Raw genomic sequence first — 57,671 nt, 5'->3', positions numbered from 1 at the left:
CAAACAGCAACAGGGACAACCCGAAGGCTCGATCGTCAACTGTGTAAAAGATATCTACGCTCCTTTCACCGATGAAGATATCTCGGACAAGATGGCGCAGATGCTCAGCGGGAAAGATATCCAAGCCGGCATCGAAATCGTTTTCCAGACCCTCGACGGACTGCACGAAGCATGCCCCGATCATCCGGGCGACTGGTATTTTTCGGGCGACTACCCCACGCCGGGCGGCACGCGCATGGTTAATCAGGCCTTTATCCACTACGTGGAGCAGACCTATCTGAAACGCGGCCGAAGGATCATCTGACAGCTATATATATAATGTATAGGAACGGGAGGCTCTCGCAATGATAACACGTACTCGTATAACCGATATGGGGCATCCGCTTTTCAGTCGCGCGTGGGAATTGTACGAAAGCGCCTTCCCGCCCGACGAGCGGCGGACGCCGCACCCGCAAAGCAAGGTAATGCAACGTGCCGCCTATCGTTTCGAAGTCGTCACCGACCGGGATACTTTCGTGGGGATCTTGCTGTGGTGGCATTTCGGCGACGTGCGCTACGTCGAGCATCTGGCCACGTTACCCGGACTGCGCGGCAAAGGCTACGGAAAGCAGGTGCTCGAAACTTTCGTCGCCGAGTCCGACATTCCCGTATGGCTCGAAGTAGAACCTCCGACCGACGAGATGAAACGCCGGCGCGTCGGTTTTTACCAAAGGTTGGAGTTTGTGCTGAACCCGCATTCCTATATGCAGCCGCCTTATACCGAAGGAAGCCGCCCGGTCCCCCTGCTGCTTATGACGTACCCCACGACCGTGACGGAAACGGCCGTCAGTGACTTCTGCCGCGTCTACCATCCCGTACTGACCGATTATACGTAAAAGAAGAGAGGCCGCTGTTGTCACGACCTCTCTTATCTTTATCTCCGGCTTCCCGACGTATGCGCCAAAGGTAGAAACCCCTCGTGCAGGCGACAAGTTTTTGCCGGGACTGACGGCGAGCGTTCGTCAGATCGTTTGCTCTACGTGCCACACGAAGGCGCGCAAGCCGAGCTGCGGCGAATGGTGGTCCAGCGCGCGCAGCGCTTCAAGCAGCGGACTGACCCTGTCGTCGTCGACTACCGAGAGAATAGTCGAATTCATGGCCGGCCACGCGTGCGACCCCAAATGCGGATCGCCCTTGTCCGAACCTCGCCCCTGTACTTGCTCAATGCGTGTATAACCCCGGCAGTTGAGCCGGTTAAGCACGGCGATGATTTGCTCGTAATGCGCCTGATCGAATGTTATCAATACCGATTTCATACGTTTTCTTGTTTACTTGGTTTTAATAATCCGGTCTTTTCGCTCCTGATAATACGCGTCCAACTCGCGCGATCTGCGCAGCTTGCGGCGTTGGCGTTTTACCCCGATGCCGGCAAACGAACAGTAAAGCACCGGCACGAGCAGCAGCGTCAACACGGTCGAGACGGCCAACCCGCCGATTACGGCGATCCCCATCGGTCGCCACATCTCGGAGCCTTGTCCCGATCCGATGGCCATCGGCATCATTCCGAGAATCGTCGTCATCGTCGTCATCAGCACAGGACGCAGACGGCTCTTGCCCGAAGTAATCACGGAGTTGATCACCGACAGTCCGCGCTCGCGGCACAGGATGATGTAGTCGATCAGTACGATCCCGTTCTTTACCACGATTCCGATCAGCATAATCGCTCCCAACAGACTCATCACGCTCAGCGTGGTACGCGTCAGGAATAAGGCCATCAGTACGCCGCTTACGGCAAAAGGCACGGAAAACATGATGATGAACGGGTAGGTGAGCGATTCGAACTGAGCCGCCATCACGATAAACACAAGCAGGATGATCATCAGCGCGAGGATTCCGAGGTCGGTAAAGGCCTCCGCCTGATCTTCGAACGTACCGGCCGCCTGTACTTTGATGTTGGGCGGAATCTCCATCCCTTCGATGATCTTTTTCCCTTCGGCTACCACGGTACCGAGCGCCGCTCCCGATGGGATGGCCGAGACGGTGACGATACGCTCGCGGTCTTTGCGCTCGATGGCCGGCGGTGCGAATCGCTCGACGACCGTGCCGACGTCGCGGATACGGACGGCTTTCCCCTGATTATTGTAGATCAGAATGTTCTCGATGTCGTCCAGATCGGTGCGGAATTCGGGGGCATAGCGCACGACGATGTTCGACTCGTCGCCGTCTTCGCGATAACGCGAAGCGATGGAGCCGTAGACGCGGTTACGCAGGAAAGTTCCGGCTGTGGAGAGGTTGAGGCCGTGCATGGCCAGCTTCTCCCGGTCGAAGTCGACCTGATATTCGGGTAAGTAGTCGCCACGACTGATGTTGACTTCGGACACGCCGTCGAGCTTGAGCAGTTTAGCCTTTAACTCCGCGGCAATGCGGTCGGTCGCCGCCAGATCGTAGCCGTAAATCTCGAAGTCGGCCGTCGACTGTCCGCCCATACCGCCACCGTCTCCGCCGGGGGTGATGCGTGTCTTCGTAAATTCGGGATAAGCTTTCAGATCTTCGCGCATGCCGTCGGCGATCTCGGCCATTGACCGGTCACGGTCCTCAGCGTTCGACAAACTGATGCTGAACGAAATGATATGTGAGCCGTTGTTTCGCATCGCCGCAAACGTATTCTCCGAGTCGGCTTGCCCTGCCGAATAGCTGCATACCTGTATCTCCGGGTATTTTTTCCGCCACTCTTCCGACAGTTTCGCTCCCAGCTCGCGGGCTACTTCCTTACGCGTGCCCACGGGCAGCTCGAACGAAGTGGTGATGTAGCCGTTGTCCTGCATCGGGAAAAACTCCGAAGGAATGTTCCCGGCAAAAATCATGCTGAGCGCGAAGAATGCGACGCACGACAGCACCATCGTCTTGCGGTGGCGTACCGCCCATCCGAGCATCCGGGCGTACTGCACATCGAGCTTGTCGAGCACCTGCTGTATGGGATGGTAAAGCGTACGGAACAGCTTCGACGGCTTCTTTTGCAGACGCAGCACCCGCGAACAGAGCATCGGCGTGAGCGTCAATGCCGCAACGGTCGATACGACCATGATCGTACACATCATCCAACCCAACTGTTTGAACAATACGCCGGTCATGCCCGTAACCATCGTCAAGGGGAAGAATACGGCAATCATCGTGAGCGTAGAAGCCACGACGGAGATCGCGACCTCGTTCGTTCCGTGCACAGCCGCCTGATTCGGCGCCGAGCCTCGCTCGATATGCGTCGTGACGTTTTCGAGCACCACGATAGCATCGTCTACCACCATCCCGATGGCGATAGAGAGCGACGAAAGCGAAATAATGTTGATCGAGTTACCGGTAATGCCGAGATAAATAAACGATGCGATCAACGAGAACGGAATAGCTACGGAAATGATCAGCGTCGCGCGCCAGCGTCCCAAGAACAGGAAGATGACGAGCACCACGAAGAGTAGCGCGAATAGCACCGTTTGCGTTAGGCTTTCGATGGTTTGGAGAATGTTCTCGGACGAGTCCCAAATGATGCCGAGCTTCACATCCGAAGGCAGGTTTTTCTGCAGTTCGGGTAGCTTCTCTAATATTTTGCGGGCAATATCGACGGTGTTCGCGCCGGCCTGCTTCTGCACAATAATCATTCCGCCGCGCTTGTCGTTGGCATACGATTCCTGCGCGCGCTCCTCTACCGTATCAATCACACGCGCTACATCGCGCAGGTAGACATTGGCGCCATTGCGCGAACCGACGACAATGTTTTCCATCTGTCGGGTATCCTTGAACTCGCCTTCTACGCGCAAGGCATACGTCTCGTTCCCGATATCGAAACTTCCTCCCGGTATACTCCGATTTTCGGCGCCGATAGCTGCGCTGATCGTCTCGATCGTCAGATGATAGGCCTCCAGTTTGTTCGGGTCGCAATAGACTTGTATTTCTCGCTTGGGCGCACCCGTAACCGACACGGTGCCGACGCCGGGAATACGCGCCAGCGGATTGGAAACGCCGTCGTCGAGAATTTTGTGAAGCGCCGGCTGACTCTCTTCGGCTTGTACCGAAAGGATGAGAATCGGAATCATGTCCGAACTGAACTTGAAGATCACCGGCGTTTCGACGTTGTCGGGCAGGCGCGAACTGATCAGATCGAGCTTGTCGCGCACGTCGTTCGTGAGTACATCGATATCGTGACCGTATTCGAATTCGAGCTGGATGAACGACATGTTCTCCGACGAACGGGAAGTGATGTGCTTCAGGTTGCCGATCGTATTCAGCACGCTTTCCAGCGGACGCGAGACGTTATTCTCGATATCCGACGCGCTGGCGCCGGGGTAGGCCGTTATCACCATGATTTGGTTCGTCTCGATGTCCGGATACAGATCGACCGGCAATCGGGACAGAGAGAATAACCCGAAAATCACAATCGCCACAAAGCAAAGAAAAGTCATTATCGGCCTTTTGACCGCTCCTTCGTATAGACTCATAATACTTGTTTTTTGGGGTTGCCGACCGGTAAATTCATTTCCCGTGCCGGCACATTAAATAATAGTTTTACTGCACGACCTCCACTCGGGCGCTGTCTTTGACAGACGAATGATACTGACCGCTAATTACTACCCGGGCATCGCTGTCGACACCCGATATGATTTCGTACTCGTCGTTCATGCGGCGGCCGAGCTGAACGACCTTCCGGTAAACGACACTGTCCTGATAGACGTAGACGTACCGTTCGCCCGAACCGGGCTGCTTGATGATGGCCTTGTCGGGAATGATGACGTGATCGGCCGTACCGAAGTTGAGCGTTACGCGGGCGAACATGCCGGGACGCACGCGCATGTCGCGATTGTCGAGCCGTATTTCAACGACAAACGTACGTGTGGTTGGGTCGATGGTCGGATAGAGCAGGTGTACTTTTCCTTCAAACTCTTCCTCTCCGTACACATCGAATTTCACGCTGACAGTCGAGTTTTTCGCAATCCGTGTGAAATAACTCTCCGAAACGTTGATCAGCAGCTTGACGGGCATGATCTGCTCGACGGTCACTACCGGTATCCCTCCGCCATACATGTCGCCACTGTCATAATTGCGAGCCGTTACTACGCCGCTGATCGGACTTACGAGTGCCGTGTTTTCGAGCATGTTTTTGTACGACGTTTGACGCATTTCGAGCGTCATCTTCGAGGCTTCCCACTCCGATTTCGACACTCCGCCTATTTTATACAGTTCGTCGATACGCGTAAACTCGGTCGTCTGGTTGTCTAATTGCAGCTTCAACTGCTTCAACCCCGAGGCGTCCATCTGTACCAGCTTCTGTCCTTTGCCGACCCGGTCGCCCACTTCGACGTAAATCTTCTCGATCCGCACGGGCGAAGCGGGAGCAATGTTGTTTGTCGCATACGCCTCGACAGTAGCCGTATATTCCTGTATCTGGTCTACCGGACGCGTTGTGACCGAAGCGAGTTTCACTTTCGGCTTTTCGTCTTTCACCTCCTGTGCTTTTTGTCCGCCGGAGCAAGCGCTCAACCATCCTATGGCGCAAAGCGCCGCAAATGCATATCTCTTTTTCATTGATATCTCTTTTTTTATGTTTTTACTTGATTTCTGCTTCTTTTCCCAATATCAGATCGAGGTCTGTCTTGGCCACGAGGTAATTGTAGATCGACTGCGTGTAGGTCAGCTTCGATTGTGTCAGCGCCAGCTCCGAGTCGTTCAGTTCAAGGATGGTGCCTTTGCCTACGTCGTAGCGCTTCTGTGCAATACTGCGGCCTTTCATCGCCTGATTCACATTCTCCTTGTTCGAAGCCAGCTGCTCGACCGACTGCTGCATGTTGTTCAGATAACTTCTGGCTTGCATATTCAGATTCCTGCGAAGATTCGTCCGGTTCCAGTTCATCTGATTCAGTTGAATTTTTGTCTGCTTCATTTTGTAGAGTCTCCGACCGCCCGTGAAAAGGGGGACCGAAACGGTCACTCCGACTGTGCTGTAAGGATTCCACCGATAGTCCCGGAATCTGAAGTCTTCGTTCATCGCCGTCCACTGATAGATGGCGGAGAGGGAAACGTTGGGCAGGAACGCTGCCTTATCCATCTCGTACGTTTTCTTTAGCATGCGGGTTTGTAAATCCATCTGTCTGAGCGAAGTGTTTCCGGCCAATTGTGCCGTATCGATATGCATATAGTCACCATACAGATCAACTTCGTAATCCGACAGTTTGCCCAGCACAGCAATCTGACATTCGGCGTCAACACCCATCAGTACCTTTAACTGGAGATTGGTCGAGGTCACGGCATTTCGTGCCTGAATCAGGCCGGGATTGAGGTTCCTTACCTGCACTTCGGCGCGTATTTTGTCGTATTCGGATACGAATCCTTGTCTGAATTTGTTCGTCACATTCTCCAAATTGTCCTGCGCCTGCTTGTAACTTTGCTTCAATACCTCGTACGAGTCTTGCGCCAATAGCAGCTGAAAGTAGGCCTTCGACACCTGATTCACCATGTCCTGCCGCGAGGCTCTTGCTTTTTCGGCCGCCAACTCCACATCGATAGCCGAAAGCTGAATCGATTTATAGAGGGTGGGGGCGAAGACCGGCAACGCGAGGCTAAATCCTCCCGACCAGTTGTTGCTCAACCCAACCTCGATCCCCTCGTTGGAACGTCTGCCTCCTCCTTTGGGAAGTTGCGGCATCTCCAGACCCAACTTGTCGTAGAGCGGTTTGGTCAATCCTACGATCGGCTCCATCAGCATGGCTGCAAATCCGCCGCCATCGTCATCGCCTCCGCCCATGTACATCACTTGCTTTTTGAGCGTGCGGGTATAGCCGGCCGACCCGGATACCTGCGGAAATAATTGTGCAATCATCTCTTTGCGGGCGTATTGCTTTTTCTCGATTTCCTGCCCGGCCACTTTGACCGTGGGATTTTCGCTCAATGCAATTTCAATCGCTTGATCGAGCCTGATCCTGAGCGTGTCGAGACACTCCTGCGGAAAACTGCTCTGTGCCTCTGCCGGAAGACCGAAACCTCCGAATAACAGCGACAGGAAGAGATATCTCATGTTTTTTATCATCATATTTCGTGTTTAGTAATAAAGACAAATTCCATAAATACTGGTGACAAAAGTAGTGGTTCTGTCATAAATGAAAAAGGGATAATCTGTTAGAAAATTAGTCAATATCGAATATTTTGAACGCTAAATGACAGGAAAGCAGAAAAAATATGGGTAAAAAAACAAAATATACGAAAAAGGTATTATCTTCGCTTTCATTTCTTAAAAAAAGAACAGATGCCTCGTTTATTTGAAGATACCGTAAGAAGGTTAAATAATATCGCCGTTTCGTCCGATATTTTCCAAAACGATATCATGGTCATGCATTACGATCAGAATTATGCTACTCGCAACGATACGACGGGACGGATTTACCAGCATTATCTCAGGGCTCCTTCACGCATGGATGCGCTCCTTTTTATCGGCGTTACGAGCGGTCGTATGGAGTTGCAGGTCGATTACGCGAATTACCGTGTTTCAGATTACGGACTGATGGTTATTCTGCCTACTCATATCACGCAGATGAAATATATCAGCCCGGATCTGAAGGCATGGCTGCTCATGATCTCGACATCGTATCTGGACACGCTCTCGCAATCGAAAGAAAAGCATCCGTCGGCATTGATTTCGTATATGCAGATGAAAAAATATCCGTTGAGGGAGTTTGATCCCGATAAATTTCGGCTGCTGGAAAAGAGCCTGGACTTTCTTTGTGAGAAAATCAGACAACCTGCGCATTTTTTTTATCAAGGCATGGTCAATACGGCATTGCATTTGTTTCTGATGGAGCTGGGCAATATGTATCTGGATAAGCGGGAAACGATGCAATCTCCCACATTGAGCCGTAAAGAAGAACTATTTGCCGACTTTCTGCACCTCCTGTCCACGCATTGTAAAGAACAACACGAAGTATCGTTCTATGCCGACAGGTTGTGTATCACTTCGCAGTATCTTTCGCTTATCCTCAGAGAGCAAAGCGGGAAATCCGCCAGTCAGTGGATTCAAGAGGCTTTGATGCTCGAAGCCAAAATCCTGCTCAAAGCGCCTCGCGTAAGCGTGCAGCAGGTGGCCGACGAGCTGTATTTTCCCGATCAGTCTACTTTTGGGAAATTTTTCAAAAAGCACGAAGGCATTTCACCTATTGCCTTCCGCAGGCAAGGAGCGATACATGTTTAATTACACGAACCTTCCACGATCCGAAAGAATAAGATTAGACGGTGTACCCATACTTCCATGTTGATACACCGTCTTTTTTCATTTAGCGTCTGTGTGTTTTACAGATCGAAGAAAAAGAAGGCAACAGCCGCCCATTCTTTTTTTACTCCTGAAGCCCGGCCGATGCTCGAATTGTTCTTGTTACGCACCGTACCGTCAGACTCGATTTTACCGATCTGTGTGTTGTTACCGTCACGCACGGTGCCGTCTGACTCAACCTTACCAACCTTCGAGTTGCTGGCATTGCGGATCGTCCCGTCCGATTCAATCTTTCCGATCTGCGCATTGTTACGGTCGCGGATCGTACCGTTTGATTCGATTTTGCCTACCTGCGAATTGCTCTTGTTGCGAATCACGCCGTCGGAGCTGATGCTGCCGATCTGCTGATTACTGTTGCCGCGCAGCGTCTGCGCACTTGTTTGTTGCGGCATTGCAATCCATGCCATCAGGCACGCCGCAAGGATGTACATCATTTTTTTCATGTCTTTTTACATTAAAGATATTTATTACTCAATTAATTGCTTGAAATTTGTTTAGCCATCTCTTTTTATACTAAAGCCCCCCTAAACAAATTGCCAATATAAACGATGCAAAGTTAAGTGGTAAAAGATGTTCGGTCAATGAGTAAATTACTCAATTTGGTATGAGTAAATTACTCAATTTTCACAATTAGTAAAGAAGGAAAAAGGGGAGATAAAACATAAAAAACTGCCTCAAACCCAATGTGGGTGAGGCAGCTCTTTTTTACTCCTTAAATTTGCAGGAGTATGTTGTTTTTCCTTGATCGAGGTTGTCTTTCTTATTTAGCCACCCGCTCAAGCCATTTAACCATGGCCAACATCGTAAACATGGAGATGATACATGCTACCACAAATACAGCCCAAGTAGCCCAGATAGGAATGTTCTCATACATAATCGTACCGATAATGAGAAGCTGATTGCCCAAAGCAGTAGCTCCCAACCAGCAGCCCTGCATCACAGCTTGAAGGTGAGGAGGTGCTACTTTTGACACGAATGATAATCCGAGAGGACTGATGAACAATTCTGCAATGGTAAGGATCAGATAAGTTCCGATTAGCAAGAAAGGTGTAACGCGCTGTGCGTTCGTAAGTCCGCCTAAAGCCTCACGCTCGGCAGAAGTAGGCAAACCTATTGAACCGATGGACATAATCACAAAAGCCAATGCAGCGATTCCCATACCGATAGCAATTTTCTTCGGAGTAGAAGGTTCGATACCTTTAGAGCGCAGCCATCCGAAAATACCGATGATGATAGGCGTCAGGAATACAACGAAGAACGGATTGAATGACTGGAAGATTTCGGCACCTTTGATTCGAGTGAATCCCAAATTGATATCGATCATACTCAAATCCGTGTAGTCATTTGCAAAGAATGTAAGCGTAACACCATTCTGATGGAATGAGAACCAGAAGAAGATAACTACTGCGAATACAGCAAAGAGAGCATAGATGCGCTGACGTATTTCCGTGCTGCTCATTTGGATTTCCGCTTTGGCTTCTGCGGTAGCTGCTGCTTTCTTGCTGGGGTCGGGAAGTTTCTTCTTATTGGCAATGTAAATAGCAATAGAGATAAGCATTGCAACGATTGCTGCAGCAAACGCATAATGGAATCCGGTGTTAAAGATATTGAGATATTCGTTTGCAAAGGCAGAGAAGTCCGTTACAGTTCCACCACTTACCTCTCCTGCAATGCGTTTGAATGTCTCCATCGCTTCGGGAGTAATGGTACCATTGATGAGCTTATGACAAAGGGCAGGTAGGTCCGGGTCATATTCGAATCCATGACTTTGAACCCAACCATTACGGATACCTGTTGCAATCATCGGAGCAAAAAGGGCTCCAACATTGATGAACATATAGAAGATTTGGAATCCGGTATCACGCTTGTCGGAATAACGAGGGTCATCATACATCTGCCCCACCACAGCCTGCAGATTGCCCTTGAATAGGCCATTACCAAAGGCTATAACAAACAAGCCAATACAGGTAAGCGTCAGATAAAGCGCAAAATTAGGCACCGGTGTAGGTGTAGGGATAGCGATCATCGCGTAGCCGAGAGTCATGAGCATAAGACCGGCAAAGATGGTTCCCTTGTACTTCTTCGTTTTGTCAGCAATGTACCCTCCGGCCAAGGCCAAAAGATAAATCAGCGCATAAAAAGTAGCATAGATAGTGGTGGCTTCTGTTTTTTCGAGACCGAATTTGCTCACAAGGAAGAGAGCCAGAATTGCCATCATGATGTAGAAACCGAAGCGTTCGCCCATATTAGAGAGGGCTGCCCCGATCAGTCCTTTCGGGTGATTCTTGAAAATCATAAACAATTACTTTAATTTAAAATAGTTATACATTATACATTATTACATTCAGTTGACTTTATTGAATAATCTGTTTAATTGCTCCGGTTTCGGGATAGAAAAGTACTTTGACGGGAGCTTTTTTGTCTTCAAACATAACGGGTGCCAGTCCTTCGCGGGTGCCGAACTGTACAATTTGTACCTCTCCCCGATAGAGTTTTTTCGTGCCCGTTTCAATCTCGACACGCGCTTTCCCCGGTACATTATATACGATGCCTTTCATCATCTTTTCTTTCTTTTCGGCTTCTTTCGGGTCGAGCTCCGGAGCGCGATCCGTCGCGTGCAGACTCAGGTAAACGGGCTGTCCGCCCAAATCATCGGCATCCAACACGCCTAGCTTTTCGGAAAAACGAAACAATACTTCGTTTTCCATATCGTCCTGAGGGATGATTCGTACTTCATGAAAAGTCGTTTTACGTTGTCGCCGACCGGTAAAAAGTGTCGTCAACGCCTGCTCCTGATCAGTGAGTTGCTGCAGTACAAGCTTCATGGCTTCACCGTCGGGAGGCATGTTGTCGGCCTCTCCCGAAACAATATCCATTTTACTTTCGCGCAGTCGATAAATTTGCTTGGCGGCGACTTCCGCCTGACGGGTAACTGATCCGGCCATAAGCAGTTCTTCCGTCATCAACGCCGTTACGTCGCTCGTTTCTGCGGCTTGTGCCTCACGTTTGATCGTCTCCAGCGATGACGGGTCGGCAGGGGTATAATCGGCATTGATCGAGCACATCAGTCCATCTTCCGTGAGATAAACATACGGTGCCACCGTCTTCGATTTAAATTCGACCGTATACGTGTTTTCTTCGTCGGGGACACCTTTGTTTTCTAAATAGATTTTCCCCAATTCATAATATATATGGTCGTTTGTAACGGCGTCTTTTACGCCCAAATATTTTTCTGCATATTTATAGTAGGGGCCGGCCTTGCAGGTTACTTTCGTTACTTCGGCAGTCACGATAAGCGACGTTTTGGGAAGCGAGTAAGTCACTCCGTATCCGTTGCTTTTCATGGCCACCTTTTTCTCGACCCGTGTCTGCGACATCGCGACGAACGATCCGAGCAACATGCTGGCGACTAATAGATTGATTCTCATTTTTTATCCTTTTTTTGAAAATAATCGCACAAATCTATGCAATATTTTTCTTTCCTGCAAAATTGTATGTACTTTTGTCCCGTAATCAAAGCAAAATTCGTGATGGAAAATTCTCCGACTTCTAATGAAATACAAGTAGAAATTACCGATGATATTGCACAAGGTACGTACGCTAATCTGGCAATCATTGCGCATTCTTCGTCAGAGTTTATTCTCGACTTCATCCAGATTGTGCCGGGAGCTCCCAAGGCGAAGGTCAAAAGCCGTATTATTCTCACTCCCGACAATGCTCAGCGTCTGCTTTATGCCTTGCAGGAAAACATTCGCAAGTTTGAAGAGCAGCAGCAAAACGGTGGTAGCACAAATACGGATGCTTTCAGCAACCTGATTCCGCCTATCGGTACGCCGGGACAGGCCTGATATCGAGCTATAAGTCTTGCAGCATACGCTTGAGGACAATCTGCGCCGATATCTCACGGTTGGCCGCTTCGGGGATGACCAAACTTTGTGGGCTTTCAATCACTTCGTCAGTCACAATCAAATTACGTCGTACAGGCAGACAGTGCATAAAAAATGCATTGTCGGTTAGCGCCATTTTTTCAGTATCGACCGTCCATGAACGATCGGTACTAAGCACTTGACCGTAGTGGGGATCGTGATACGCCGCCCAATTTTTAGCGTAGATAAAATCGGCTCCTTCGAACGCTTTGCGCTGGTTATGCTCTATACGCGCAGGACCAACAAACTGAGGATCGAGCTCATAACCTTCGGGATGCGTAATGACAAGCTCATATCCGGCGGCGTTGATCCATTCGGCAAAGCTATTGGGCACAGCTTGCGGTAATGCGCGCGGATGCGGTGTCCATGTCAGCACGATTTTCGGACGTTCCCTACGTTTATATTCTTCGATCGTGATCAGGTCGGCAAAACTTTGTAAAGGATGCCGCGTGGCCGCTTCCATACTGAAAACTGGTCGGCCTGAATAGCGAATAAATTGATGGAGGATTTTTTCGCTGTAATCGTCTTCCTTACTTTCAAAACGCGCAAACGAGCGTACTCCGATGATGTCGCAATAACACCCCATTACGGGAATGGATTCCAGTAAATGTTCGCTCTTGTCACCATCCATCACGACTCCCCGTTCGGTTTCCAGTCGCCACGCTCCCTGATTAACATCAAGCACAATGACGTTCATACCCAGATTCGTGGCTGCCTTTTGCGTACTTAATCGGGTACGCAGACTGTTATTGAAAAAAATCAGCAAAGCTGTTTTGTTTTTGCCCAATTCGTGATATTGAAAACGGTCTTTCTTAAGCTCTAAGGCTTCTTTTACCGCTTGACGGACATCGCCGATATCTTCCACTTTCGTAAAATTCATCTTGATTCGTGTTTTTGTTGTTTTACTGTTTGCTTGTTTTGCAAAGATAGACTATTTCCGATAAAAACAAATAGGGGATGATGATGTTTTAAAGAAATGAAAGATGCTTAATTGGTTAATTATTAAATTGTTTATTGGTAGGCAGAAGTTAATGAATGCTTGGGGGAGAAGTCTGAAAGAAAAAAAATACATTTTTCAATAAAAAGAATTTGTATATAAAAAATAAACATTATTGCTTTGTGATCAATAACGATAGAGATGATAAAAGGCAGGGTTTTATTTTCAAATACGATATGTTATGAACGTTTTTAGATTTTTTATTATTGCTTTTCTTTTTCTGGTTCAAACAGGATATGCACAAGAGAGATCGCGATATAAATGTGCATATCGGTTAGAAGTTTTACAGGATACCCTTGCTTTCGAATATTTCAGACCGTAAATCTATGTTGTTCAAATCGGAGATAAAATAACGAAAGGTTTTACGTATCAAAAGTTTTATCTTGATTCCCTTAAAACTCATGCTCCCGATTTATACAGGAAATTATTTAACTCCTCTGTGAAAGAGAGTATTGAGGCAATGAGAAGCACGGGGGATATTTCCCATGTGCGCAACAATCCCTTTCATCATGGGGCTTTTGCGTCGGATTTATATAAAGATTACGGGAAAAATGAAATCCGGGTAAAAGATAACATCAGCATTTATTCATTTGTATATACAGATGAGCTACATCCTCAAAATTGGGAGATACAACATGATACGACAACGATTTTGGGATATGTATCTCAAAAGGCAACGTGTCATTACAGGGGAAGAGATTGGATTGCCTGGTTTACGTTGGAAATACCGATCAGTGAAGGGCCGTGGAAGTTTTATGGTTTACCCGGACTCATAACAAAAATACATGATACGAAAAAGCAATACAGTTTCGAATTGACAGGTTTTCAAAAAGTTGAAGAAGATATTGAAATAAATATTCCACGAACGGTTCAAAAGATCGAACGTAAGGAATTTATAAAGTCTAAAATGGGGAAAACAGTGGAGAGCATAACAGAAAGTGAAATGGCAAGAGTCGGACTCTCTTCAAACAGCTATCCGAAGGCAAAACATTATGATTATATCGAGTTGGATTATAAAGATTAACCCTTGCTTAACTCATGCAAATTCTAATGAGGCGACCTTTTCAGTGAAAAACGAGATGGATTGTAACTTAATTGAATGTCATTATACATACCATATCTATGAAAAATATATTTATCTGCATTGTATTGTTCTGCTCTTTTATATCGGGTTCTGCTCAAGAAAAAGAACTGGATCAGGCTTATCTTCGTTGTCATTATCAATTAATCCAAATAAAGGATACGTTGAGAGGCAAGACGAAAGACGATTTATCCCAGATTACGCAATAGAATAAAAAACAACTATAACTACCTGATTAATAAAACATAATACATATATTTTTCTAATGCGTAGCGTTAGAGATTTTTTCAAAAAAACATTGTTTAAAAACTTATATATCAACATATTATAAGTGTATTTGAAATTGATTTTATACTAAGAAAAATAACTCAATGCGGAATCCGGGTTTATTAATATTGCAAATAGGAAGAACCGTTTCCAAATGCTTGAGTTATTATAGTAATCAGGTTGATTCCTTGTCTGCCCTGCCAAATAGTGATAAAATTATCGGTGGAATGATTAATAAGGCAATGAAAAATGGGGATTTTATGAAAGGTAATTATCCGCATAAACGAATGAAAACCTATGTTTACAAAAACTATCCGCAAGGAAAGATGACTGTTACCGACGGATTGTCATTACAAGATTATATGTACGAAGACAAACTGCATGCACAGGAGTGGCAAATGACAGACAGCACAAAAACGATCCTTGACTATGCATGTCAACAAGCCGTATGTTATTTTCGCGGACGACACTGGACGGCATGGTTCACTCCGGATATTCCTGTCAGTGATGGCCCCTGGAAGTTTGGCGGCTTGCCGGGACTCATTATGGAAGTGTATGATCGGGGACATCAATATCATTTTACCATCGTCGGTTTACAGCAGGTCGATAACGAGCCAATCGTTTTCAGTCAGACATATGGTAGCAGTAAGAAGTTCGAGCAAACAAACCGCATTGACTTTCTAAAGGCCAAGAAGCGTTATCTGATGGATATGAACGGCTATATCCAAATGGAAACGGGAATTGACCTGAGCAATGGCGAACCGGCAAACATCATGCGATATGATTTAATAGAGCTTGATTATAAATGATTTGTATGAAATTTCTCTTTTTTATTTTGTTTATACTCTTTCCATCTGTTTTGTTTTCCCATTGGAAAGACCCTCAAGGGGGAAGGAAAAATCGAGAGAAGCCTTTTTAGGGGAAAGATAAAAAAAGAAACCGTATGCATATCTATTTAATACACAAAAGTGTAATTTTTGACCAAATACGAAAAAATTACACTTTTGTGTAATGCCTGTAAAGAAGAAATCGTATAGCTTTGCATAAAAAAAGAATATTATATAGAAACATAGAACATATAATGAAGCTGGTAGCTCAGAATTACCACTTCAAATAAAAAAGCCTTCCCTCGCCAGGAAAGCGAAACAAACGAGAAACAGCTTACACGATGTATCACCAACAAGCAAGAAAAGGCGCTGCAAAGATAGTTGAAACAAGCAATATGCAAACCCGACGTGATCGGGATGTAAAGCATATCACACTGAAGTTGCCCCAAACGAAGCTGAGTAGTGAGAAAGGCAGTGCAGCAAATTCTCTACCGGAGACGGATTCTGATAAAATCTCTTCGGAAAGCTGTATGAAACAAGAGACGCGGATTTCGAAAAGCGAAACGAGTAGAAAAGAAAATTAAAATTTTACCATTATGTTAGAAGAATTAAATTTACAGGAAATGAGCGAGATTAAAGGTGGTATTTCTGTTGAAGAGTATTGTGGAACATTAAACATGCTCATTGACAGCAATTGGTCAACATGGAATAACCATCAAAGAGAAGCAGCAACTAATGCTTGGGCTGCACATTGCAGATAATTAAAAAGGCGTGAGTTCTCCCTCACGCCTTTTTTGAAAATTCGCTATTAAAAACACAGGAATTTAAATGTTTGCAATAAATTAAATTGATTACACTTATCATGAAACTGATAATTCTTGGCATTACTGTTTTTTTGCTTACAACATTAAGTATAGAGATAAATTCACAAGTATTAGATGATTGTGTCTTGAAATGCCAATACAGGTATACATGGAAATTTGATACGATAAAGAATGAAGTTAGAGATGATTTAATCGATCTTCAAATCGGAGGGGTAGTTTCGAAATGTTTTAGTTACTATACTTTTCAGAGTGATTCGTTACGTTCCACTCCTGATGGACGAAAAGTTTGGCGCGAATTATTTACTAAGGCAATTGAAAAAGATGGTATTAAAGCCACAAACTTTCCCTACAAACGAATGGAAACCTACGTTTACAAAAATTATCCGCAAGGCAAGATGACTGTTACCGACGGATTGTCATTACAAGATTATATGTACGAAGACAAACTGCATGCACAGGAGTGGCAAATGACAGACAGCACAAAAACGATCCTTGACTATGCATGTCAACAAGCCGTATGTTATTTTCGCGGACGACACTGGACGGCATGGTTCACTCCGGATATTCCTGTCAGTGATGGCCCCTGGAAGTTTGGCGGCTTGCCGGGACTCATTATGGAAGTGTATGATCGGGGACATCAATATCATTTTACCATCGTCGGTTTACAGCAGGTCGATAACGAGCCAATCGTTTTCAGTCAGACATATGGTAGCAGTAAGAAGTTCGAGCAAACAAACCGCATTGACTTTCTAAAGGCCAAGAAGCGTTATCTGATGGATATGAACGGTTATATCCAAATGGAAACGGGAATTGACCTGAGTAATGGCGAACCGGCAAACATCATGCGATATGATCTAATGGAGCGCGACTATAAATGATTTGTATGAAGTGTTTCTTTTTTATTTTGTTCATGCTTTTTCCATCAGTTTTGTTTTCCCAAAAGGAACAACTTCTTGAACCAGCAGTATTGGAAGTGCATTACCGGCACACGATGCAGCAGGATACCCTCAGGAAAAATAAGATGGAGACTGATTCAATGATTCTGAGGATCGGGGAAAACGTTAATCAGTTTTTCAGTTATCATACATTTTATCATGATTCGCTTTGGAACGACCCTCAAGGGCGGGAAAAGGCCGAGGAGCTGACATTAGAGGCTCTTCGTATGCGGGATCATTCGAAAAGGCCACAAATAAGGACTACTTACGATTATCTCTATACGAACTATCCGACCGGCAAAATCACTGTAACAAGTCGTCGGTTCGTGATCGGATACAAGTACGATGACGAATACCTCCCGCTGCAATGGACGGTTAAGGATTCAGTCAAGCACATACTGGGGTATCCGTGTCGAATGGCTGCATGCAATTTTCGCGGACGGCATTGGATCGCTTGGTTTACGGCGGATCTTCCTGTTAGCAGTGGTCCTTGGAAATTAGGTGGTCTTCCGGGACTTATTTTGGAAGCATACGACCGGAACGATGATTATCATTACATGGCTGTACGAATCGATAAGCACAACCTCCGGCCGGTAACGTTTTACAATTTTGAAGAAACAGCGTTTCTCCGAACAGACCGTAAAAGATTTCTTCAATCCCAACGCGCCTTTATCTCCGGAAAGCCCGTGAATGAGATCGAGCTTATCCAAGAAATTATGCAAAAAGGGCTGAAATCAACGTATGTGCAACGTGAGCCAAGGAGGCTTTTCTACGATTTTAAAGAACGTGATTATCAATAAAAAAAGCGAAGGATATGAAAAAAATGGGTTGCTGCTTGTTAGGATTACTGTTTGTTGGATACGCGTTTGCACAGCGAACGGAAAAAGTGTTGGACGACGCTTTTCTGAAATGTCAGTATCGTCATACGTATTTAAAAGACACGCTGGATATCGCTGTATTTGAAGACCTATTTATTCTCCAAATCGGGAAAAATAACTCGAAATGGTACAGCTATTATACCTTTCAGAACGACTCATTAAAAAGTTCTCCCGAAGGGCAAGAAAAGTGGAAACAGATGTTTAACAAAGCGTTGGAAGATTGGAAGAAGCATCGGAACCGTACACGCTTTATGAATAGTTTTTCGCATAGCCGTTCCAGAACAATCGTGTACAAGAACTATCCCGAAAAGGAAATAACGGTTACAGATGTCATACGGGGAGATTGGGTGTCGTATAAAGACACATTGAACGCCCAACCGTGGCAGATGACAGACAGCACAAAAGAAGTGTTAGGCTATGTTTGCCAGCAAGCCGAATGCGACTTTCGCGGACGACATTGGACAGCATGGTTCACTCCGGATATTCCCATCAGCGACGGGCCTTGGAAGTTCGGCGGCTTGCCGGGGCTGATCCTGGAAGTGTATGACCGAGGCTATCAATATCATTTTACGATGATGGGGATCGAAAAAACAGCGGACGAACCCATCGTTTTCTCATTGCCTTTAAACGAAAAGGCTGTCTACAAATCTGTGCAAAGAAAAGAATTTCAGAAGGCAAAGTTTTTTGATTTGAACCATTCGGGTAGCCTAATGAGTGCCGAATATGGTTTGTCGATGGGAGAAGATAAACCCGTATACCGTGATCTGATCGAGCGCGACTATAAATAGGTAGTACCTACCCGACTAATTTGGACGAAAAACATGAAACGAGTCATCCTTTTGTCAACCGTGTTGTTTCTGATGAGCGGTGGGCTGACAGCCCAGTCCCTGACGGTGTTGTCGGGGAAGGTTACCGACAAGGCTTCCGGCCAGCCACTTGCGGGGGTATTGGTAACTATCCGTCCGGCAGGCGAAAATAAGGTAGTGAAGTTTACACAGACATCGACGGAAGGGATGTTTGAACTTTCGATCAAAGCGCTTCCCGCGAGTCATGTATTGCACTTCTCGATGATGGGATACGCTCCGTTAATTTTTCCGCTCGAAGCCGGACGCAAATTCTACGACGCGGCGATGACGGAGAAAGCGACACCGTTGAAAGAAGTCCTTGTCAAAGCGCCAAGCATTCACCAGCGTGGCGATACGGTAACGTATATCGTCTCCAACTTCGCCGACGTTCAGGACCGGAGTCTGGCCGATGTGTTGAAGAAAATGCCCGGAATCGAAGTCGAAAAAAGCGGTGCGATCAAATACAACGGGGTATCGATTAATAAGTTTTACATCGAAGGGAAAGATATGCTCGGCGGACTGTACGGCATCGCCACGAACAACATCCACCAGAAAGATGTGGGAAGCGTGGAGGTTATGGAGAATCATCAGCCGATTAAAGCGCTCGAAGACCTTTCGTTCTCACAGAATCCGGCCATCAATATTCGCCTGAAAGAAGATGCCAAAGCCCGATGGGTCGGGACGGCCAAGGCGGGCGCCGGGTTCAGTCCGTTTCTTTGGCACGCCGAGGTGGCGTTGATGCGCTTCAAAAAGAAATCGCAGACGCTCAATACCTTCAAATCGAATAATACGGGCGTCGACCTTGTTAGCGAGACGAGCCTGTTCACTATCGACGATATTCTTACACCGTTCGGGAAGAGCTATCGGTTGCGTGATTATCTTTCGGTCAAGCCCGATTATCTCCGCGAAATCGACAGCGACCGAAGCCGTTTCAATAAGACGCATCAGTTCAACACCAACAACTTGTGGTCGCTCGGGAAACATTACGATCTGATGGCGCAGATCACGTATCTCAACAATCGATTGACTTCGGACAACGAAACTCGCACCTCGCACTTTCTCGAAGATTCGACCATCGTGACCGAAGCAATCGAACACGCGACGGAGAAGCAGCATCGACTCTCCGGACAGCTGACGCTTACGGCCAATACCTCCGGATATTATTTCAAGAACCGACTCCTTACCGACTTGCGCTGGGACGATACGGACATGGGAGTCGCAGGCACATTTCCCAACAGACAAACGGCCACGATCCCGCACCGCCAATTCTCGAACGATCTGGAAATCATTAAACGTCATGGCAAACGGGCTTACACGGTGAATTCGTATAACTTGTATCAAACGAAACCCCAGCATCTCAGTGTCGTAAGAACAAACGGAACTCAACATCAGCATCTTGAAGCATCGGCTTTTTACACGAACACAAATACCGCCTTGTCTTTTTATGTCAGGCCTCTGACTCTCTCCATGAAATTAGGGATAGTAGGAGTGATCCGCTCATTGACGGGTGAACTTACGGGTGTTTCCGACACCCTCGGGCAAATGAAAAACGATGTCTCGATGCGTTATATGAACCTCTATGTTTCGCCCGAAGTCGAGTTCCGGCAAAACGGTTTTGAGGCGAAATGCGATATGCCTGCTTCGTTCGTCCCGTATCGTTATACGGATAACCTGACGGACAGAAAGCATAATCGGGAGAAGTTTTTTCTCTCGCCTCGTCTATACATGCGCTATCACTTCACGTCGAGACTGTCGGCTTCTCTTTCGGGGCGATATGCGCAAAGCGCGCTTCCGGAGCAGTTTTTCTACGAAGGCCTGATCCTGAACAATTATCGTCATCTGACAAGAGGATGGATCGACTATACGAGCGGAAACAGCCGGACGGTACATTTCGGCATCCACTATCGTCAGCCGCTGAAAGCCTTCTTTGCGAGTGCGGATGTCGCACGCTCTTGGAGTTACAATCCTTATCTTTCCAACCGCTATTTTCATGGCGCATACCTGCTGAATACGTTCGTGCGCAAGGATTACCGCTCCGACACATGGATGCTCGACGGAAGCGTCAGCAAAGGTATCGCGCCGATAAACGGTATCGTATCCGTTCGCACGTCATTCGTCGTATTTAACGGTGCCCGCTCGCAACAGGGGAAAGAACTGCCTTACACGACGAAAGACTGGCAGATCACCCCTAAGATCACCAGCCGTTTCGCAACGTGGTGCAACGTAGCCTACGAACTTTCTTTCTCGCATTACCGGTTACGGATGAAAAACTCGGCGGCAGAGTCGTCGTACAGTAACCTGTGGCAATCGTTTTCCTGCCATGTTACGCCCGGAAAAAGATGGCGTCTGCAACTCGTCGGAGAGCATTATTACAACGAGATCACCAGAGACGTGTCGAAACATCTCTTTCTGGCCGATGCCACGTTGACTTGCAGTTTGCCCAAAGGATGGGAGTTGAATCTGCTCGTAAAAAACATCTTCGACCGCGAAACATACGCATACACCGTCTACAACGAGCTTTCGGCCATCAGCAAGTCGTACGTTATTCGACCGCGTAATGTCCTGTTCAGTGTATTTTTCCGCTTCTGAAAGAGATGAAATACACTTTTGCGTCATTGGCTATAAAAACAAGTGTATCGTTTCGCTTTCCGGTGGGGGCGCGTTAGTACTGTTACTAACGAGGTATTAGTACTACTACTAACGATGCATTAGTAACGTTACTAACGGGGTATTAGTAAGGGTACTCATTGCTTCCGATCAGAAAAGCTCGTTTAATGGCTTTATTCATAGCGAAGTAAAAAAAGCCTTTCCTATCTATGAAAAGTGAAACAAACGAAAAAATATCCCGAAAAAGAAAAGGAAGCCGAATTAGCTATGGCAAATACTTCTACCTTCAATTATCCCATGTCGGATCATAAGAAATCATGGTCGTAGACGTCGGAGAAAGACCGATGTAGATCAGATCGTTCATGACAAACATGCAATGAATGCCTCTTGCTTGAGGTGGAAGTTGCGATTTCTTCGTCCATATCATCGTAGACGGATTATATTCGAGGATATAATATGCTTCGTCAATCATGTAGATTCGATTATTATGTGCCACACCGGCCAAAATGCCCTCGGTCGAAATCGTACAGGTTGTTTCTCGTGTCCATAAAGCGGCATTCGTTGTTTTCCACAATCCTTTATTGAAGACGCCGCTTCCGTTTTTACCGAGTCCGACATAAGCCGTATTCCCGATCGTTACGGCTATACCTCCGTATTGTTGGACAGGAAAATCGGGCTGCCGTTTCCATGTATTGGCCGAGACCTCGTACATCCACACCTCGTTTTTCACTGTGTCTTTGCGACCACCTACGTAACAGATGCTGTCGTTCAAAGCAAAGCCCACCGAGAGATACGAGGAATCCGGTCTTGTGGCCGTCGATCTGTCATACCAGGTATTACTCCACGAGTTATATTGATAAAAATCGTTTCTCGCTTTACGATCGGCAGCCATTCCCCCGAAAATAAAGGCTGATCTGTCGTGCACGACGGCTGTCTGCCATTTGACCGGGCCTTCCGGATGTGGCAGCATCGCTCTCCATTCGTCTGCAGCAGCGTTATAATAATGAAGTTCAGCCGTATATTGAGGCCCAATATCTCCTCCGAGAATATATCCCCAATCTTTGATAGAGAAATATGCCGGAGAATTTTGGATACGAGGAGCACCTTGAAACGTTTTTAAATTTCCTTTGAAGACTTTGGGCATCGTTCTGACTTTGACCTCTCCGTATGAAGTTCCTTCGTTATTCGTGGCATAAGCTCGGAAATAGTACGTTACTCCTCCTTTCAGACCGATAATTTGATTACTGAAAACGCCTTCCGCATTCGGCTCAATCTCTAATACTTCGGCATTCGTCAGGGTCGGATTCGAGACGGTAGCAGACCAGCAGATACCGCACGATTTCACGGCACTTTGTCCCGCTTCCTCAACCTTTCCGCCAACTGTAACCGATCCTTTCGAGATGTTTTTCAACTCTGCCGTAGTGACAGTGGGGATATTGCTCTTCGTGATGAACGAATCTTGTTCGCTGTATGAAATGCCGAATTCTTTATTCCGCGCAAAAGCTCGCACGTAATATTTCTGTCGCGAGATCAGGTTTTCGCATTCTATCTTGAACGTGCCGGCTCCCACACCACATTTATCATCATACGACGCATTTTCAAGGGTGGGATTTTTCTTTGTGCTCCAGCAGAAACCGCGCTGAATGACGGGGGCATCCCCTTCTTTTACCACCGTGGCAGAGAAAGTGGCTGTCGTATAGCCTCTTTTTAGAATCGTTACGGGCGAAACCGTCGGCAAACCGTCTCCTGTCAGGAAGGTCCGAAGAGGGCCGGACACAACATAATAGCCAAATCGATTTCGTACAAAAGCCTGAACGTAATACTTTGTAGATGCTCTCAGACCGGTGATCCGGCAGATGAATGAATCGGTATCCATCGTACTTAGAACCGAATCTTTCGGAAGCATCGAGGTCGATGTCGAATAATACACTCCACGAGCCAGCACAGCTCCTTCGCCGTGCAATTCTATTTTTCCTCCGGATAGGGCTGTTTTGGCACGTACACTGTCTATCAGCACAAACGTACGAACCGATCCTAATCCTGTATTAGTCGAGACCTTACTTTCTTCTCCGTAGGCAATCCCTTTCAGGTTTTTGGCATAAGGCCGGATATAATATGTTGTGTTACTCGATAAGTTTTCGATCGTGCCGCTAAATTCACCCAGTCCCTTTCCGAAAGCCTGCGCACTGTCGGGGCGAACGGTTGGATTGTTTTTTTTCGACCAGCATAATCCGCGCTCTTCCACAGCTGCGCCGTTCGCCTTTTCGACCGAGGTGGTCAATGTGATGGTGGAAGCTGTGCGCGCTATTTTTACGGTTGTTCCCAACTGGGGGATTTTAGCGTTTTGTATTCCCGGTTCTACCTTCGGATCGTCAAAGCATCCGTAAAATAATCCGCAAGAAAAAACGATCAGAAAGATGTAGTATTTAGTCTGTCTCATTGTGTGTTCATTTTTTAGAAAACCATGCCGACTCCCGCATTCGGATAGAAGTACCTGAAGTTAAAACTACTGCATCCGCCCGAAACATAGAAGCGCTTGTTTTTTAAAAAGTAGGTGACATCCAAGTCTATTTTAAGTCCTTTTTTCGAGCCGTCGCGGTCTTTCGCCCATCCGGTTGACTGCATGATGCCTTCATCGTTTACGATTTCGTATTCTCGCAATACATTTCGTTGCCAATACCCTGCTCCCAAAGACGTGTACAAATTCTCTACGGTCTTCAACATAATACCGGCCGATCCCATCATCACATTCGCTTTCGTTCTTCCTGTCGGACCGTAATATTGCTGCATGTTTTCAATCACGAACCGATTTCCATCGACACGACATTCTTCGTTATGCCCTTGGAAAGAAAGGTTGGAATGCAGTTTCACATACCAACCAATTCGGTTGTTTACTCCACCGACCCGAATACCGTATGGAGCCAACAAAGAAAAATCATACCCGGCAAAGAAACGCATCGGTTCTCTGGGTTTCTTCGGAAGGGTAGGGGGAGGCGCGTTGGAACGGCGTATATCTTCGAGCTGTTTGCGCCAATAGCCGGCAGTCGTCCGGTTCTCAGAGGTGCCTATCCCTTGCGTATAATAGAGGATTAATTTCTGGATAGCTGATGTGTCTCGTTCCGTTGCGTATTCATTGAGGCAGTTCAAGCATTTGCTCATTACCGTACGCATCGAAACATGCATCGTTTCATCTTTCAGCCATATTTCGGTAAGTTGATGGATACTGTACTGGTCACAGTATGAAACGCCTTCTTCGTACCACATTTTCGCGTCTCGATAATCGTTGCGTTTCATCGCTTCGTCTCCTCTACGGTTATATTCGGTCTGTCGCTGTGCTCCGGCATAGGAGGGTAGCAGTAAACATCCGAATATCATCCACATCCATATTTTCATGTATCTTTCTCTTTGTTATTAGTAGGTCGTAAGTCCTCTCCCGACCAAGACTCCGTTTGAGTTATAAATATCGTACAGATGGTCTTCGCGCTCAAAAGCCCGCCCGCTTTCCGACCGTCCCACACTCAGGTAAATGCATTGGATACGTTCGATTCCTTTGGCATCAATTGCCCCATAACGTCCGTTTTGTTTCTTCCGGACAATCGTGTAGTTGCCAAAAGTCATTCCCGGTTCATACAACGCGATCCGAGCGGCGATATTTTTTTCTTCTATTTTCTCCTCACAAGCTAACGATAAACGAACGACGTCTTCGGTAACCTTTATTTCTTTGGCTTTTGTAAAGTCAGCTTTTGCCTCAACATAATGACCTTGATCCATTTTCATTTTCCCGGACGCCAACAATGCCGCATAATTCGCATTCATCCGTTCGGCCTCTTCTTCCGTTTTCTTTGTTTTTGACGCTTCTTCAGATGCCTTCTTATCCGATTCTTTGCTTGTCGTCGTTTTCTCCGGTTTCGCTTCTTTCTTTACCGGAAGAGCCGTTTCGTTTCCTTCTTTTTTCTCCGTTCGCTCCTCTTTATGGATTTCATTTGTCGCTTCGGACGGAGATGGTTCCGTCGATGGCATTTCCGTCTGAGGTTGGAGATCGGTCGGAATGATCGGTTCGCCTTGTTGTATCGAGGCATCAGCCACTAACCTGTTGTTGATAAGCGTTGTGCTTTTATCGTTCGAACTGAACAAGTATGATACAGCCCAACCTACACCGGCGAACGCAAAAATTAACAAAGGTAACAAAATCCGTCGTTTACTTTTTGTACGCCGTTGTTTGGATGGCTTCGTTTTCGAAGGGATAGATACAGTTTCTTCATTGTCAGTCGATCCAGTCTTGCGAGAAGTTGCGATCAACTGGGTATTTTCATTCTCATCGACAGATGGTTCTGCTTCGTACTCCTTCTTTTTCGGAAAGCTTATGTTTTCTTTGTTTTCGATCGATGGTGGGATATCCAAAGCATCCATCATTTCTTTTATCGACTGATAGCGATCTTTCGGATTCACTTGCATCGCTTTCAGCACGACGGCTTCCGTTTTCGGAGAGAGCTGTTTATTTAGTTCCGAAGGATGAATCAAAGGCTTTGTCGCCCTTAAAATCGATTCGACCGGGATTACGCCGGTCAGCAGATTATACATGGTTGCCCCCAAGGAATAAACATCCGGACAGGGGGAGAAATTCACCGTACCCTCATCGTCGTACTGTTCGATCGACGCAAATCCTTTTGATAGCGTAAGCGTCGTTGTGCATGCCTCCTGTTCTTCGAGATCGTAACGCTTACTGACGCCAAAATCGATCAATCGGGCATTGTCGTTCTTGTCGATTAAGATATTGTTGGGCTTGATATCGAGGTGCAGGATATTTTTCTGATGTACAAACTCCAACGCCTTCCCGATTTGTGCGACGTACTTGAGCACTTTCGATTCCGGCAACACGGTCTGCTCGCTCAACATGGATTTCAATGAACAGCCGGATATATGCTCCATCGCGATATAGGCCGTGTTGTTCTCTTCAAACACTTCCAACACATTGACGATATACGGATGATGGACTTCGGAAAGAATTTTGGCTTCTTCGATTTGTCGCTCTTTGAACTTATCAAAAAGGATTTTACCGGTTCCGGAATGTACTTTGACTTCGAATGTCGTCTCATCTCTAAAGCAATAGTCTTTAAAGAAGTATTCTTTAATACAAATGGGCACGGTTGTTTCTACCGCTCCGAGTTCACCTTTGACCTCAGTGTTCCACTCGCCCAAATAGGTGATTCCGAATCCTCCCTGGCCGATGACTTTCGTTAGACAATACTTGCCATTTTGCAAACAATATCCGTTCGGCAAATTCATAATTACTTACAGTAATCAGATTTCGCAACAAAGATACATTTTTTTAACGAAAGAATAAAAAAGGTAGGATAAATTACTTGTAACTCGATGAATTTTGCACTTTTAAGACAGGCAAAAGGTAGAAAGAATAATTGTCATGAGCTTTTTCATCACATGCTTCTACAAGGGAATCTTTTACCCTTTCAGGCATGAAAGGTCTGCTGAAAAGAGAAGATAGTGTGTTGTCCGACAGACATTCGGTCACTCCATCCGTACACATGAGAAAACAATCGTCCGGCTGAATATCCGTCAGAAATGTGATGTCTGCTTCGGTCGGATTGGCTGTGCCTGTGATCGCTCGGGTGATGATGTTTTTCTGAGGATGACGCAAGGCTTCTTCTTGGGTGATTTTACCTGTCTTTACCCAGAAATTGACGAGTGAATGGTCTTCCGTCTGAAAAACAGCCTTTCCGTTTCGGAACTGATAAATCCGACTGTCACCGATATGTGCGGACGTAACTCCTTCGTCGCCAAAGTAAAGCATCGTGAGTGTGGTGGCCATTCCCTCTGCTTCGGGATGGGTCGAGATGTATTCTTCGAAACGCACTTCGGTATATCGGACAGCTTTGCGAATCAGATTTTCTGTGTCATCTTCTTCCATAAAAGTGGAAAAGAAAATTTGAAAAGATTCACATGCCAGCGAACTGGCGATCTCGCCTTTTTCGGCACCGCCAACACCATCGCATACGACAAAGAGCCTCTGTGAACGTTCGATCGTTTGAGAGGAGGAGGGAAAGATCGCATCTTCGTTGTTCGGTCTTCTTCCTTTTTCACAAATGGCGTAGGGCATTCCGAGCGTTATATTCATGGCGTTAAAAGAAAGATGAGTTATTCCTTAAAGCGAACGAGCGTATGTCCGATTTTGATTTCGTCGTTATCTTTCAGCACAACTACTTCACCTTTATCTAAACATCTGCCGTTATATTGCGTATGATTCTTGCTCTGGTAATCGGAGAGCATATGGATGTAGTTTCCCCGATTGTCTTTTTTTACTTCTATCCGCATATGATTGCGGCTCATTTCTTTATCGCCGGTTTCGATACGGATCGTCGCTTCCGACACAGACGCTTTGCGTCCTGCGATAAAGATTCCTTCACGCAAAGGAAACGTTTGTTCCAAGGTGTCCGGATTGGCAACTACAATTAACCGGCCACATCCTTTTCGGATGGGCCGGATCAAAACGGTTTCGGAGTCGGCCGGCTGTTCGTTTTTTAAATACGAAACCGGAACATCCTGCCGGCATTTCGGGCATTTAAATGAAGCAATTCCTTCGGGAATTTTTGTTTCATCAACTTTTAAACCGACTTTACAATGCGGGCATTTGACCGGAATCATAAAATGATTGAAACGTCTGCGTCATCCATTCCCGAAGTGATGTCGATGATGTCGTCGTCAGATGCGATTTCCACATCGTCGGAAAGCGTGATGAAGTCCGTGTCGTCCAACACTTCATCCACCATTACGAAATCACTCGCGGGTGTTTCATTGACGTCGATCAACAAGACTTCATTGACGTCGTTGTCTATCGTTACGAATGTATGTTCATTATCCATCTCTTTTCTGTTTTTTATTTGTTATTCTGTCACAAAGATACGTATTAAAATCTGATGTGATTTCATCCTTTCCCATTAACGTACGAAGCAACGAGATTATTGTACAAAACTATTGTTTTGCATTTATCATTCTATTTTTTCACCCATTTCGCACGACATGAGCCGACGGAGCATCTCTTTTTATTGGCTAAAGATTCCCAGGGAATTTCGCCCAGAAACGTCCCGCATTTAGGGCAGACGTAATCGATTTTGAATTGATTGGATAGGCGTTGCATCAAAGCCGGGATTTTAGCGGACTGTCTGGCTCCAAGGTAAATACCCAAAGTGGGTGCACATATAGCCAGTGTCAAACTGCCGATAAAGACGCCTTGATGATGTTTCCCAAGGACGCCGATAATGAGTCCTGCCACCCCGACAAAAGCAAAAGGCAGGGATTGGAAAATACGTGTTTTGAACTGATTCGTTGACTGGATTCGTATTTTTTCTTTGACATATCTTTCATAGACGGGCTTTAAGGCGGCAAATTCTTCGCTGTAATCGTTGTCCGATTTCAATACGGCCATGATATCGAGAACATAATGATCGCCGAGCGTAATGACATCAGAAGGCGTCACTTTTTTCTTGATGACACGGTCTCCATTGACATAGGTGCCGTTCGCGGAGTCTATGTCTTCAATAAAAAGATGGCCGTTTTCATCGCGCATCAACCGTGCGTGATACCGGCTGACGTGTACATCGTCTACTACAAAGTCATTGTCGTTTGCTTTACCGATCCGGATGATCATCGTGTGTCTTTACTTTTTGTTGTGATTAGTGCATCCTGTTCCAGACTCTCTTTTAGCGATTTTAACGGTTCTCTGGGTACAATTAGTTCGCGAGGTTTTGAGCCGGGTACGAGCAGCAGCAATTTTTGTTTCGGTAAGTTAATTTGCAAAATATAATTTTTATTGATGATATAGCTTTTGCCGACTCGAACGAGCTGTGCTCTGGAGTCTGAGGCTTGCGTATCCAACATGCCTTCGATTTTTCCGATATTGATTGCAAATGTAAACTGAATGCCTTCCGTCAATAGCAGTTTCGTATAATTCCGATCTGCTTCGAGATAAAGTATGTTGCTGATGCGTATGCGCAATAATTCATCTCTCGTTTTTATTATCAAATACCGATCCATCCTTTTTATTTAGCAGGTATAGTCAATTATTGAGGAGCAAAAGTAGACTTTTTTTAATACCTGTCCAAAGAAAACATAAAAAAAGAGCATGTCAGCATTCGATGTTTATCTGACACGCTCCTTTTTCTTTTTTCAGGGATGGACAACGGTCCGTATTATCCTTCAATAGCAGCTTGCGCAGCCGCAATACGTGCGATCGGTACGCGGAAAGGCGAGCAGCTGACGTAGTCTAATCCTACCTGATGGCAGAATTTTACGGACGAAGGTTCTCCTCCGTGTTCGCCGCAGATGCCGCACTTCAATTCCGGACGTACGGCACGGCCTTTTTCCGTGGCCATGCGAATCAACTGTCCGACTCCATTCTGGTCAAGCACTTGGAATGGGTCTACCTTCAGAATTTTCTTTTCCAGATAAATCGGAAGGAAGGAGGCGATATCGTCGCGTGAATAGCCAAACGTCATTTGAGTCAGGTCATTCGTTCCGAACGAGAAGAATTCGGCCTTCGAAGCGATCTTATTTGCTGTCAAAGCAGCGCGCGGTACTTCGATCATCGTACCGACTTTAAAGTCAATTTTATCTCCTTTTTCGGCAAAGAGCGCTTCCGCTTCGGCCCGAATCACTTCTTCCTGCTCTTTAAATTCGTATACGATACCGGTCAGCGGGACCATAATTTCGGGATAAGTCGAGATACCTTCCTTTTTAAGTTCGAGCGCAGCTCCGAGGATTGCGCGTGTCTGCATCTGTGTAATTTCGGGATACGTATTCCCCAAGCGGCACCCGCGATGTCCGAGCATCGGATTCTGTTCGTGCAGAGCATCTACCCGTTGCCGGATGTATTCTACGCTTACGCCCATTGCATCGGCCAGTTCTTTCTGACCTTTCGGATCGTGAGGTACAAATTCGTGCAACGGAGGATCGAGCAGACGAACCGTGACGGGATAGCCGGCCATGGCTTTGAAGATTCCTTTGAAGTCGGCCTGCTGATAGGGCAGGATTTTCGCCAACGCTTTCTTTCGTCCTTCGGCGTTCTCGGAGAGAATCATTTCGCGCATGGCTTTGATTTTATCGCCTTCGAAGAACATGTGTTCCGTACGGCACAATCCGATACCTACGGCTCCGAATCCGCGTGCCACTTCCGCGTCGTGCGGTGTATCGGCGTTTGTACGCACTTTGAGGTGAGTATATTTGTCCGCCAGCTTCATGAGTTCTGCGAAGTCGTCGAGCAGTTCGGCGGCTTGCGTACACACTTCATCTTTATACACTTCGCCCGTTGTACCGTTGATGGAGATATAATCGCCTTCCTTCAGTACTGTTCCGTCTATTTCGACTGTGCGATTTTTATAATCGATATTCAATGCTCCTGCACCCGATACGCAGCATTTTCCCATGCCACGGGCTACGACAGCGGCATGCGAGGTCATTCCTCCGCGAGCGGTCAGGATACCTTCGGCCACGGCCATACCCGCTAAATCTTCGGGCGATGTCTCGATACGTACAAGCACGATTTTATGCCCTTCGTCGTACCATTTCGCCGCATCATCTGCGAAGAATACGATCTGTCCCGTAGCTGCTCCCGGCGAGGCGGGAAGTCCGCGTGTCAGCACTTTGGCCTTTTTCAACGCTTCTTTATCGAATACGGGGTGAAGCAGCTCATCCAGTTTGTTCGCATCGATCCGTTTCAAAGCCGTTTTTTCATCGATCATGCCTTGACGTAGCAGGTCCATGGCAATCTTAACCATCGCCGCACCGGTACGTTTTCCGTTACGGGTTTGCAGGAACCAGAGCTTGCCGTCTTGTACGGTAAATTCCATATCCTGCATGTCGCGGTAATGATCTTCGAGCTTCGTCTGAATCGCGTCCAGTTCTTTGTATATTTCGGGCATGGCTTCTTCCATCGAAGGGTACTCCGCTGCTCTGAGTGCTTCAGGCACACCGGCCAGTTCCGCCCAGCGTTGCGAACCGATTTTCGTGATCTGTTGCGGGGTGCGGATACCGGCCACCACGTCTTCGCCTTGCGCATTGATCAGGTATTCGCCGTTGAACAAATCTTCGCCGCTGCCTGCGTCGCGCGAGAAGCAAACACCGGTTGCCGAGGTCTCGCCCATGTTGCCGAACACCATGGCCTGTACATTGACTGCCGTTCCCCATTCGGCCGGGATGCCTTCCATCTTACGATACAAAATGGCGCGTTCGTTCATCCACGAGTTGAAGACGGAGCAGATGGCTCCCCACAGCTGTTCATAAGCAGATGTCGGGAAGTCACGACCGGTTTGTTTCTTGACGGCAGCTTTGAATTTCGTTACCAGCTCTTTCAGGTCGTCTACATCCAGTTCGTTATCGAGCGTAACGCCCTTGGCTTTCTTTGCCTCTTCGATGATTTCCTCGAACGGATCGATATCTTCCTTATTTTCGGGCTTCATCCCCAAAACTACGTCTCCGTACATCTGGACAAAGCGGCGATACGAGTCCCAGGCAAAGCGGGGATTGTTCGTCTTACGCGCCAGTCCTTCGACGACTTCGTCGTTGAGTCCCAGATTCAGGATGGTATCCATCATTCCGGGCATCGAAGCGCGGGCTCCCGAACGTACCGAAACGAGCAGAGGGTTTTCTACGTCTCCGAACTTGGAATGCATCAATGATTCGACGTAGGCTACCGCATTTTTCACTTCGTCTTGCAGTAAGGCTACCACTTTTTCTTTTCCGATTTTATAATACTCGTTGCAGACATCGGTTGTAATGGTAAATCCCGGAGGAACAGGCACTCCGATCAGGTTCATTTCTGCCAAGTTGGCTCCTTTTCCACCCAGCAGATTCCGCATATCTGCCCGCCCTTCGGCTTTTCCGTTGCCAAAGGTGTAAACTCTCTTTATTTCCATATATTTGTTGAATTATGATAAGTCATAGAAATCTCGACAGTGCAAATATAGCTATTTTGATCGCTGATTTCCAAATAAACCGCGAAGGTATTTTTATGTTTTAAAACTATTTTTGATTCTATCCGGAAGTTAGTTTTTATATTTGCGTGGCGAATTTTTTAATTATTCACAGATTTGACACGAAAAAAGAAACCCTTCCCGATACTGGAAGAGGTAGAAATCACGGATGTTGCGGCCGAAGGCAAAGCGATTGCCAAAGTGAGTGAAATGGTTGTTTTTGTGCCGTGGGCGGCACCGGGTGATGTGGTAGATATCCGTTTGACCCGCAAACGAAGTCATTATGCCGAAGGGAATGTTATCGCATTCCACAAGTACAGTGAGAAGCGGGCAACTCCTTTCTGCGAACATTTCGGGGTATGCGGAGGCTGCAAATGGCAGCATCTGCCTTACGAAGAACAGTTGCGCTATAAGCAAAAACAAGTTACGGATACGCTGACGCGAATCGGCAAGGTACCGATCGGAGAGGTGTTGCCGATTCTCGGTTCGGAGCGCACGACGCATTACCGTAACAAGCTGGAGTTTACATTTTCGAACAAGCGCTGGCTGACCGAACAGGAAGTGGCCTCCGGTATCGAATATACGGAGATGAACGCGCTGGGGTTCCATATTCCGGGCATGTTCGATAAGGTGCTCGATATCCGGCGTTGCTGGTTGCAGGACGATGTGTCGAATCGGATTCGGCTATGCGTGAAAAATTTCTGTCTGACGCACGAGGGTTATTCTTTCTTCGACTTGAAAAATCAGGAAGGCTTTGTGCGCACGTTGATGATACGTACCGCCTCGACCGGTGAGCTGATGGTCGTTCTGGCTTTCTTCAGAGAAGATAAGGCGCTACGCGAAGCCTTGTTGGAGCATCTGCTGGAGCAAATACCGGAAATTACGTCGCTGATGTATGTCATCAACGGGAAACGGAACGATACGCTGACCGACTTGGATATCGAGTTATATCGTGGGAAAGATCATTTGATTGAGCGGATGGAGGATTTGCAGTTCAAGGTGGGACCCAAATCATTCTATCAAACAAACAGCGAGCAGGCTTACCGGCTGTATGATGTAACGCGCGAGTTCGCCGGATTGAGCGGCAACGAAACGGTTTACGATCTTTACACCGGTACCGGGACAATCGCCAACTTCGTTGCCCGGAAAGCCCGCAAGGTAGTAGGTATCGAATATGTGCCCGAGGCAATCGAGGATGCGAAAGTAAACGCGCAACTGAACGGCATCGACAATGTCGCGTTCTTTGCCGGAGATATGAAAGATTTGCTCACGACGGCTTTTATCGAAGAACATGGCCGGCCGGACGTAATCATCACCGACCCCCCACGCATGGGTATGCACAACGACGTGATTGATACGATTCTGGCGGCATCGCCCGAAAAAATCGTCTATGTGAGTTGTAATCCGGCTACGCAGGCACGAGACATGGAGCGGATGAGTATCCGTTATGAGGTGGTAAAAATTCAGCCGGTCGATATGTTTCCGCATACGCATCATGTCGAAAACGTAGCCTTGCTTCGTAAAAAGAATGACCGATAGAGTTACGATGTAATACCATACTATATAATGTATAGAAATACATTTGTTTTCCCGCTTGTGTCTTTGCTTCTGTTGCTGTGCGGATGCTACAGCGGAGGGAACCGTTCTCAGAGTGAAGAGACTTCATCCGATTGGCCTTCCATCAAAGAGAAGGGGGAGATAACGGCTGTGACGCTTAACAGTTCTACGTCGTATTTCCAATATAAGATGCAGGCGATGGGGTATGAGTACGATCTCATCGCCGACTTCGCCCGCCAGAACGGATTGCGTTTGAATATGAAGGTGGCCGAAAACATTACCCGCCTGATGGAGATGTTGCAGTCGGGCGAGGCCGATGTTGCGGCTTATCCGATTACCATCGACAATAAGTTAAAAGAGCAGATGCTTTTTTGCGGCTATGAACGGCAATCGAATCTGGTTATCGTCCAGCGCGCCGGACGTGGAGATACGGTGTTGACCGATGTGACGCAACTCATCGGGAAAGAGGTCTGTATAAAACCGTATCGACGTTATCAAGAGCGACTCGAGAACCTCAACAGCGAGTTGGGAGGAGGAATCCGCATTGTCCATATCGATAAAGACACGATCTCGTCGGAAGATTTGATCGAGATGGTGGCAAAAGGCCAGATCGATTACACGGTGTGTGAAGACGATGTGGCCAGACTGAATCGGACGTATTACCGAAATATTAATATCAATCTGGCAATCAGTTTTAAACAGCGCTCTTCGTGGGCGGTGCGCAAGAACTGTCCGAAACTGGCTAAGGCTATTCATGCGTGGGCGTCGAACATAACCGGGAAAAGCTCTTATCAGTCGGCTATCAAACGTTACTTTGAACTTTCGAAAGTTTCACCGACGCTGATCGGTATGCCGAAGATAGCAAACGGACAAATCTCTCCGTATGACGATCTGTTCAAGCGTTATGCCGGCCGATTGGGATGGGACTGGCGTTTGCTGGCATCCATTGCGTATCAGGAGTCTCGTTTTCAGCCTCAGGTTGTGGCTTGGAGCGGCGCCGAGGGACTGATGGGCATCATGCCGGCTACGGCGCGCGGGCTGGGATTTGACGCAGGAGAGATGCAAAATCCGGAAAAGAACGTACAGGCTGCGATTGAATGCCTGCGCCGTTTTGGTAAGGGATTTGTCTCGCTCGACTCGCTCGAACGTATCAAACTGACGCTGGCTTCTTACAATGCCGGAATCGGACATATTTACGATGCGCAAAGATTGGCGCAGAAGTACGGACGTAACCCGAACGTGTGGAACGACAACGTGGCCGAGTTTATCCGCCTCAAAGCCGAAGCGCAGTATTATACCGATTCGGTCTGCAAATTCGGTTATCTGCGCGGTACGGAGACGTATAATTATGTCTCCGATGTGCTGAACCGCTACGAATACTACCGGAAAGAAACAGAAAGCCTTGAGAACCGCTGATCGTACCTCTTCCGATACGAATAGAAGGCTGTGTGTCATAACGGGCAAACTGCTTCGTTGCTTGCGGAATGAGAGCTCGGTCACATACCTTAGTATGCTCCCTCACCCTCATCCTTAGCGCCTTGCTTTTTACCCATTCTTACACACCTAAAGAGGGTGTGCCCAAACATTGCATTTTGACACACCCTCTTGATAAAGTATTATTCTTTTTTTTAGTATCCCGGATTCTGTTGCTGGTCTCTCAGATTATCGGGCAACAGAAAGAGTTGTTCTTCGTGAATGGGCAGGATGTTTTTGAAATAATCAAATTCGATAACTCCTTCCGATCGGTCTTTACGAAATTTATATTTATCTTTTTCATCAGCATTACGCCATCTCACGACCGGTTTTTGATTTCTCCACAAGTCCCATGCTCTGTGTCCTTCTGCGAAAAGTTCCAATCTTCTCTCATATAAAATATCATCGATAGTTAATGCAGCGGTATACTTTTCCGGATCGGTTGTTGTCCGTTCTTTTCTCAACGAGTTGAGTAATATTGCGGCTTCACTGCCTCTTCCGAGTTTCAGCAGCGCTTCGGCAGCAATCAGATATATTTCGGACAGACGATAGACTTTGATATTGTTGACTGCATACATCTCTCTACCCGGATATTTAGGCGTCGGGAAGAATCCGGATCCTTTATTATCCTCATACCAAACAAATAGCTTGAATCGTTCATCTTCCTGATCTTGTGCTTTCAGCTCATCGAAATGAGGGCTTGAAGAGATATCTTTATATCCTTGTGTTCCGTCTGCTAAGGCATAATAACCGATAGAAGCGATACCGTTGTTATCTTCCTGTGTAACATCGAGTTCGAAAATTGCCTCGGATGTATATGCTGTTTTCCAACTCTTCACATACTCCGTCCTTGGAATCAAGCGATATGCTTTGTTTTTGATGAGTTTATCAGCGTATTCGAATGCCTTCTCATAATTGCCCATGTATAAATAGGCGCGAGCCAGCACAGCCGTTGCTCCATCTTGGCCCAACCGACCGTTTGTTTTTCCGGTTTCCAGATCGGGTAATGCGTTTTCCAATTCTTTGATGATAAATTCATAGACTTTGGTTACCGGTTGGCGTAGCATGGATTCTGACTCTTTGATCGGCTTTGGGCCATCCATAATGGGAATACATAGGGCATCAGCCTTGATCTTCCCTTTTCCCAGATTGACCGGAAGAGGACCGTACAGTTTGGACAGATCAAAATGTACCATCGCACGCAGTGCTTTTATCTCGGCTATCAGTTTGGTTTTTGCCGGAGATTCTTGAAGATTTTTACTTCTTTCCAGAACATCATTCATGTGAGCAATCAGTTTATAAATATGCTTATAGAGACTCGTCGGACAAGCGATCTTTGTCCATGAGTAATCGGAGTAGGTATCTAACCAACCGCTTCCCGAATAAGGTGACAGCGCATCATCACCTAACATATCGCCTGCAGTCAGATACTGTCCGTCATAGTAGGTGTTGACCGTCATTCGGTTATATGCGCCTAAAACTGCTGCATTCAGATCGTCAACGGTTGTGATGGCCGATCTGCTGTCCAACGAGTTGGATGGGTTTATATTTAATTCCGAATCTTTGCATGCGGAGAAAAACAGCAGCAATGAAATGAAATACATTATCTTTTTCATATCTGATTAAGTTTATAAGTTAATATTAATTCCAAATCTGAAAGAACGCAAAGGTGGAAACTCATTCGTATAGTCGAATCCGTAACCGCTTTGGGGAACTTCAGGGTCAATATAATTCTTTTTAAAGAGCGTAAAGATGTCTGTGGCATTAAAATACAGCCGAACATTCGAAAGAGAGGCCTTGGCCAGCCATTTCCTGGGTAAGTTATATCCGAAGGTGATATTTTTGAGTTTAATAAAGCTACCATCGATCAGACGTCTGTTACTGTTGTTCCATCCCTGATCGGGTGATCCGTAAATCAGGCGTGAATATTCGGCATTATCTCCGGGCTTTTGCCAGTGTTTGCCGTAAGAGTCTTTGCGTATGTTATACTCTCCGATCGTTCTTCCGTCGGTATGGTTGAATGATTTTGGATCATACAGTTTACCGCCTTTTTTGAAGATGAAGAGGAAGGAGAGATCAAATCCTTTATATTCGAATCGATTGGTCAAACCTCCCATAAAATCAGGGATTCCTGTTCCTACGTTTACTTTTTCCGCTTCGGAAGCTTTGTTGGTAAGGGAACGGTCAATTCCTGTTACGTTGCCGTTGGCATCTTTGATTTCCTTGTTCTTGTACCATTGCGGCTGTCCTGTCTGCGGGTTCACGCCGGCCCATTCTCTGAGTTTGAATGTATACATATCGTCTCCTTCTCCGTAGAAGTAAGGAAAGTTATCGATCGGTTTATCTAGTTTTTTGATTTTCGAAGTATAATGAGTTACATTAAACTGTGTGCTCCATTTGAAATCGTTTGCTTCGATGTTGACGGAATTAAATTCCAACTCGATCCCCTTATTTTCAAGCTCTCCCCGGTTTTCGGTATACGTTTCAAATCCGGTACTCCACCAGAGAGGAGAGTTATTGATTAATCCTTTGGTATTTTTTTTGTAGAACTCAAGCGTTCCGGAGAAACGATCGAAGATTCTGAAATCGAATCCTCCGTTCCAGGTGTAAGATTTTTCCCATTCTAATGTGTTATTTTCAATCTGAGACAATTGAAAAGCCGGTTTGCCCAGATACTTTTCAGAAATGGAATAGAGTCCTAACGTGCTGTAATAATCTGTTGGTAAATTTCCGGTCGTACCGTACGAAAGTTTCAACTTGAGCATATCCAACCACTGAATGGGTTTCATGAAGTGCTCTTCCGAAAGAACCCAGGCGGCCGAAGTAGAGAAGAAATCTCCCCATCGTGTGTCCGGCGAAAGCCTCGAACTGCCGTCGCGCCGCCACGAAAGAGAGCCGAAGTATTTCTGATCATAATTATAGTCGATTTTCGACAGATATGAAATCAGTTTGTCGTCGCCGATCGTTTCAGAGATGTCGTCTTTGACGGCTCCGTTCGAGAGATACATCAACTTGTATGTGCCGAATGTTTTTGTACTGGCTCCTATTCTGTTCGATGTGTAGTTTTTATATTCCATGCCGGCAAGGATATTGGCATGATGTTTTCCGAATCCTTTGTCGAACACAAGCAGGTTGGATGTTGTCATATCCCAGATATCACGTTTGTATCGCAACAGATGTCCCTGCTCTTTCAATCCGTCGTTGCTTCTGGGGTCAATTACACGGCGGTCGTCGGAAAAAATAAAATCAATCCCATTCGTCGATGTGAATTTCAACCAATCAGTAAGAGTTATTTCCAGCCCGATATGGGTCAGGGAGCGCATCGTTTTATTGATTCTTTCGTTCATCTGTTGATTGAGAATCGGGTTGGGGAATTTGTTGCTGAATCCGGCGAGGTTATTATACGATCCATCCGGTAAGGTTACCGGGGCCGATGGATTTACTCCGTAGTATGCAAACATGGGGTTGGCATAATAATTACCGTCTGACAAGGCACCGTCTTGTCTTGCACGGCTTAGTTTCTCGCTCATTTTCAAGAGTACTCGGTCGTGGAGTTTGAGATTCAACGAGAGGGATCCGGAGAAACGTTCAAAGACACTTCCCTGTACCAGTCCATCGTTTTTGAGGTATCCGAACGAGACATAATACGTGGTCTTGTCTCCTCCTCCATTCAGCGATAAGTCATATTTCTGCACGGCTCCCGTCTTGAAAATGGCATCTTTCCAATTGACGATGCGTGGGTTGGTGATAAACATTTTCTGCTGTTCGGGCGTCATGTTTTTATAATTGAATGTTCCGTCAAACGGGTCGTCCGGATGATACAGTCCGCTTGCGGCAGCAAGATTCCGGTAGGCATAACGTTCGGCTTCGGGCAGCAAACTTTCGTAAGTATCTGCTTTGGCCTGTTCCGGCATGGCTTTTCTGTCATAGAGGTATTTGTTTTTCAGTGACTCCCATGTATACTGTGCGTATTGTCCGGCATCCATATAATCTAATGCATGCGGAGTCGCGAAATCGCTTGTTCCGTATTCTGCCGTAAACGCGATATGCGTTTTTCCTTTCCGCCCCGATTTTGTTGTAATCAGCACCACACCGTTGGCTCCGCGTGAACCGTAGAGGGCCGTTGCGGCAGCATCTTTCAGAATGGTTTGCGATTCAATATCTTCGGGGTTGATCAGGTTCAGTACGGAGGCTGAAGTCTGGACCGATGTTACGTCACCTGCCAATACCGGGATACCGTCTATGACATATAGAGGATTACGATTTCCGGTAATGGAGCCTACTCCCCGGATACGTATCGTTGGCATCGAGCCGGGTTGCCCGTAACTTTCCGAGATGGTTACACCGGCAGCTTTTCCTTGCAGCGCACTGATAGGAGATATCGCCGCCGATTCACGCAAAGAGGCTGCATCGACTTTAGATGCCGAGCCCGTAAAAGCGGATTTTTTGGCCGTACCGTAAGCCACAACAATGACTTCGTCTAAGGTTTCGGTATCGCCCATCAGGGTGATCTTCATATTCGGCTGTGCCAAAACCTCCTGCGTTTTGAAACCCACGAACGAAAAGACTAACGTCGATCCATTCGGTACCGAAAGGCTAAACTTACCATCGATGTCGGAAATTGTTCCTTTCGATCGGTCGGTTTTGAGTACGATCGATGCTCCCGTCACCGGTTCTCCCTGCTCGTCGACCACGGTGCCCTGCACCTGTGTCTGAGCCATCACAGACCCTGCTCCTATCAGGAGGAAGGCCATTAGTAAAAAGATTTTTTGTCTCATGTCTTAAAATGTTTAACAGTTAATTTTTTATGTCTCATTCTTCATTCGTTCAATCCTTAATGATATGGTTGTTTGGCTTTCGGCATCCGGATGTTTTTTTGCCAGATCATCTCTGCCATCATATTCATGTTTTTATGCCTGTACGACCGATATTATCCATCTGTAATACAGGGAGGTTAGCAAATAAAAAGACGTATTTTCCCGAAAGGTTCGTTGGTGCAACGGAACATTCGTTCCCACCAACCGTGCGTCCGTATAATCGCACGAGAGTTCCGTTGCGTTCAACGGAACTTCGGTTGGAAGGAACGCGTGTTTGGGGGATGCTTGAAAAAGATTCGTTCTTTTCCACGCAAGTTTCGTTGGTCTCCCCCGGAGTTCGGGGCGATGTTCCGGCTCTTCGGGGCAATCTCCCCGAAACATCGGGGGAAAGAACGGAACTTGCGCGCGATCGCCAAAAAGTTTCGTTGCGTTCAACCGAACTTCGGTAGGAAGGAACGAAAGATCGGTGGAAGGCAACGGAACGTTGGCTCGCAGGGCCTGAAATCGGCCGCGCTTCACCCGATGTTTTTTGGCATCCGGCCAATGCCGCGTTGTTTTCAACCGGATTTGCGTCGGGGCGCACGAATCTTCGGGGCGTCGCAACGCAACCATTCCATGTTCCAACGCTCTGCCACACGAAAAGGCAGTCGCATCTAAAGATGTTTTTGTTAAATAATGTAAACGGGGGGGGGGCAGATCGAGGCCGGCAGGTTCTCTTTCTTTCCTCCGGAGGAGAGCATGCAACGAGAATGAATATTTATCAAAGCGCTATAAATCAGAATATTGAAATGTATTCTCTCTTTTTTCATGTCTTATTTCTATGCGATTGACGCTCTTTATCATTTCATATATTTGATGACAAAGATATAAAAAATATCATATACAAAGTTTTTTTTTCTGATAGAGCGTTTTTTTTTTGTGTTATGGTTAGATGGATAATGGTTGGGTTGCTATTCCAACTTCAAGACGGCAAGGAACGCTTTCTGCGGCACTTCGACCGTACCGATCTGTTTCATACGCTTCTTTCCTTCTTTTTGTTTTTCAAGCAGTTTGCGTTTACGCGAGACGTCACCACCGTAACATTTGGCTGTCACGTCTTTGCGGACGGCCTTTATCGTTTCGCGGGCAATGATTTTTGCCCCGATGGCCGCTTGTATGGCAATGTCGAACTGCTGTCGCGGAATCAATTCTTTGAGCTTTTCGCACATGCGACGTCCGAAGGTCACGCTGTTGTCGAAATGGGTGAGAGTGGAAAGGGCATCGACCGGCTCGCCGTTTAGTAAAATATCGAGTTTGACGAGTTTGCCCGGCCGGTAATCGTGCAGATGGTAGTCGAACGACGCGTACCCTTTCGAAACGCTCTTGAGTTTGTCGTAAAAGTCGATCACGATCTCGCCCAGCGGGAGGTCGTAGAAAAGCTCGATTCGGTTGCCGGTAATGTAATCCTGCTTGATGAGGATGCCGCGCTTACCGAGGCAAAGTGTCATAATCGGTCCGATATACGTCGTCTGTGTGATGATGGAAGCGCGGATAAACGGTTCCTCGATATGGTCGATCTGTGTCGGGTCGGGCAAACCGCCGGGGTTATGCACCTCGGTACAGTTTCCTTTTTTGTCGTACACTTTATACGATACGTTCGGCACGGTCGTAATCACATCCATGTCGAACTCGCGATCCAAACGCTCCTGAATGATTTCCATGTGCAGCAGTCCGAGGAATCCGCATCGGAAGCCGAAGCCCAGTGCCACCGAGCTTTCGGGCTGAAACGTCAGAGAAGCATCGTTCAACTGTAATTTTTCGAGCGAGGTACGCAGATTTTCAAAATCTTCGGGCGCAATCGGATATACGCCGGCAAAAACCATCGGTTTCACCTCCTCGAACCCGGCGATGGCTTCGGCAGCAGGGCGTTTGACGTGTGTAATCGTGTCTCCGACTTTTACCTCTTTCGACGTTTTGATGCCCGAAATGATATATCCCACATCGCCTGTGCGTACTTCTTTGCGGGGACTCATTTCGAGTTTCAGCACACCTACTTCGTCAGCGTCGTATTCTTTGCCGGTAGCGATAAACTTCACATGGTCGCCCTGACGGATCGTACCGTTCACGACCTTGAAATAAGCGATGATTCCGCGAAACGAGTTGAACACCGAGTCGAAAATCAGGCACTGAAGCGGCGCCTCCGGATCGCCCGAAGGAGGGGGAACGCGCTCCACAATGGCGTTGAGGATATTGTATACGCCGTCGCCCGTTTTACCGCTGGCGCGAAGAATCGAGTCTCGCGGACAGCCGATCAGTTCGACGATCTGATCTTCGATCTCTTCGGGCATCGCACTCGGAAGGTCAATCTTATTGATCACGGGAATAATTTCGAGATCGTTCTCGATGGCCATATAGAGGTTCGAAATCGTCTGAGCTTGAATACCCTGTGCCGCGTCGACGATGAGCAGAGCCCCCTCGCAGGCCGCGATCGAACGCGATACTTCGTACGAGAAATCGACGTGTCCCGGTGTATCGATCAGGTTCAGTACATATTTCTCTCCCTTATATTCATATTCCATCTGGATCGCGTGGCTCTTGATCGTAATGCCTCGTTCGCGCTCCAAATCCATGTTATCGAGCACTTGCGACTGCATGTCTTTTGCGGCGACCGTCTTCGTGTATTCGAGCAGGCGGTCGGCCAACGTACTTTTCCCATGATCGATATGGGCGATGATGCAAAAATTGCGTATATGATTCATTGTGTCAAATTCCGTTTTGCCGGCAAAGATACGAATTTCAGGAAAATTTTCATACCTTTGGCATGCCTTTTGCTCTTTCAGAAAACAGATGACAATACAAGAAATACAGACCGCTTGTGCACGCACGACGGAGGCGCTCGATCGGGGAGCGCTCAAAACAGCCTTTGACACGCTTCAAGGGCTGATTGCCGGTTCACAGACGTATACTTATCAAAACAAACTCGACGAATTGCAGGAGACGTATCAATACATGCTTCTTTATTATATAGAAGGTTCGGGAGACCCTATGCAGGAACAGATTTACGCAGGTATCCGGACGCAAACATACGAGGTGACAGATCGACTGCGACATGAACTTTTGGCAGATATTTCTCCTGCGGCTTATTATGCCGCCCGTCGTACGCTGATGCTTCAGCCCGTCGAGACCGGTACCCTGCTTAAACAAACGCTCTTCTATGCCGAAGCCGGAGAAACGGAAGCATACGAGGCGTCCGTAAACCGGCTGTTCGTACATCTCTGGACAACAGCCTTTCTCTCGCAGGAGATTGTTGTTGCTATCCGGGAGGCATTCACCGATCCTCACTATCCGTCGGCTGCCGGAAATCAGATCGTTTCGGCGCTCCTGCTCGGCCTGCAACATTCGTTCGACAAGGAAAAACTTCTGCTGCTGTTCGATGCGGCTTCATCTACATCCGACGAAACCATTCGTATCCGTGCTTTGATTGCCATCTGTTTGACGCTGTACACTTATCGCCGGCGCACAGCGTTCTATCCGGAGATCGGCCGTCGGCTCGGACTGTTGGCCGAAGCGCCTGATTTCAAACGACTCCTCCTAACGATTATTCTCCGCTTTATCCTCACGCGCGAAACGGAGAAAGTCTCACATAAACTGCAGGAAGAAATTATTCCGGAGATGATGAGGCTGCGACCTAAAATCACCCCCGGAACTTCATGGTCCGATCTCATCACGGAGCTTTCGGGCGATGGGATGAATCCGGAATGGAAAAGCGACAAACTCTCGAAATGGCTCGAAGAATATACCGAAATGCAGGAAGAAGGCGTTGATGTGATGCACTCAACATTCATTCATCTCAAACATTTTCCATTCTTTCGGGAGATCGCCCACTGGTTTCTGCCGTTTTCGACCGAACATTCCGCGCTGAAAGACGAAGTGAATACCGGTGTGGGGACACTCGACACGCTATTGCAGGCGTCGTTTATGTGCGACTCCGATAAATATTCGCTTTACTTCAGTCTGCTGCAAATACCCGAATCGCATCGAAAAGTAATCCTTCATCAGCTTGATAGCCAGATTAGCCAGATGAACGAACAGCAGACCCAAGAGTTGAAAAACAGACTTACGAAAACCGAGAATATCATTGGCTTGTATATTCAGAACCTTTATCGTTTCTACAAACTGTATCCCCGACATTCCGATTTCGACGACATCTTCAACGAAAAACTCGATTTTCATCATCTCGCCCTGTTGAAACCCTACGTTTCGGATGCCGAAACGTTATCGCAAATCGCCGAATTTTACCTTCGAAAAGGATATTTCGACGATGCTCTGACGATTTACGATTCCTTGCTCGAACAAGGTGCAAGCGATGATGAAATGCTGTATCAGAAATCGGGATATTGCCGGCAGATGACCGGCGACATACAAGGAGCGCTTCGCGACTACCTGCGGTCGGAGATGCTGAATCCGGAAAGCCAATGGCTGATCCGCCGGATTGCCGGGTGCTACCGTACCTTGAAACAGCCCGAAGAAGCCTTGAAGTTCTTCCTTCGCTACGACCAACGTGAACCGGACAACCTTTCCATCCTGATGAATATCGGACATTGTTATTTGGAGCAGAAAAACTATCACGAAGCGTTGAAATATTATTTCAAGGTAGATTATATCAGTCCCGAGAATAGCAAAGCGCAACGTGCCATCGCATGGTGCTCGTTCCTGATCGGGAAATATGATCAGGCACGCACTTATTACCGGAAAATCATTGATCATCAACAACCTCAGGCGCAGGATTTTCTCAATGCCGGACATACGGAATGGGCGGTGCAGAACATGAAAGGAGCTCTCGAACTATATAAACAATCTGTTCATGCCGCCGGCGATTTTAAGGCCTTTCAGGAGTTATTTAAAGAAGACATTCCCGACTTGATACGCGCCGGTATCAAAACGTCGGAAATGCCTTTATTGATGGATCAATTGCGTTATTCGCTCGGATGACTCTCCAAGCGTAATACCGCTCCTTTTATCCCTTTGGCCGATGCTTCGAACGTAATCGTTCCCGCTTTCTCTCCCGACTGTACAATGGCCGTCAACATGCCTTTGAAGAGAGGCATTTCGGGCAGATGAAACGGTTGTAAGCAAGTCACATCGCCGTTGGCTGCCGCACGGTACGAACCTGCCCCCTTCACCTTAAAACGAATCATTTTATCGGCTTCGGGGCATAAGTTACCGTCCTTATCGACAACTCTTACCGTGATGAATGAGAGGTCTTTGCCATCGGCTCTCAGCGATGTGCGGTCGGCCGAGAGTTCGATGCGATGGGGAGCGCCTGCCGTGTGAATCTCCTTTTCGGCAACAGCCTGGCCATTGTGGTCATAAGCCACCACTTTTACGGTGCCCGGCTCGTATTTCGTATCCATCCACATCAGCCGATAACGCTTCTGGCGAGTGAACGAAGCGGCGTCTTCCGGAGTATTGCTGTTCTCCTGCGTTACGGTCATGTCTTTCGAACGTTTCCCTTGACTGACTCCGTTGATAAACAACTCGGCCGACGGATAATTCGTGTAAACGAAAACCGGAGTGACTTCTCCCTCACGTCCCGGCCATGTCCAATGCGGAAGGATATGCAACGTTTCCTCTTGCTTGTTCCAATGGCTGCGATAGAGGTAATAACGGTCTTTGGGAATACCGGCCAAATCGATGATTCCGAACAGTGAGCTGTGGTTAGGCCAGTCGCTGTAGTAGGGGGTCGGTTCGCCGAGGTAATCGAATCCGGTCCATACAAATTCGCCGATGCAGTAGGGACGATCTTCGTGCTGTATAAAGTCGTCTTCCGGGAGGCTTGACCAGTTGCAATGCTCCACATCGTAACTGCTGCTCTGATGATCTTCGTAACGGGCCATCGCCTTGCGCTCGACCGGGAATTTATAGACCCCGCGCGAGCTGACGGTCGAGGCCGTTTCGCTACCCAGCAGGATTTGCTGGGGCAGTTTTTCGTAGGCTTCATCGTAGGCCTTCAGGCGATAATTCATGCCTACGACATCGAACGTAGCGGCAAAATTATTATTGATGATGGCTGATCCTTGATCCATCCCCGCCGTTACCGTGCGGGTAGGGTCTTCCCGATGACAGATATCCTGCATCCTGCGGGCAAGATAGACTCCGCCGGGCGCTACCTGATCAGGTACCTCGTTACCGACACACCACATCACGACGCTCGGATGGTTACGGTAACGGCGCACCAGATTCACCAAATCTTTTTCCATCCATTCGTCGTGGAAAAGGTTATATCCGTTACGGCACTTGGGCGTCTTCCATTCGTCGAAGCTCTCGACCATGACCATCATCCCCATCTCGTCGCAGGCCTCGATCAGTTCGGGTGCCGGCATATTGTGCGATGTGCGGATGGCATTGCAACCCATGTCTTTGAGAATACGTATCTGTCGGCGGATCGCTGCGTCGTTGACTGCTGCTCCCAACGGTCCCAAATCGTGATGGTTGCATACGCCTCGAAAGTATGTTTTCACTCCGTTCAAGTAGAAACCGTCGTTCGGGCGGATTTCGAGCGAGCGGATGCCGAATCGGTTGGTCTGTTCGTCTTTCAGTTCGTTATCCACATAAAGTCGCGTTACCGCCGTATAGAGCGATGGCGTTTCGGGCGTCCAGAGCGATGGATCGGTGATCCACAGCGAAGTTTCCGTACATCCGTCTACCAGCAGGGACGTGTCGATTTTCGACGAAACAACTCCGAGTTCCCGTCCATCGGGCGTGCGGACTTCCGTTTCCAGACGCAGCTCGCCACGTGTCGTGGCAGGATAAGCCAGTTGCGTGCGGAATACGACTTTTGCATTTTGTTTGCGCACCACAGGGGTCATAATCTGTGTGCCCCATAGTGGAAAATGCACGTCATGGACCGTAATCAGACGTACATTGCGGTAAAGGCCTGCGCCCGGATACCAGCGCGACGACTCCGGCTTGTTTTCAAGCCGTACGGCCAGCGTATTGCCGCCCTCACGGTTCACCTTGTCCGTAACATCGAAATAGAATGAGTTATAACCGTATGGCCAGTATCCGACTTCATGACCGTTTACATAAACGCGTGCGTTGCTCATCGCACCGTCGAAAAGGAGAAGGACACGTTGCTTCTGCGCGGATGCAGGGAGTTTAAACGTCGTACGGTACCAGCCTACCCCGATAAAAGGCAATCCTCCCGTCCGTCCGGCATGTTCCATCGCTTCTTTCTGACCATCCTGCGTGATGGCCACCTCCTGCTTGTCGTGATGGATGCTGAACGGACCGTAAATCGCCCAGTCGTGCGGCACAATGACCTGCTGCCATCGGCTGTCGTCGAAACCCGGTTCGGCCGATCGAGCCTCGTTCGTTCGCGTAAACCGCCAGTTCTTTTCCAATAATGTTTCTGTTCGCACCTGTGCTGTCGCCATACTCAGTGCCATACATCCGGTCATAAGACCTGCTATCCATTTTCGTTTCATCTTACTGCTTCTATATTTATTTTATGGTTTATCGTTCCACCGATAGGAGACTACCGAGCGTGCCGGCAAGTGACAGCGGATTAATCGTTCTCCCTCCGCGACAAAAAAGGTATGGGGCGTTGAAGCCTCATTCATTGCGACGAATGCACAACTTCCGTTCGGATTCAGGAATGCGCTGGCCGTAACACCGACCGGCAATTGACCGTCGCTTCGGATACGTACAGCTCCGGGCTTCACGACCGATGCCAAATGTGCAATCACGAAATAATGCGAGTTGCGAGTGATTGTTTTATAATCCATCGTATCGATATCTACCGCCCCGTAACAGTTTTGACAGCCTCCTTCACGATTAGGCCCTTGTCCGTTGTCAAGCATCAGGTTCCATACGATGACTCCTTTGCTATGGCTATTCACCGTTCCGAGTCCGATTTCGCGCATATCTTCGAGCAGACGAATCCTTAAATTGTGCCCGTCATTCCATCCACCGATGGACGCTTCGGTAAATACGAGCTCTTTATCGGGATAAGCCGTGTGGATGCGGTTCAGTTCGGTTTTATCGCCCGAATAGTTATGATACGCTGCTCCGGCAATGTATGACGCCGCTTCGGCATCGGCATATAGATGCAACGGATAGTCCTGCTGATCTTCCATTCGATCGTAGTCGTAGTTGTGATCGAAAACATAGATTTTTGTTTTCAGGCCGGCTGCTTTGAACTTCGGGCCGAGCGCCGTTTTTACGAAAGCAAGTTGCTCTTGCCATCCCATAAACAGCGATGCCGAATTCTTCCGGTTCAACGGTTCGTTTTGAGGCGTAACGGCATAGATCGCGACACCTTCTTTTTCAAATGCCTGTATCCATTTCACGAAATATGTAGCATAATCGCCGTAATACAGTGGATTGAGGTGCCCGCCTGTCCATGAACGGAATACTCGCTTCGTTTTCAGGTCGGAGATTTTCATCCAATGCGGACAAGTCCACGGTGATCCCATCACTTTTAACGACGGATTGATTCGCAGAATTTCTTTCAGGATGGGAATGACGTACATCGTTTCTTCGGCTGTCAGCGAAAAATGTTCAATGCCTTTCTTATCACAACACGTATATTCGCTCAACGAAAAATCTGAACAGCCGATCGAAACGCGTACATAGCTGAATCCCATTTTGTCGGGAGAAAATGTCTCATAGAGGAAAGCCGATCGGTCTTCCGGGGTCATGCGCATCAAGTTATAAGCGGTCGAACCTGTAATGGCAGCCCCGAAGCCATCCATCGTTTGGTAACGGACAGCCGTATCCAGTGTAATAAGCAAATCCGTATCGTTCAAATCTTCTTCATGATACGAAGTGATTTCATAAGCGAACTCCTTCGTACGGTCGGCTGTTGTCGTGAAGAGATCAACCGTTTCCACCGATTGAAATTCGCAACCGCACATCCCTGCGAGGAATGCCCCGCATATCCATCGATATATTTTTTTCATATGATCTACTTAAATATTGCGTAAATATAGATACAAAAAACGAATACAACGTTTTTTCGGGAATAAAAAATTCCCGGAAAAAGAAGCGCACACGCAAAATTGAGTAATTTACTCATTGACCAAATTTATTTTTCTTCCGACCTTTGCTGCGCATAATAAATATTTGCATCGGAATGACTATTAAAATGATTTATTATTGAGGTGATTATGGATGAAGATATGATATATGAAAAGGAGCGAACGGATAGACTGTTATATATAAAGGTAGGAATGCTAACGATGTTGCTTTGGGGCATTATCACTCCATCGGCTGCGCAAAAACGTTACCGTACGGGCGATGTCCCCAACGTACAGCTGTATGATGGAAAGCAGTATGTCAGTGACCCGGAGAATATCATTCGTTCCCGCGAACAAGCTCAACTGAACCGTTTATTGGCCGGATTGCGTGATTCGCTCCATATAGAGGTGGCGATAGTCGTGCTGCCTGCCATTGACCGTGATCGGTATGATTCGACTCGTAGATTCACCAACGAATTATTCAACACATGGGGCATCGGCGACAAGCAAACGAACCGGGGGTTATTGATGGTATTGCTTACGGACGAAGGAGAACGTGAAATTGTGTTCGAAACGGGGCATGGACTTGAAAATGAATTAACCGATGCTGTATGTAAAGAGATTCAGACTCGCCATATGATGCCTCTCTTTCGTCAGCAGGCTTTTGGAGAAGGATTACTCGCGGGCGTGAAGGAAGTGCGACGCGTTATGAGTAACCGACCGAAGAACAATGCCCTCTCTACCATGAAGGAGAAAAACACGGACGAGGGAGACGAGGGAATCAACGGCATTCTTGTGATATTGGCCATTGTCGTATCGGCCATCTTGTTTTTCGCTATCTCGTACGACGAATTTAAGTTTGCTCGTAGCGGCAGAGTGGGAAGAAGCGTCGTCGCGCGGAAGACATCGTTTTATGTGATAGGGATTATCGCAATCTTTTGCTTTCCGGGACTCATCTTACTGCCTTTATTCGTATTATTCAAACTGCTGTTTCGCCGTCGTCTGACTTGCAGTGTACCGTGTCCGTCGTGTCGTGCGATAGGAGCATTTAAGAATCTCCGGAAAGAGTTTTACGTAGATTATGAGATGGTTGAAAGTAAAAACATGAGAACACAACATTGGCGTTTCGTCTGTAAAAAATGTGGCTTCCGGATGAAAGAAACGTTGAAGGACGATGTAACAGAATTCGCTATGTTGACGCAAAACGTAATTCAACAGATGAGAAGCGGAGGCAGAAACAGTGACAACGACGGGGGAGGCTCGTGGGGAGGAGGCCGTAGCGGCGGTGGTGGTGCGTCCACACGCTTCTGAACGAGAAAAAAAGAGCAGGCTATGTGTTATGAATAACTGATAAAACAAATTAATGATGAAGAATGTGATGTATATCCTTGCGGCATGCCTGATGGCATGGATTACAATGCCGCAACAAACCCGCGCACAAGTGCTGCGTAGCAATAACAACGAACAGATCGGAAGTATTAGCTCCGATGGAACGATTCGCAATCGAAGCCATGCGGAAGTGGGGAGAATCAAATCCGACGGTACGATTTGCGACCGCAGTAACAAGCAAATCGGTACCATCTCTTCCGACGGTATCGTACGCGATCGCAGTCACGCGGAAATCGGACGAATCCATTCCGATGGTACTGTGCGTGATTGCAGCAACAAGTATCTTGGTAAGATCGATGCCGACGGTACGGTACGTAACAGCAACAATGCCAGCATCGGCAAAGCATCGGGAGTAAAAAAAGAATGGGCGGCCGTTGCTTTCTTCTTTTTCGACTTCTGAACCTGTTCTTGTGGGGTTCCGAACCGAAAAAACAACAAAACAAAATGATACACGATGATGTATTATAATAGATGTATAACTATAATAACTACAAAGAAATGAAACGAAATGTATTAAACCGATTGAATGAATGTCTACTTGCAGTAGCAAGTGTGATGTTGCTCTCATTGGGAGCATGCGATAAAAATGAGCCGGGAGGGGAGAAACCGAAGAATCTGCCCGAGCTCGATGTAAAGATAGAGGGAACGATCGATCATCAGAAGCTGGTCAAAGGGCAAAAAGGTTCGGTTACGTTCAACCACTTTCCGGCTTCGGTCGAAGAGTTTAAGCAAGCGCGTGAAAAAATCGGTACGGAACCGCACGGAGCCGTGGCCTTGCAGATTATGGCCTATGAAATGTTTCGCCGCAATCAAAGGATAGGGATGGAATGTATTAATCTGAACAGTACGAATACGAATTCGGGTGAAAAAAGCAGCGCGGTCAGACAGCTGAAACTCCTGTTCAACAACGATAATTCTTCACGTCCTTACCAGATGGCCGCTTATCTGAAAGGGGCTACCCCCGAAAACGGTTACAGCCCGACCAAACCCTACACGGTCGAAGTGACCGTGGACGATGGACGAGGATACAGTCATTCGAACGATTATCAGGCCCCGATCGTCAAACTCTTAGTACTGACAAAAGGAAAAGAAAGACCCGATCCGATCGCATTGGTAAAGACCAAAGACCCGAAAGAATCGAGCGAAGGCAAGTACTTTATCGTAAGCGAGTGTTCCAGCATCTATTCGCGGGTGCGAGCGATTGGTTTCGATCATCCGTTTAAGGGGTTAGATTGACGGGTTAACAACGGAAGTAAAAGAAAACAAGATGATAAGAAAAGTTTTATGTACAGCCGTTGCTGCGCTATTCTTCCTGCATTTGTCGGCACAAGACCGGACTTTTACAGGGGCATGGTTTGAAGTGAAATATCCGTCCGACTTCATCGCACAAGGATCGATGGTGTCCGCAAGCGGCGAAGATAATCAGTTCGACAGCGCGTTCTTCACCTCTCCCGACGGTGAAGTCGAATTTTATATCTTCTCACCCCAGTGGGGAGGCGAACCCACCGACATCGCTCTTCGGTCGAATGAAAAAGAAGGAAACAGACAGGTGAAAAAGACCGCGAACCAGACCGTTACCCATTGGACGATTAGCGCCAAAGACGGCAGCTACGTACGCAGCTATCAGGAAATTCGCAACGAAATGGAAAACACGGTATGGGTTGTCGGGATCAAGTATAAAAATCAGAAGGCGTACGAGCGCTACAAAAAGCAATACATCGCCTTTAAAAGTTCCTTACAGCAATTCGCAGATTAAGAAGAACAAATAGAATAATAAATAGAAAAGAAACAATGAAAACAACACATATGCAAATGATCTTTTTAACGATATTATGCCTTTTGACGGCATGCAACCCGGCCAAAAGCAAGCAGACCGATGCTTCGGGAGACTCGAAAATCATCGAAACGCATCAGTATGCCGGCTTCGAGAAGGCCCATATCGTGGCGTATCAGAAAGACGGCCAAGTCTATTTTTACAATGTGGAAGCGGATGATCGGGTGCCTTTCACCGAAGAGACCGAAGAGGTTTTTAATCTCAAATTCGATCCCGACGGACGTACCATATATTATACCGTAGTACGCGATGGAATGTTGTGGCTTCGCAAAGCCGTATTCTCCGACGCCGGAGTACAACTCCAAGACCTTTTGAGTCTGAATATCGCGAAAGACAAATGTATAACCGAAACGTACGGCGACAACAGTTTGCTGGAATATCAGAACGGAAAACTGCTTATCCGCAGCGATTTCAGTTGGGATGGATATGACTTCGGAACGTATCATATTTATACAATTGCAGACAACAGCCTGACAACGACGAGTGACTCGGAAGAGGCCCGCAAACGCTTCGGCGAGCTCTATCAGGAAGCGGACGACCGTTTCGTAACGGAAAATGAACACTTGTTTTACCTGCGCAACGGAAACCGTATCTGTCTGACCGATCAATTGAACCTGAAAGCGATGGGAGAAGATTACGGCGCAACCGAAGTCGATTATTTCAAACAGACTGTTTCGCCCGACGGGTCAAAAGTTGCATTTGTCGCGATTAATTCGTTTGGCGATTTGGCGCATGGCCCGCTCTGTATGGCCGATGCGGACGGTAAACATCAGCAAAGGCTGGGTGAAGACGGCGCGGGACAATACTTTCCACCGCAATGGGCCGGCAATCAGCTCGTCTTTTCCAACGACGAAGAAAGCGAAGACGAAAATATCGGAGTCAAGGTGCTCTACATCACGGATTCCGACGGAAACAGCCCGATCGATCTTATGATCGGCATAAAGAGTTTCGACGTGAAACAGCCTGTAAAATAAGGAGAACAAGAAGATGAAAACAATGATGTATTTGTTGGCGGGAGCGTTTCTGTGGGTTTCTTGCAACAACGCTTCCCGGCCAAAACAAGCGGAAGAAAATACCGAAAACATCGTCAATCAAGAGGCTACTCTTATAGATAGTCTCGAAAAAAAACTGATTGCTTCGGATAATGAGTTGGAGCGTATCGGTCTGCACCGACAGATTACCGACTTGAAATTCAAATATGCCACAGACGACGAAAAAGGAGGCTTTTTCAATGATTTCAGCACGTTCGTCTATGTGGAATTGGAGAATCTGAACGAAAAAGAATCCGATTATCTGGAACATTACTATGAATATCGGATGAATGAGAATGGTGATCGCATCGAACCGCACGATTCCGTCAAACAAAAAGAAAAACGGTACATGGAAGTCGGTCTGGAATTTAAGGAAATGGGCGAAGGCATCGTTTCGATTGAACCGAGCGCGGCTCTTTTCGAAAACTATCTCAAGCAATTGCCGGTATCCTATCAGGAGTATTGGCAATTACTGAGAGATGCTGAAAATGTCGTTACCGATGCGGCTTTACTCGTTACTTGGCGAGAATTGGGCGACCTGATTGCCCGATACGAAGCATACGCGAAGACATATCCCGATCATATCGGCTTTTTCAAAGTACTTGCGGAAGATTATCAATTTCTTCAAAGCGCTTATGTAACGGGTACGGATAATACGCCTATCGCTGACGAAACAGGGAAGCTCGATCCCGATTTGCAAGCGGAATGGATGCGTTTCAGCAAAGCTTTTCCCGACAGTCCGACAACGAGGTTGATCAACATCGCGTCGGCTGAAAAGAATTACAAGGATATATACGCTGTTCGGGAAAAGGTAAACAACGCACAGTTCAAGTCGGACGATCCGTTGATGCGTGAATACAATAAATAACGAATCCATCATGATGTACTGTTTACGCAAGCATGTCATGAAAATAAAAAGAATAAAAACCTTTTAAAAAACAATCAAGATGAAGAAGAACATGTATTATTTCGTCGTGGTGCTTTTGTTGGGAATAGCAATACCCGCTCAAGCACAAGTTTTGGACCGTCTGGGAAGAAAGGCGGCCATGAACCGAGATGCCGGCAGAACGGCCGACAGAGGAGGAGAGAGAGGCACAATGGCAAAGGCCACGGTCTCGTCAGGGAAAACCTACTATGTGAGTCCTAACGGCAGTGTACGTGCCGACGGACTCAGTAAAGATACGCCTTTGAAAGATTTGCAAAAAGCGATCGACCTTGCCGAAGAAGGGGCTACCATTCTGGTGGCGGAAGGCAATTACTTGGGCAATATGGACAGAGGGTATATTGAATGCGGCCGATTCGGAAACGGCGCCGATGACGGGAAGTTTTTGAAATTCTACGGAGGTTATTCGTTGGATTTTTCCGAGCGCGACCCGCTCAAATACATCACCAAAATTCAGCCTAACGAAAAATCGCCGCGCAGCATCGGTTCGGCTTTGTTTCATATTACGGCTCGCCGCGCTTACGGCGATAAACGTCCGGCCGGCGAAGTCGTGGTCGACGGATTCACGTTCGATGGCGGGGAGTTCATCCAATACTACAAGCCCGACGTGAATGATCCCAGAACGGGTACTCCCAACAAAGAAGTGCTGACGGGGATGTTGGTTCACCCCGACGCGCAAGCCGGAAATGCGGTCGGAATATCGAAAGCCGACTGGCGCGCGTTGCACTTAACCGTCGAAGGGAAAGTGAAAATAACGAACTGCGTGTTTGTGAACTGTCGTTACTTCGGGCTGCAAGGAGGAATGGGAGCCGGGCATATCGAAGTCAGCAATAACGTGTTCGTGGCCAACCGTTATGCCGCCTGCGAAATATGGGGAACGCTGGCTGCCGGCAGAGAAAACGAAATCTCACTCGATTTCCATCATAACACCGTACTCTTTTCGTGGCCGATCACGAAAGAGTTTGAAACGATGGGACAAGGTTTCCGTTTTATGAACGGTATTCGTACCATCAACGTGTACAATAATATCTTCGCGTTCAATGCCCGGTGCGGGGTGGAACGTTGCCGATATGAAAATAAAAAAGAATACGAAAAACTGAAGCAAAGCAATTTGTATAACAATTATTTCCTTGGGAACAAGTACGACCTTGAAATCTGCGACAGTTCGGTACCGATCAATGTACCGGCGTCGCGTATCGAAGAAGCCGAAGAAATCGGGCCGAAATACGAAGGAAATAAAGAGATGCCGTTTGATCAGTCGTTTATTTCGGCCATAGATGCTCCGTATCTGAAAGGTTTCACCGAATTGAAAATATCGACTTCCGAGAACTACGACGCGAACTCGTCGGCCAACCAACTGAACCGTTTTCTCGGACTCAACCAGCAAGGTACGAGCACGACGCGCGTCAGCATGTTTGCCAATAAATACCCTTGGGAAAAAGCGCGTAATTTATTTGGCGCCGTGAAAGGCTACGGAGCGCAAACACCGGAGAAAAAATAATCGAATAAATCGGGTCGGGGAGGATAGCGAATAGAAGCACTGCATCATAAAAACATTCGCAACCTCCCGACTCTTAGCTTTTAATATGAAAAGAAAAATGAAACAGCGAATGTTAAATTGGAGCATGGCGGTAGGGGCCGTCTTGCTGATAAGTTGTAAGCACACGGGAGCAACGACGTCGGACGGAGCGGCCGACAGTACACGGGTAGCATCGGTCGAACAAACCCTCGAATTGCCTGCACTCAAACCCGAAGAGAAAATTGTATTTGAAAACGACAAGGTGCGCATTGTCGAAGGAGAAATCGTCTCAACGGACGATGGCGTGTATAACACCCTGTACATGCAACCTAAAAACACGGCATGCAAACGGTTTAAGATCGAAGGGACGGTTCTTGCTTTCGAGGGCGTCGTAGGTGATGCGGTAGTGGCCAGCGAAGGCACGGGAACCATACGCACCCTGTGGGTATACGATCTGATTACGGGCGAGAAGTTGCTCGCAGTAGAATCGTTTGCAGACCAGGGAATCGTCATCGAAAACGATCATCAGTTCGCTTTCTATCGATACGACGATGCTTTCCCTCAAGTCTCTTGGAACGAAGAAAAAGCCGCGTGGGAGAATCGTAATCACGTGCCGGCCGAATTGCAAAACAGCGATTTGGAGGAAGCCAAGAAGAAAAGTAAGGAATATTTGTTTAACGGACTTACGCTGATGGCGCATCAAAAAGTACAAGTCAAGATTAAAGAGCGGAAAGCCGTTCCGCTGAACGAATACAAATGGGGATACATCGAGTAAAGGTATATCGGGAGTAGTCGTAACGCAACGAAAACTCTCCCCCCGATATCTCTATTCATGCTTTAAACATTAAGAAACAGATGAAACGAATACTGTGTATTTTACTGTGCGTCTTATCCGCCGTCGGCGCATCGGCGCAGAACAACAAACAGGCGAACAGCAAAACAAACATCAAAGATATTTTTCTGATGCTGCCCGACAACGCGTTCGAACATCCGGATTTTACGCTCGAAAAGCGGAAAGAAATGCTTCAAACCATCGGTCAACGGCCGAATACGGAAGTCGAAAATTATGACGGTACTTACGCCTATATCGAGCTGTGTGACGAACGAAACGGGTATCTCTCCGCATTCTATTATTTTCCGGAAGGTTACAAATACGAAATCTGTTACTGGAATCTCAAAGACGGACGCAAACTCGTTGCCGTCAACAAAGATGAAGGACACGGAGACGTCCGCTTCTATCTATACGAAAACGGTAACCTGACCGAAGACTTGTATTATGGTCCGGATATTTACAACGTGCAACTCGACGACTTCTTCGAAATGTCCCATCTCGACGAAAAGGAGAAGAACATCCTTCAGGATTTATTCGAAAACCGGATTGTTTTTCAATACGTACTTCCGCGTAAAGGCACCTCGATCGAAATGCGCATCGGAAGCATTCCGTTCGATATGAGTTACGAATCCATGTTCGAAGAGGCCGGTCTGAAAGATGAGAAAATCATATTTAAACATCTTATCTTTAAATGGGTAAACGAAAAATGGATCAAGGAGGTGCGAAAAGGAATCGGAACAGCTGAGTAAAAGTCGTATCTGAAATCGATTTGCCGGGGAATAAATCACAGCTCTGATTTGTTAAAAACAATTTGTGGGAGACAAATC

At 47.1% G+C, this 57,671-nt stretch carries 45 protein-coding genes and 1 pseudogene (1 of these 46 running past the window's edge); 23 read left to right on the top strand and 23 right to left on the bottom strand.

What is annotated here, in order from left to right:
• Positions 1–304, top strand: the end of a protein-coding gene (locus Q4A89_RS01855) for an amidophosphoribosyltransferase (protein ID WP_303183301.1). 1,598 nt of this gene lie to the left of the window's left edge; 304 of the gene's 1,902 nt are visible here — the last part of the coding sequence; its start codon lies off the left edge, out of view; the stop codon is at positions 302–304.
• 40 nt (positions 305–344) lie between these two features.
• Positions 345–875, top strand: a complete 531-nt coding sequence (locus Q4A89_RS01850) for a GNAT family N-acetyltransferase (protein WP_303183299.1) — start codon at positions 345–347, stop codon at positions 873–875.
• A gap of 126 nt (positions 876–1,001) precedes the next feature.
• On the opposite strand, the gene Q4A89_RS01845 is transcribed toward Q4A89_RS01850, so the two are convergent.
• The 4 genes from Q4A89_RS01845 to Q4A89_RS01830 all read right to left on the bottom strand — a co-directional run bounded on the left by Q4A89_RS01845 (position 1,002) and on the right by Q4A89_RS01830 (position 7,036).
• Positions 1,002–1,295, bottom strand: coding sequence for a PG0541 family transporter-associated protein (locus Q4A89_RS01845; protein ID WP_303183297.1), 294 nt, complete (start codon positions 1,293–1,295; stop codon positions 1,002–1,004).
• 12 nt (positions 1,296–1,307) lie between these two features.
• On the bottom strand, positions 1,308–4,466 hold the full coding sequence (locus Q4A89_RS01840; RefSeq protein ID WP_303183296.1) for an efflux RND transporter permease subunit: 3,159 nt from the start codon (positions 4,464–4,466) through the stop codon (positions 1,308–1,310).
• 67 nt (positions 4,467–4,533) lie between these two features.
• Positions 4,534–5,550: an efflux RND transporter periplasmic adaptor subunit gene (locus Q4A89_RS01835; protein WP_303183294.1), complete on the bottom strand. Its 1,017-nt coding sequence runs from the start codon at positions 5,548–5,550 to the stop codon at positions 4,534–4,536.
• 22 nt (positions 5,551–5,572) lie between these two features.
• Positions 5,573–7,036, bottom strand: coding sequence for a TolC family protein (locus Q4A89_RS01830; protein WP_303183292.1), 1,464 nt, complete (start codon positions 7,034–7,036; stop codon positions 5,573–5,575).
• Between the two features lie 228 nt (positions 7,037–7,264).
• On the opposite strand from Q4A89_RS01830, the gene Q4A89_RS01825 reads away from it, so the two are divergent.
• A complete protein-coding gene (locus Q4A89_RS01825; RefSeq protein ID WP_303183290.1) occupies positions 7,265–8,203 on the top strand; it encodes a helix-turn-helix domain-containing protein in 939 nt (312 codons plus the stop codon).
• 98 nt (positions 8,204–8,301) lie between these two features.
• Here the strand turns inward: Q4A89_RS01825 and Q4A89_RS01820 are convergent, their stop codons facing one another.
• The 3 genes from Q4A89_RS01820 to Q4A89_RS01810 all read right to left on the bottom strand — a co-directional run bounded on the left by Q4A89_RS01820 (position 8,302) and on the right by Q4A89_RS01810 (position 11,709).
• Positions 8,302–8,724 carry a 5-fold beta-flower protein gene (locus tag Q4A89_RS01820; protein ID WP_303183289.1) on the bottom strand — a complete coding sequence of 141 codons (423 nt, stop codon included), beginning with the start codon at positions 8,722–8,724 and terminating at the stop codon, positions 8,302–8,304.
• A gap of 317 nt (positions 8,725–9,041) precedes the next feature.
• Positions 9,042–10,574 carry a peptide MFS transporter gene (locus Q4A89_RS01815; protein ID WP_303183311.1) on the bottom strand — a complete coding sequence of 511 codons (1,533 nt, stop codon included), beginning with the start codon at positions 10,572–10,574 and terminating at the stop codon, positions 9,042–9,044.
• 61 nt (positions 10,575–10,635) lie between these two features.
• On the bottom strand, positions 10,636–11,709 hold the full coding sequence (locus Q4A89_RS01810; protein WP_303183287.1) for a DUF4831 family protein: 1,074 nt from the start codon (positions 11,707–11,709) through the stop codon (positions 10,636–10,638).
• A gap of 102 nt (positions 11,710–11,811) precedes the next feature.
• Between Q4A89_RS01810 and Q4A89_RS01805 the strand changes: the two genes are divergently transcribed.
• Positions 11,812–12,129, top strand: coding sequence for a DUF3467 domain-containing protein (locus tag Q4A89_RS01805; protein ID WP_303183285.1), 318 nt, complete (start codon positions 11,812–11,814; stop codon positions 12,127–12,129).
• 7 nt (positions 12,130–12,136) lie between these two features.
• On the opposite strand, the gene Q4A89_RS01800 is transcribed toward Q4A89_RS01805, so the two are convergent.
• The gene (locus tag Q4A89_RS01800) at positions 12,137–13,087 is read right to left on the bottom strand and encodes an acetylornithine carbamoyltransferase (protein ID WP_303183284.1); all 951 of its coding nucleotides are present in this window, start codon (positions 13,085–13,087) and stop codon (positions 12,137–12,139) included.
• A gap of 439 nt (positions 13,088–13,526) precedes the next feature.
• Here Q4A89_RS01800 and Q4A89_RS01795 point away from each other — a divergent pair, with 439 nt between their 5' ends.
• The 7 genes and pseudogenes from Q4A89_RS01795 (at position 13,527) to Q4A89_RS01765 (ending at position 21,450) form a co-directional block, all read left to right on the top strand.
• Entirely contained in the window at positions 13,527–14,228 is a 702-nt protein-coding gene (locus Q4A89_RS01795) for a GLPGLI family protein (protein WP_368389487.1), read from the top strand.
• A gap of 425 nt (positions 14,229–14,653) precedes the next feature.
• Positions 14,654–15,361, top strand: a pseudogene (locus tag Q4A89_RS01790) (GLPGLI family protein); the annotation flags it as partial.
• 614 nt (positions 15,362–15,975) lie between these two features.
• Complete coding sequence (locus Q4A89_RS01785) at positions 15,976–16,140, top strand: hypothetical protein (protein WP_303183283.1); 165 nt, start codon at positions 15,976–15,978, stop codon at positions 16,138–16,140.
• Between the two features lie 101 nt (positions 16,141–16,241).
• Positions 16,242–17,081: a GLPGLI family protein gene (locus Q4A89_RS01780; RefSeq protein ID WP_303183281.1), complete on the top strand. Its 840-nt coding sequence runs from the start codon at positions 16,242–16,244 to the stop codon at positions 17,079–17,081.
• The gene (locus tag Q4A89_RS01775) at positions 17,078–17,938 is read left to right on the top strand and encodes a GLPGLI family protein (RefSeq protein ID WP_368389486.1); all 861 of its coding nucleotides are present in this window, start codon (positions 17,078–17,080) and stop codon (positions 17,936–17,938) included. The genes Q4A89_RS01780 and Q4A89_RS01775 overlap by 4 nt, the downstream gene beginning before the upstream one ends.
• 14 nt (positions 17,939–17,952) lie before the next feature.
• Entirely contained in the window at positions 17,953–18,804 is an 852-nt protein-coding gene (locus tag Q4A89_RS01770; RefSeq protein ID WP_303183279.1) for a GLPGLI family protein, read from the top strand.
• A gap of 33 nt (positions 18,805–18,837) precedes the next feature.
• The gene (locus Q4A89_RS01765; protein ID WP_303183277.1) at positions 18,838–21,450 is read left to right on the top strand and encodes a carboxypeptidase regulatory-like domain-containing protein; all 2,613 of its coding nucleotides are present in this window, start codon (positions 18,838–18,840) and stop codon (positions 21,448–21,450) included.
• A gap of 304 nt (positions 21,451–21,754) precedes the next feature.
• On the opposite strand, the gene Q4A89_RS01760 is transcribed toward Q4A89_RS01765, so the two are convergent.
• The 9 genes from Q4A89_RS01760 to ppdK form a co-directional block, all read right to left on the bottom strand.
• A complete protein-coding gene (locus Q4A89_RS01760) occupies positions 21,755–23,908 on the bottom strand; it encodes a hypothetical protein (protein ID WP_303183276.1) in 2,154 nt (717 codons plus the stop codon).
• Positions 23,909–23,922: 14 nt separating this feature from the next.
• Complete coding sequence (locus Q4A89_RS01755) at positions 23,923–24,861, bottom strand: hypothetical protein (protein WP_303183275.1); 939 nt, start codon at positions 24,859–24,861, stop codon at positions 23,923–23,925.
• Positions 24,862–24,879: 18 nt separating this feature from the next.
• The gene (locus Q4A89_RS01750; RefSeq protein ID WP_303183274.1) at positions 24,880–26,754 is read right to left on the bottom strand and encodes a serine/threonine-protein kinase; all 1,875 of its coding nucleotides are present in this window, start codon (positions 26,752–26,754) and stop codon (positions 24,880–24,882) included.
• A gap of 73 nt (positions 26,755–26,827) precedes the next feature.
• A complete protein-coding gene (locus Q4A89_RS01745; RefSeq protein ID WP_303183272.1) occupies positions 26,828–27,601 on the bottom strand; it encodes a PP2C family serine/threonine-protein phosphatase in 774 nt (257 codons plus the stop codon).
• Between the two features lie 20 nt (positions 27,602–27,621).
• Positions 27,622–28,128, bottom strand: a complete 507-nt coding sequence (locus Q4A89_RS01740) for an FHA domain-containing protein (RefSeq protein WP_303183271.1) — start codon at positions 28,126–28,128, stop codon at positions 27,622–27,624.
• On the bottom strand, positions 28,125–28,346 hold the full coding sequence (locus tag Q4A89_RS01735; protein WP_303183270.1) for a hypothetical protein: 222 nt from the start codon (positions 28,344–28,346) through the stop codon (positions 28,125–28,127). Before Q4A89_RS01735 ends, Q4A89_RS01740 begins: the two co-directional genes overlap by 4 nt.
• 131 nt (positions 28,347–28,477) lie before the next feature.
• On the bottom strand, positions 28,478–29,131 hold the full coding sequence (locus tag Q4A89_RS01730) for an FHA domain-containing protein (protein ID WP_303183269.1): 654 nt from the start codon (positions 29,129–29,131) through the stop codon (positions 28,478–28,480).
• Positions 29,128–29,517: a LytTR family DNA-binding domain-containing protein gene (locus Q4A89_RS01725; protein WP_303183268.1), complete on the bottom strand. Its 390-nt coding sequence runs from the start codon at positions 29,515–29,517 to the stop codon at positions 29,128–29,130. Before Q4A89_RS01725 ends, Q4A89_RS01730 begins: the two co-directional genes overlap by 4 nt.
• Positions 29,518–29,672: 155 nt before the next feature.
• Positions 29,673–32,393, bottom strand: a complete 2,721-nt coding sequence (ppdK, locus tag Q4A89_RS01720; RefSeq protein WP_303183267.1) for a pyruvate, phosphate dikinase — start codon at positions 32,391–32,393, stop codon at positions 29,673–29,675.
• A 174-nt stretch (positions 32,394–32,567) separates the two neighbouring features.
• Here ppdK and rlmD point away from each other — a divergent pair, with 174 nt between their 5' ends.
• Together rlmD and Q4A89_RS01710 are read left to right on the top strand one after the other, a co-directional pair.
• A complete protein-coding gene (gene rlmD, locus Q4A89_RS01715) occupies positions 32,568–33,989 on the top strand; it encodes a 23S rRNA (uracil(1939)-C(5))-methyltransferase RlmD (RefSeq protein ID WP_124750669.1) in 1,422 nt (473 codons plus the stop codon).
• A gap of 27 nt (positions 33,990–34,016) precedes the next feature.
• Complete coding sequence (locus Q4A89_RS01710; protein ID WP_124789903.1) at positions 34,017–35,423, top strand: transglycosylase SLT domain-containing protein; 1,407 nt, start codon at positions 34,017–34,019, stop codon at positions 35,421–35,423.
• A gap of 212 nt (positions 35,424–35,635) precedes the next feature.
• Here the strand turns inward: Q4A89_RS01710 and Q4A89_RS01705 are convergent, their stop codons facing one another.
• The 4 genes from Q4A89_RS01705 to lepA all read right to left on the bottom strand — a co-directional run bounded on the left by Q4A89_RS01705 (position 35,636) and on the right by lepA (position 43,035).
• Positions 35,636–37,096, bottom strand: a complete 1,461-nt coding sequence (locus Q4A89_RS01705) for a RagB/SusD family nutrient uptake outer membrane protein (RefSeq protein ID WP_303183265.1) — start codon at positions 37,094–37,096, stop codon at positions 35,636–35,638.
• A 12-nt stretch (positions 37,097–37,108) separates the two neighbouring features.
• Positions 37,109–40,258, bottom strand: coding sequence for a TonB-dependent receptor (locus tag Q4A89_RS01700; RefSeq protein ID WP_303183263.1), 3,150 nt, complete (start codon positions 40,256–40,258; stop codon positions 37,109–37,111).
• A gap of 132 nt (positions 40,259–40,390) precedes the next feature.
• Positions 40,391–40,921 (bottom strand): hypothetical protein, encoded by a 531-nt coding sequence (locus Q4A89_RS01695; protein ID WP_303183262.1) that lies wholly within the window; start codon positions 40,919–40,921, stop codon positions 40,391–40,393.
• A gap of 326 nt (positions 40,922–41,247) precedes the next feature.
• Entirely contained in the window at positions 41,248–43,035 is a 1,788-nt protein-coding gene (lepA, locus tag Q4A89_RS01690; protein WP_303183260.1) for a translation elongation factor 4, read from the bottom strand.
• 88 nt (positions 43,036–43,123) lie between these two features.
• Between lepA and Q4A89_RS01685 the strand changes: the two genes are divergently transcribed.
• Positions 43,124–45,268 carry a lipopolysaccharide assembly protein LapB gene (locus tag Q4A89_RS01685; RefSeq protein ID WP_303183259.1) on the top strand — a complete coding sequence of 715 codons (2,145 nt, stop codon included), beginning with the start codon at positions 43,124–43,126 and terminating at the stop codon, positions 45,266–45,268.
• On the opposite strand, the gene galB is transcribed toward Q4A89_RS01685, so the two are convergent.
• Positions 45,253–47,763, bottom strand: coding sequence for a beta-galactosidase GalB (galB, locus tag Q4A89_RS01680; RefSeq protein WP_303183257.1), 2,511 nt, complete (start codon positions 47,761–47,763; stop codon positions 45,253–45,255). The genes Q4A89_RS01685 and galB overlap by 16 nt on opposite strands.
• Before the next feature lie 21 nt (positions 47,764–47,784).
• Complete coding sequence (locus Q4A89_RS01675; protein WP_303183307.1) at positions 47,785–49,194, bottom strand: glycoside hydrolase family 30 beta sandwich domain-containing protein; 1,410 nt, start codon at positions 49,192–49,194, stop codon at positions 47,785–47,787.
• A 315-nt stretch (positions 49,195–49,509) separates the two neighbouring features.
• Between Q4A89_RS01675 and Q4A89_RS01670 the strand changes: the two genes are divergently transcribed.
• From Q4A89_RS01670 to Q4A89_RS01630, 9 genes are all read left to right on the top strand, one after another.
• Entirely contained in the window at positions 49,510–50,607 is a 1,098-nt protein-coding gene (locus Q4A89_RS01670; protein WP_303183256.1) for a YgcG family protein, read from the top strand.
• A 52-nt stretch (positions 50,608–50,659) separates the two neighbouring features.
• Positions 50,660–51,085: a 5-fold beta-flower protein gene (locus tag Q4A89_RS01665; RefSeq protein ID WP_303183254.1), complete on the top strand. Its 426-nt coding sequence runs from the start codon at positions 50,660–50,662 to the stop codon at positions 51,083–51,085.
• 98 nt (positions 51,086–51,183) lie between these two features.
• A complete protein-coding gene (locus Q4A89_RS01660; RefSeq protein WP_303183253.1) occupies positions 51,184–51,921 on the top strand; it encodes a hypothetical protein in 738 nt (245 codons plus the stop codon).
• Positions 51,922–51,952: 31 nt separating this feature from the next.
• Positions 51,953–52,441, top strand: coding sequence for a hypothetical protein (locus Q4A89_RS01655; RefSeq protein WP_303183251.1), 489 nt, complete (start codon positions 51,953–51,955; stop codon positions 52,439–52,441).
• A 35-nt stretch (positions 52,442–52,476) separates the two neighbouring features.
• Entirely contained in the window at positions 52,477–53,493 is a 1,017-nt protein-coding gene (locus Q4A89_RS01650) for a hypothetical protein (RefSeq protein WP_303183249.1), read from the top strand.
• Positions 53,494–53,506: 13 nt separating this feature from the next.
• Positions 53,507–54,418 (top strand): hypothetical protein, encoded by a 912-nt coding sequence (locus tag Q4A89_RS01645; protein ID WP_303183247.1) that lies wholly within the window; start codon positions 53,507–53,509, stop codon positions 54,416–54,418.
• Positions 54,419–54,497: 79 nt separating this feature from the next.
• Positions 54,498–55,994, top strand: a complete 1,497-nt coding sequence (locus Q4A89_RS01640; protein ID WP_303183245.1) for a right-handed parallel beta-helix repeat-containing protein — start codon at positions 54,498–54,500, stop codon at positions 55,992–55,994.
• Positions 55,995–56,091: 97 nt separating this feature from the next.
• The gene (locus Q4A89_RS01635; RefSeq protein WP_303183244.1) at positions 56,092–56,787 is read left to right on the top strand and encodes a hypothetical protein; all 696 of its coding nucleotides are present in this window, start codon (positions 56,092–56,094) and stop codon (positions 56,785–56,787) included.
• Positions 56,788–56,867: 80 nt separating this feature from the next.
• A complete protein-coding gene (locus tag Q4A89_RS01630; RefSeq protein WP_303183242.1) occupies positions 56,868–57,593 on the top strand; it encodes a hypothetical protein in 726 nt (241 codons plus the stop codon).
• Positions 57,594–57,671 lie beyond the last annotated feature (78 nt).

The sequence above is a fragment of the Tannerella sp. genome, assembly GCF_030528505.1.
Classification (GTDB): domain Bacteria; phylum Bacteroidota; class Bacteroidia; order Bacteroidales; family Tannerellaceae; genus Tannerella.
This window is presented reverse-complemented; position numbering and strand designations above follow the sequence as displayed.

Bases quoted from the DNA above. Each gene is read 5' to 3' on its own strand.
- Q4A89_RS01850 (WP_303183299.1), top strand. From the start codon at position 345: ATGATAACACGTACTCGTATAACCGATATGGGGCATCCGCTTTTCAGT.
- Q4A89_RS01845 (WP_303183297.1), bottom strand. From the start codon at position 1,295: ATGAAATCGGTATTGATAACATTCGATCAGGCGCATTACGAGCAAATC.
- Q4A89_RS01840 (WP_303183296.1), bottom strand. From the start codon at position 4,466: ATGAGTCTATACGAAGGAGCGGTCAAAAGGCCGATAATGACTTTTCTT.
- Q4A89_RS01835 (WP_303183294.1), bottom strand. From the start codon at position 5,550: ATGAAAAAGAGATATGCATTTGCGGCGCTTTGCGCCATAGGATGGTTG.
- Q4A89_RS01830 (WP_303183292.1), bottom strand. From the start codon at position 7,036: ATGAGATATCTCTTCCTGTCGCTGTTATTCGGAGGTTTCGGTCTTCCG.
- Q4A89_RS01825 (WP_303183290.1), top strand. From the start codon at position 7,265: ATGCCTCGTTTATTTGAAGATACCGTAAGAAGGTTAAATAATATCGCC.
- Q4A89_RS01820 (WP_303183289.1), bottom strand. From the start codon at position 8,724: ATGAAAAAAATGATGTACATCCTTGCGGCGTGCCTGATGGCATGGATT.
- Q4A89_RS01810 (WP_303183287.1), bottom strand. From the start codon at position 11,709: ATGAGAATCAATCTATTAGTCGCCAGCATGTTGCTCGGATCGTTCGTC.
- Q4A89_RS01805 (WP_303183285.1), top strand. From the start codon at position 11,812: ATGGAAAATTCTCCGACTTCTAATGAAATACAAGTAGAAATTACCGAT.
- Q4A89_RS01800 (WP_303183284.1), bottom strand. From the start codon at position 13,087: ATGAATTTTACGAAAGTGGAAGATATCGGCGATGTCCGTCAAGCGGTA.
- Q4A89_RS01785 (WP_303183283.1), top strand. From the start codon at position 15,976: ATGTTAGAAGAATTAAATTTACAGGAAATGAGCGAGATTAAAGGTGGT.
- Q4A89_RS01780 (WP_303183281.1), top strand. From the start codon at position 16,242: ATGAAACTGATAATTCTTGGCATTACTGTTTTTTTGCTTACAACATTA.
- Q4A89_RS01775 (WP_368389486.1), top strand. From the start codon at position 17,078: ATGATTTGTATGAAGTGTTTCTTTTTTATTTTGTTCATGCTTTTTCCA.
- Q4A89_RS01770 (WP_303183279.1), top strand. From the start codon at position 17,953: ATGAAAAAAATGGGTTGCTGCTTGTTAGGATTACTGTTTGTTGGATAC.
- Q4A89_RS01765 (WP_303183277.1), top strand. From the start codon at position 18,838: ATGAAACGAGTCATCCTTTTGTCAACCGTGTTGTTTCTGATGAGCGGT.
- Q4A89_RS01760 (WP_303183276.1), bottom strand. From the start codon at position 23,908: ATGAGACAGACTAAATACTACATCTTTCTGATCGTTTTTTCTTGCGGA.
- Q4A89_RS01755 (WP_303183275.1), bottom strand. From the start codon at position 24,861: ATGAAAATATGGATGTGGATGATATTCGGATGTTTACTGCTACCCTCC.
- Q4A89_RS01750 (WP_303183274.1), bottom strand. From the start codon at position 26,754: ATGAATTTGCCGAACGGATATTGTTTGCAAAATGGCAAGTATTGTCTA.
- Q4A89_RS01745 (WP_303183272.1), bottom strand. From the start codon at position 27,601: ATGAATATAACGCTCGGAATGCCCTACGCCATTTGTGAAAAAGGAAGA.
- Q4A89_RS01740 (WP_303183271.1), bottom strand. From the start codon at position 28,128: ATGATTCCGGTCAAATGCCCGCATTGTAAAGTCGGTTTAAAAGTTGAT.
- Q4A89_RS01735 (WP_303183270.1), bottom strand. From the start codon at position 28,346: ATGGATAATGAACATACATTCGTAACGATAGACAACGACGTCAATGAA.
- Q4A89_RS01730 (WP_303183269.1), bottom strand. From the start codon at position 29,131: ATGATCATCCGGATCGGTAAAGCAAACGACAATGACTTTGTAGTAGAC.
- Q4A89_RS01725 (WP_303183268.1), bottom strand. From the start codon at position 29,517: ATGGATCGGTATTTGATAATAAAAACGAGAGATGAATTATTGCGCATA.
- ppdK (WP_303183267.1), bottom strand. From the start codon at position 32,393: ATGGAAATAAAGAGAGTTTACACCTTTGGCAACGGAAAAGCCGAAGGG.
- Q4A89_RS01710 (WP_124789903.1), top strand. From the start codon at position 34,017: ATGTATAGAAATACATTTGTTTTCCCGCTTGTGTCTTTGCTTCTGTTG.
- Q4A89_RS01705 (WP_303183265.1), bottom strand. From the start codon at position 37,096: ATGAAAAAGATAATGTATTTCATTTCATTGCTGCTGTTTTTCTCCGCA.
- Q4A89_RS01700 (WP_303183263.1), bottom strand. From the start codon at position 40,258: ATGAGACAAAAAATCTTTTTACTAATGGCCTTCCTCCTGATAGGAGCA.
- lepA (WP_303183260.1), bottom strand. From the start codon at position 43,035: ATGAATCATATACGCAATTTTTGCATCATCGCCCATATCGATCATGGG.
- Q4A89_RS01685 (WP_303183259.1), top strand. From the start codon at position 43,124: ATGACAATACAAGAAATACAGACCGCTTGTGCACGCACGACGGAGGCG.
- galB (WP_303183257.1), bottom strand. From the start codon at position 47,763: ATGAAACGAAAATGGATAGCAGGTCTTATGACCGGATGTATGGCACTG.
- Q4A89_RS01675 (WP_303183307.1), bottom strand. From the start codon at position 49,194: ATGTGCGGTTGCGAATTTCAATCGGTGGAAACGGTTGATCTCTTCACG.
- Q4A89_RS01670 (WP_303183256.1), top strand. From the start codon at position 49,510: ATGCTAACGATGTTGCTTTGGGGCATTATCACTCCATCGGCTGCGCAA.
- Q4A89_RS01665 (WP_303183254.1), top strand. From the start codon at position 50,660: ATGATGAAGAATGTGATGTATATCCTTGCGGCATGCCTGATGGCATGG.
- Q4A89_RS01660 (WP_303183253.1), top strand. From the start codon at position 51,184: ATGAAACGAAATGTATTAAACCGATTGAATGAATGTCTACTTGCAGTA.
- Q4A89_RS01655 (WP_303183251.1), top strand. From the start codon at position 51,953: ATGATAAGAAAAGTTTTATGTACAGCCGTTGCTGCGCTATTCTTCCTG.
- Q4A89_RS01650 (WP_303183249.1), top strand. From the start codon at position 52,477: ATGAAAACAACACATATGCAAATGATCTTTTTAACGATATTATGCCTT.
- Q4A89_RS01645 (WP_303183247.1), top strand. From the start codon at position 53,507: ATGAAAACAATGATGTATTTGTTGGCGGGAGCGTTTCTGTGGGTTTCT.
- Q4A89_RS01640 (WP_303183245.1), top strand. From the start codon at position 54,498: ATGAAGAAGAACATGTATTATTTCGTCGTGGTGCTTTTGTTGGGAATA.
- Q4A89_RS01635 (WP_303183244.1), top strand. From the start codon at position 56,092: ATGAAACAGCGAATGTTAAATTGGAGCATGGCGGTAGGGGCCGTCTTG.
- Q4A89_RS01630 (WP_303183242.1), top strand. From the start codon at position 56,868: ATGAAACGAATACTGTGTATTTTACTGTGCGTCTTATCCGCCGTCGGC.